The following is a 57,671-nucleotide window of genomic DNA, read 5'->3' on the forward strand; positions in this document are numbered from 1 at the left end:
GTCGAGCATGCCGGTACCTACAAGGCTAGTCGTAGGGAGTCGGCGGCCGCTCGTGGGCCGACGCTGAACATTACCTGGTCCGTTTCGCGGTGTCAACCCGCTCGGCCCTGGCTCCTGGTCGGTGAGGCTTTCGGCCCCGCCGGCCCGGTGTTCCTGGCGACGAAGAGAAGATTACATGCCTTCCAACCACCCGAAAACAGGGGGGTCACTTAACGACATCGCCCCTGGTCAGAGCGTCGTCGGCGGGCTGATCCGACCGGTTCGAGGGCCGCGGACAGCGCTCGGAGGGGCTCTGGAAAGGCTCCGAGTGACCCAGGTCTCCCCCTCAGCCAAGCCGCTCGCTGCCGAAGGCCCAGGCCGCCAACCCAATTCGGCAGGTCAGCGCACTGTCCAGTCATCCAGGCGCAAGCCAGCTCGCCCGAACGCAAGCCGCCGGCCAGTGCGAGGCACTGACCGGCGGCCGCCACAAACCTTCACCCGCTCCGGGCAACCCCGGACGGTTTACCCAGGCAGCTTGGGCAGATACCGGGGCGGAACCCGGACCGGCGCGACCCGCATGTAGTCCGCGGCCAGCGCCAGCATCTTGCCGTCCGTCCACTGTCCGCCCATGAACGAAATCCCCACCGGAAGCGGTCCGACCGAACCGGCCGGGACGGTGACGTCCGGATAGCCCGCTACCGCGGCAGGCGTCGAGGACGGGATCACGTCGTTGTCGCCGACCTTGCAGTCCGTCTTCCAAGCAGGCGGGTTCGTCGGCGACGCGATGGCGTCCAGGTCGTACTTCGCGAGGGTCTCGTCCAGCGACCGGCGCGACAGGTCGGTCAGCTCCGCCCGGTTCTTCAGGTAGGTCGGATCCTGCGGGCCGGGCGCGGCGAGCGCCTGTTCGAACAGCTCCTGCCCAGCGAAGCAGGTGCGCTCCAGCGGGTCAGCGCGGTTGTACGCGATGAGGTCCGCCAGGTTCCGCGGGCCGGTGGGCCGCGTGGCGAGGTAGGCGTCGATGTCGCGGTGGAACTCGGTCAGCAGCGCCGGGAACTCCAGTTCGGAGAGCCGGTCCTGGTACGGCAGGTTGACCTCGACGACCCTCGCGCCCGCGCGTTCCAGCGAAGCCTTCGTCTTGCTGACCACGGCATCCGTGTCCGGGCCGAGCACCGGCAGCCGCCACAGTCCGATCCGGGCGCCGCGCAAGACGCCGGGGCGGAGGAGTTTCGCGTAGTCAGTCGGCTGGGTCGAGGGGTAGCGCAGGGTGGCCGGGTCGGACGGGTCGCGGCCCTGCAGCACCGAGAGCGTCAACGCGGTGTCGACGACGTTGCGCGCGATGGGTCCCGCCGTGTCCTGTTCCGCGGAGATCGGAACGACGCCGGTGCGGCTGACGAGCCCGAGGCTCGGTTTGTGGCCGACCGTCGCGGTCATCCCGGCCGGGCACACGATCGACCCGTCGGTCTCGCTGCCGATCGCGACCTGCGCGAGCGACGCGGCAACGCCTGCCGCGGATCCGGCGGACGACCCGCACGGGTTGTGGTCCAGGACGTACGGGTTGTTGGTCTGCCCGCCGACGCCGGACCAGCCGGAAGTCGGCTTCGCGGCACGGAAGTTGGCCCATTCCGACAGGTTCGCCTTGCCGAGGATCACCGCGCCCGCGTCGCGCAGCCGGGTGATCAGCGTGGCGTCCTTGGCCGGACGGCTGCGCAGCGCGCGCGAACCGGCGGTGGTCTGCTGGTCGTGGGTGTCGACGTTGTCCTTGACCAGCACCGGGATCCCGTCGAGCGGACCGCGGGTGCGGCCGGTCCGGTGCCGGACGTCGCTGGCCGCGGCTTGCGCGAGCGCGGCCGGGTTGAGCGCGAGGACGGCGTTGACCTTCGGGTCCAGCACCCGGATCCGGGCGAGGTAAGCGCTGGTCAGACGGGTCGCGGTGAGCTGGCCGGTCGCCATCCGGTGCTGCAGCGACGGGATGTCGGCGCGGTCGAGGTCGAAATGCAGCTCAGCCGGGTCCGAGTGGTCACCCTGCATCGCGACCGCCGGGGGCGCGGTGGCCAAGCCCGCCGCCGCGACCAGTGCGGCGAGTACGGCGGGCAGTCTTTTTCCCATGTTCCGATGCCTCCCCAACGTCGGAGCACGGCCCGGGGCCCGGTTCAGAGCATCGGCAGCAGGGTCCGGAGCTCGTACGGGGTGACCGCGCTCCGGTAGTTGTCCCACTCGACCCGCTTGTTGCGCAAGAAGAAGTCATAAACGTGCTCGCCGAGGGCTTCCGGCAGCAGCTCGGACTTCTCCATCTCGGCGAGCGCCTCGCCGAGGTTCTGCGGCAACTGCGAGTAACCGGCGGCGCGGCGTTCGGAGTCCGACAGCTGCCAGATGTTGTCCTCGGCGGGCGGCGGCAGCTCGTAGCCCTTTTCGATGCCCTTCAGCCCCGCCGCCAGTATCACCGAGTAGGCCAGGTACGGGTTGCACGCCGAATCGAGCGTCCGGATCTCGACGCGCCGCGACGAGGCCTTGCCCGGCGAGTACATCGGCACGCGCACGAGCGCCGAGCGGTTCGCCCTCCCCCACGACACCGTCGTGGGCGCCTCGCTGCCGCTGATCAGCCGTTTGTAGGAGTTGACCCACTGATTGGTGACGGCGGAGATTTCTTTGGCGTAGTGCAGGACACCGGCGACGAACGCCTTGCCGGTCTCGGAAAGCTCGTGCGGGTCCTCCGCGTCGTAGAACGCGTTGCGGTCGCCTTCGAACAGGCTGACGTGGGTGTGCATGCCGGAGCCGGGCTGGTCGGTGAACGGCTTCGGCATGAAGGTCGCGCGCACGCCCTGGGTCAGCGCGACCTCCTTGACGACGTAACGGAACGTCATCACGTTGTCGGCCATGGTGAGGGCGTCGGCGTAGCGAAGGTCAATTTCCTGCTGGCCCGGCGCGCCCTCGTGATGGCTGAACTCGACCGAGATGCCCATCGCCTCGAGGGTCTCGATCGCGTGCCGGCGGAAGTGCGTCGCGGTGGCGTGGCTGGCCTGGTCGAAGTAGCCGCCGTTGTCGGCGGGCTCGGGCTCGCTGCCGTCGTCGGGCAGGTTGGCGAGCAGGAAGAACTCGATCTCCGGGTGCACGTAGCAGGTGAACCCGGCTTCGCTGGCCTTCGACAGCTGGCGGCGCAGCACATGCCGCGGGTCGGCCCAGGACGGCGAGCCGTCGGGCATCGCGATGTCGCAGAACATCCGCGCGGAGTACGGGCCGCCGTCGGGGGTCTCCCACGGCAGCACCTGGAACGTGGACGGGTCGGGCTTGGCGACCATGTCCGATTCGTAGACGCGCGCGAAGCCCTCGATGGCCGAGCCGTCGAACCCGATGCCCTCGCTGAACGCGCCCTCCAGTTCGGCGGGCGCGACCGCGACGGACTTCAGGAATCCCAGCACGTCGGTGAACCACAGGCGGACGAAACGGATGTCGCGCTCTTCCAAAGTGCGGAGCACGAATTCCTGCTGGCGATCCATGGCCGAACCCTAACCAGCACGTGTTAACGCCATGTTTCACGGGTCACCCACATCGGCGGCGGATTCACGCCACCTGCGCGAGCTGGGCTTTCTGAGATTTTCTTGATCGGCTGATCGACAGCGACGCGACCGAGGCGATGACCGCGAGCCCGGCGGCGACGTACCAGGCGATCGCGTAATCGCCGAACTGGTCGCGGACCGCGCCGGCGGCGGAGGCGGCGAACGCCGCGCCCAGCTGGTGGCAGGCGAAGACCCAGCCGAACACGATCGGACCGGCCTCGCCGAAGGAGCGGCTGCAGAGCGCGACCGTCGGCGGGACGGTCGCGACCCAGTCGAGGCCGTAGAAGAGGATGAACGCCCACATGCTCGGCTGGACCGAATTCGTGAACAGCTGCGGCAACAGGGCAAGCGAAACTCCCCGCAACGCGTAGTAGACGCCGAGCAGGATTCGCGGGTCGACACGGTCGGTGAGCCATCCCGACGCGATCGTTCCCACCACGTCGAAGACGCCGACCAGCGCGAGCAGGCTCGCCGCGGTCGTCTGCGGCATCCCGTGGTCGTGCGCGGCGGGGACGAAGTGCGTGCTGACCAACCCGTTCGTGGTCGCCCCGCAGATGGCGAACCCGACAGCGAGCAGCCAGAACGTCCGGGTGCGCGCGGCCTGGAACAGCACGGACAGCCCGCGGCGGACCGTGCCGACCTTCGGCGCCGGACGCGCCACTTCGGCGTCTTCAGGCGCTCCGTACGCGACAGTGCCGATGTCGGCGGGGTGGTCGCGTACGGCCAGCAGCACGACCGGGACCACCGCGAGAGCCGCGATGGCGATGACCATGGACGCTGTCCGCCAGCCGTCGTCCGCCGCGAGCGACGCGATCAAGGGCAGGAAGATCAGCTGTCCGGTCGCCCCGGCGGCGGTGAGCACGCCGGTCACGACGCCGCGGTGGCGGATAAACCAGCGCGTCGCGACCATCGCGGCGAAGCTCATCGCCATCGAGCCAGTGCCGAGGCCGACGAGCACGCCCCAGCAGAGGATCAACTGCCAGCTGGCGCTCATGAAGACGGTGCCGCCCGCGCCGAGAGCGACGACGCACAGCGCGGTGGCCGCGACGCGGCGGATGCCGAACCGCTCCATCAGCGCGGCGGCGAAGGGCGCGAAGAGGCCGTACAGGACGAGGTTGACCGAGACGGCGGACCCGATCGTGGCGCGGGACCAGCCGAACTCTTCGTGCAACGGATCGATCAGGACGCCCGGCGCGGCGCGGAAGCCAGCGGCGGCGAGGAGTGCGACGAACGCGGCCGCCGCGACGAACCAGGCGCGGTGCAGGCGGCGGGCAGGACGAGTCTCAACGGTCACGAGCAGTGAGTCTGGTGCGCCGGAGGCCTCGTCGACAGTGGCCGGAAGGACACTATCCGAAAGGATCGGGCCAGCCGAGTAGGCTCTCGGCCATGCTCAGCCGACGTGTCCTGCCGGCCCTGTTGCTCCTCGGGCTGGTCGGCGGTTGCACCGCGGCACCCCCCTTGCCCGCGGCGGACGGGTTGCTCGCCGCCGCCAAGACGAACTTCGCCAAGGTCGCCAGCCTGCACTTCTCGGTCGGCGTCAACGGAGTGCTGCCCGGTCTGCCGATGACCAAGCTCGTCGGCAACGCGACCCTCCAACGCGGCGGGCAGGCGAGCGGCAGCGCGGAATTCACCGATCGGTCGTTCTCGTTCACCGTCGCCGGGCACACCGCGACCACGAAGGACACGAAGGGTCGCGGAACGGACGGCCCCACACCCTTCACCGTCGACCGGTTCCTCGGCCCGCACGGCGGTCTGATCCGTCTTCTCGACTCGCTCCAGCAGCCGAAAACCGAGATCCGCGAGACGATCCAGCACGTCGACGGCTATCGCGTCGGCGGAACCGTGCCCCAGGCGGTCGCGGCGAAGCTGGTACCGCAGATCCACGCCGACGTGAACGTGAAGATCTGGGTGACGGTCGCGGAACCGCACCGCTTCGCGCGGATGTGGCTGCAGGTGCCACCGGCGACGGAGCGTGACAGTCCGGTGATGTACGAGGTGCTGTTGACCGACCAGCAGCCTTGACGAGCTGGTTGGTGGCCCGCCGAAGCGAGCCACCAACCTCAGCTGGCCTTGCAGCGAGTCCCGTCCGGCGGCGTCGTGCCGTCGATCAGGTAGGCGGTGCCCGCCTTGTCGACGCACGCGTTGCCTTGCAGGAACACCGTGTGCTGCGTCCCCTCGAAGGTGAGCAGCGACCCCTTCAGCGCCTTCGCGAGGTTCACGCCCGCCTGGTACGGCGTCGCCGGGTCGTTCGTCGTCGAGATCGTCAGCGTCTTCGGCAGGCCTTCGACGTTCGGCTCGTGCGGCTTCGACGTGTTCGGCACCGGCCAGAACGCGCACGCGTCACGGGCGGAGCTGGCCTGGCGGCCGTCGTCGAGGAAAGGCGCGGCCTTTACGTATTTCTCCTGGCCTTCGAGGATCTGCTTCGGGTCAGTGACTCGCGGGTCGTCGACACAGCGGATCGCGATGAAGGCGTCCTGTGTGGTGCCGTAGCTGCCGTCCGGATTGCGCTCGTTGTAGATGTCAGCCAGCTTCTCCAGCGTGGTGCCGCGCTGGAGCTTCAGCTCGTTCAGCCCGGTATTCAGGTACTCCCAGAGATTCTGCTGGTAGAGGGCCTGTATGGCACCGGTGGTGGCGTCGTCGTACGACAGCTTGCGACCGTCGCCGACCGGAACCGGGAAGTCGATTAGCCGGCGCGTGAGGTCTTGAAACTGCTTCGTCGCGTCAGCCGGGTTGTTGCCGAGCGCGCAGTCCTGACGCGCCGCACACCACTTCGCGAACTCGTTGAACGCACCGCCGAAGCCCTGGCCCTGCGCGACGAGCGAGTCCTCCGGGCTCTGCGTCGGGTCGACAGCGCCGTCGAGGACGAGCGCGCGCACGTTCTTCGGGAAGGTCTCCGCGTACGTGGACCCGATGCGCGTGCCGTACGAGTAGCCGAGGTACGTGAGCTTCTCGTCGCCGAGGACGCTTCGCAGCACATCCATGTCTTTGACGACGTCGCGAGTACCGACGTGCGCGAGCATGTCGTCGCCGTACTTCGTCCGCTGTGTGCACTTCGCGGCGAAGTCCTTCTGCTCCGCTTCCTGCTTCGTGACGCCCGCGGGAGAACCGTCGGTCTCGCTGTCGTCGGCGCGGTCGGCATCGCGCTCGGGTCCGGTCAGACATTTGATCTGCGGTTCGCTCGCACCGATGCCTCGCGGGTCGAAGCCGACGAGATCGAACCGGTCGCCGAGATCGGACTTCGACACCTGGTCCATCAGGCCCGCCGCGGCGACCATGCCCGAAGCGCCCGGTCCGCCCGGGTTCACCACGAGCGAACCGATTTTCTGGCCGGGATCGCTCGCGCGGTGCCGCAGCACGCCGATGGTGATCGTCTGCCCGTCTGGTTTGTCATAGTTCAACGGAACGGTGAGGCGGCCGCACTCGATTCCCTGCGCCTTGAACGCCGACCGGGCGTCGGCCGAGGTCGCGTAGGGTGCACACGCGGACCAGGACACGCTCTGCCCGTAGAACCGCTCCAGTCCGGCGGGCACCGGGCCCACCGGCGCGTGCGATTCGACCGTCGGCGCGAGTGCGGATTGGCCGGGCTTCGACGAGCACGCCACGAGCGTGGTCGCGAGCAGGCCGGCAGCCGCTAACGCGACGAACGGATGGACTTTCGGGCTGGCGCTGGGATGACGTGGCACGGTTTGATCGTGCCATCCGGGCGCGGAACTCGAACGCACCGTCGGTGCGTTGGGCAGTGCGGGTGCGACCGGAGACACATCGACACGAGGAGACCAGGGGTGGCACTGATCAGCCGAGTGGGCAAGCGGCTCCGCCGGATCATCCAGCGGCCGGGCAGCGTCGAGCTGACCCGCTACGAAGCGCTGCTGCCCGCCGTCGAGAAGCTCGAGCCGGAGCTGGAAAAACTCGAGAACGCCGAGCTCACCGAGCGCGCGGGCAAGCTGCGGGACGCCATCGGCGGGGCCGCCTCGTTCACCGACAGCCAGCTGATCGAGATCTGCGCGCTCGGCCGCGAGGCCGCCCGGCGCGAACTCGGCGAGCGGGCCTTCGACATGCAGTTGCTCGGCACCATGGGCCTGCTCACCGGCCACGTCGTGCAGATGGAGACCGGTGAGGGCAAGACGCTCGCCGGTGCGCTGGCCGCCGCCGGGTACGCGCTGCGCGGCCGCCGCGTGCACGTGGTCACGGTCAACGACTACCTCGCCCGCCGCGACGCGGAGTGGATGGGCCCGGTGTACGACCTGCTCGGCGTCACCGTCGGCTGGGTCGAACCGGCGCACTCGAAGGAGGAGCGCAAGGAGGCCTACGGCAAGGAGGTCACCTACGGCGCGGTCGCCGAAATCGGCTTCGACGTGCTGCGCGACCGCCTGGTCACCCACCCCGACGACCTGGTGCAGAAGGCCCCCGAGGTGGCGATCGTCGACGAGGCCGACTCGGTGCTGGTCGACGAGGCGCGCGTGCCGCTGGTCATGGCCGGTTCGATCGACCACAACGACGCCGACGAGGAGGTCGCCAAGATCGTCCGGCGGCTGCGGCTCGGCCTGCACTACGAAACCGACTCCGAGGGCCGCAACGCGTGGCTGACCAGCGCGGGCGCGTCGGTCGTGGAGAAGTCGCTCGGCGGCGTCGACCTGTACGACGAGTCCGGTTCGGACCGGCTCGCCGCGGTGAACGTCGCTCTGCACGCGCACGCCCTGCTCACCAGGGACGTCGACTACCTGGTCCGCGACGGCAAGGTGCAGCTGATCAACGCCGCCCGCGGCCGCGTCGCTGAACTGCAGCGCTGGCCGGACGGCCTCCAGGCCGCGGTCGAGGCGAAGGAGCAGGTCACCGCCACCGACCGGGGCGAAATCCTCGACTCGATCACCGTGCAGGCGCTGCTCGCGCGCTACCCGGAGGTCGCGGGCATGACCGGTACCGCGGTGGCGGTCGCCGAGCAGCTGCGCGAGTTCTACAAGCTCGAGGTCGCGGTCATCCCGCCGAACACCCCGAACGTCCGCGAGGACCAGCCGGACCGCGTCTTCGCCTCGCCGTCGCAGAAACTGCGCGCGATCGAGGAGGAAATCCGGACGGTGCACGAGACCGGGCGGCCGATTCTCGTCGGCACCCAGGACGTCGCCGAGTCCGAGGAGCTGGCGGAAAAGCTGGCGAAGGTCGACCTGCCGTGCGTCGTGCTGAACGCGCGCAACGACGCGGAAGAGGCCGCGATCATCGCCGAGGCGGGCAAGAAGGGCGCGGTCACCGTGTCCACGCAGATGGCGGGCCGCGGTACCGACATCCGGCTCGGCGGCAGCGACGGCGCGTCCCGCGAAGAGGTCGCCGAACTGGGCGGCCTGCACGTGATCGGCACCGCGCGGTATCCGTCGAGCCGGCTCGACGGGCAGCTGCGCGGCCGGTCCGGACGGCAGGGCGACCCGGGCAGCGCGATCTTCTTCGCGAGCCTCAACGACGACCTGGTGCTGTCGAACGCGCCAGACCTGCCGGACGGCATCGACGCGGACACCGAGACCGGCGAGATCACCGACCCGGCCGCGCACCGGCAGCTCAACCACGCCCAGCGCGTCGCCGAGGGCGTCGACCTGGAAATCCACCGCAACACCTGGCGCTACACCCGGCTGATCGAGCGGCAGCGCGCCGAACTGCTGGAGCACCGGGACAAGGTGCTGCACACCGGGCTCGCCGCGGAGGAACTGGAGCAGGCGCAGCCGGAGAAGTTCGCCGAGCTGAAGGAAAAGCTGGACGACTCCGACCGGCTCGAGCAGGTGTGCCGCGAGGTCCGGCTGTTCCACCTCGACCAGCTGTGGTCGGACCACCTGGCGTACCTCACCGACGTGCGCGAGAGCATCCACCTGCGCGCGCTGGCCCGCGAGACGCCGCTGGACGAGTTCCACCGCGCGGCGATCCCGGAGTTCCACAAGATCATCGCCGAATCCGCCTCGCGCGCGGCGAAGACGCTCGAGGAAGCCGAGATCACCGACAACGGCCTCGACCTCGCCGAGGTCGGCGTGCGGCGCGCGAACACGACGTGGACGTACCTGGTGCACGACAACCCGTTCGACTCGGACTTCGAGCAGACGGTCAAGAAGGTGCGCAGCATGATGCGGATGAAGAAGTCCTGATTCCTTCTTTCGGAGGGCCCCTCGCCCTTTCGGAGGGCCCCTCGCCGCGGGTGAGGGGCCCTTCGCCGTTCTCTGGCTCACCTCTGCGTAGTTTCTGTCGGCGCGGTGGGACAGAATGGCGGCATGCCGCAACTGCGCATCGCACTGGCCCAGGTCAACACCACCGTCGGCGACATCGACGGGAACACCGCGCTCACCGTCGAGTGGACCCGCAAGGCCGCCGAGGCGGGCGCGCACGTCGTCGTGTTCCCGGAGATGTCCCAGACCGGTTACCCGGTCGAGGACCTCACCCTCCGGCGCACGTTCGCCGACGCGTCCCGGCGCTCGGTGACCGAACTGGCACGCCGGCTCGACGAGGCGGGCTGCGGCGAAGTGCTCGCGTACGTGGGCTACCTCGACCACGACGAGATCGGCCCGCGCGACGCCGCGGCGGCGCTCTACCGCGGCGAGGTCGTGGCTCGGCAGTTCAAGCACCACCTGCCGAACTACGGCGTGTTCGACGAGCACCGGTATTTCAAACCGGGCACCGAACTCGAAGTGCTGCGCTTGCACGGCGTCGACATCGGCATGGTGATCTGCGAGGACATCTGGCAGGACGGCGGTCCGATCTCCGCACTGGGCAAGGCCGGGGTCGACCTGGTGGTCGCGCCGAACGCGTCGCCGTACGAACGGTCGAAGGACGAACAGCGGCTGCCGCTGATCGCCCGCCGCGCGGCTGAAGCGGGCGCGCCGCTGGTGTACACGAACCAGGTCGGCGGCCAGGACGACCTGGTTTTCGACGGCGACTCGCTGGTGGTCGGCGCGGACGGGACGCTGCTCGCGCGGGCACCGCAGTTCGTGGAGCACCTGCTGGTGCTGGACTTGGACCTGCCCGCTGCGAACGCGGCCGCCACGGGCTCCTTCGACGGGCTGGAAGTGCACCGGCGGGTTTTGAACGACTCGCCGCTGGTCGAATACTCGCCGCTGGTCGCTCCGACGATCAGCGAACCGCTGTCGGACGAGGCCGAGGTCTGGTCGGCGCTGGTCGTCGGCTTGCGCGACTACGTGCACAAGAACGGCTTCTCGACGGTCACGTTCGGCTTCTCCGGCGGAATCGACTCCGCGGTCTGCGCGGCGCTGGCGGCGGACGCACTCGGCGGCGACAACGTGTACGGCGTTTCGATGCCGTCGAAGTACTCGTCCTCGCACTCGCGGGATGACGCTTCGGACCTGGCGGAACGGATCGGCGCACACTACCGGGTCGAGCCGATCGGCGAGATGGTCGACGTTTATGTCAACCAGCTGCAGCTGACCGGGCTCGCGGAGGAGAACATCCAGGCGCGGGTGCGCGGGATGCTGCTGATGGCTCTGTCCAATCTGGACGGACACCTGGTGCTGGCGACCGGCAACAAGACCGAACTGGCCGTCGGCTACTCGACCATCTACGGCGACGCGGTCGGAGCGTTCGCGCCGATCAAGGACCTGTTCAAGACGCACGTGTGGCAGCTGGCGCGGTGGCGGAACGAGGAGGCGGCCAAGCGCGGGGAAACGCCGCCGATCCCGGAAAACTCGATCACGAAGCCGCCTTCGGCTGAGCTGCGGCCGGACCAGAAGGACTCGGATTCGCTGCCGGATTACGAACTTCTGGACGATGTCCTGGACGATTACGTCGAGAACGACCGCGGGTACGCGGATCTGATCGAGGCGGGGTTCGATCCGGAGACGATCGACCGGGTCGTGCGGATGGTCGACCGGGCCGAGTACAAGCGGCGGCAGTATCCGCCGGGCACGAAGATCACCTTCAAGGCGTTCGGGCGGGACCGGCGGCTTCCGATGACCAATGGCTGGCGGGAACGGAAGTCCTGATCGGGGGTTCCGGCTCGATTGTGCTTGGCCGCGGTTGGCGGGGTTGCCTGCCACGGTTGGGCTGCTGAGTTCCGGCGCGGTTTGCCGGGCTCTTGTCAGGCTGTAGATGGCTGGATTTCGGCACGCTGGCGGAGGTCTCAGGTGCCGACCAGCGTCTCGAGCACGCTTTGCCGAGTTTCCGGCCTCTGCCTGACCGGGTTGGCGGGGAGCCGGACGCGGCTGGCTGGGCGAACCAGGCTGATCGGGATTTCCGGCTCGGCCGACCAGTTTCAGCTCGGCTGGCTGAGACCTCAGGCGCTGGCAGCTCCCGCCGGACACCATCGGTCGCGTTGCTGAATGCAGGGGCGGTGCCGCGGGCTGGCTTTCTGGTGCCGCGGGCAAGTCTTCGTCTTCGGCCGCGAAGATGATCAGCTGCCGCGGGTCGGCCGGGGGCTCCAGGGTCGTGTCGTTTTCTCGCCAGTTTCTGTCGGTGCCGGGTCGTACGCTGGGCAGATGACGGTTGGGTACACGGTGTTCGACACCCCGATCGGGGCGTGCGGCCTCGCCTGGCGGGACGGTGCGGTGATCGGAACCGCGCTGCCGGGGAGTACGGCGGAGCGGACGCGCACACACCTCGCGAAGCGCTTCCCGGACGCGGTGGAATCACCGGTGCCGGACGAACTGCGTGCGGTGGTGGAGGATGTCGTCGCGCTGCTGTCGGGAGAGGCTCGCGATCTGCGCGCGGCTCCGTTGGATTACCGGGATGTGCCGGACTTCAACCGGCGCGCGTACGACGTCGCGCGTGCTATTCCGCCCGGGAAGGTGCTGACGTACGGGGACATCGCGCATCAGCTGGGTGCACCGGGCTCCGCGCAGGCTGTCGGGCAGGCGATGGGGAGCAATCCGTTTCCGATCATCGTGCCGTGCCACCGGGTTTTGGGCGCGGGCAAGAATCCTGGCGGCTTTTCGGCACCGGGCGGGGTCGAGACCAAACGGCGGATGCTGGTGATCGAAGGGGCGTTTCCGGAGGAGCCGATGTTGTTCTGACGCGTCGGCTACGGAAACCCCGGCGGAATGCCTTGGCCTGCCTGGAGCTTGGGCGCACTCGGCCGGATTCCAGCCGCACCCCCAGTGCCGCTGGACGCCAACCGAGCGCACCACCCCCAACCGGCTATCTCGCGCAGCCGAACGACCAGGCCACCCAGCTCCGACCGTCAGCCTCCCGAGGGCAGCCGCGCCAGACCGCCGCCGAGGGCCACGCCAACTCCCGGATCAACCGGGTGGCCGCTGCAGACCGCCGACCGACGGAGCCGTGCTCGGCAGCCGCGCCCGATTCCTCGACTCCCAACAGCCGTGCGAGAAACCCGGTCCGGACGACTCCGGCGCAGCTGCCCGCGTGACCAGCCCGTCGACCGAGCCGACCCGAACCAGGCCGGACCCGCCGGAATCCGGCTCGGGCGACTCCGGCATGGCTCGAGCGATCGCCTCGCCAACCGACGAAGTGGCGCCGGTCCAGCGTGCTCGCCAGCCAGACCGCCAACAGCCGTCCGAGAAACCCGGCCCGGACGGCTCGGGCCTCAGTTGCCCGAGCGGTCAGTCCGCCCACCCGCCCGAGCAGTTCCCAGTAACCCGCCCAGGCAGCCAAACCAGCCCAACCGCAATCGAAAGCCGAGAAACCCCGCCTGGATGACTCCGGTGCCAACGAGCGACTGACCCCGCCGCGCTATTCAGCTCATTCGGCCGGTTTCCAGGGCTTCAGCCAGTCCGTCTCCGGCCAGCCTTCTGCCGCCGCTTGCAGGGGCATGGCGGTGGCTCCGTCCAGGGACTCGCGGACGATGTCGGCATGGCCGGCGTGTCGGGCGGTTTCCTCGATCAGGTGCAGCAGCACCCAGCGCACGGACCAGGCGGACGCGTCGTCCGGGTACCAAGGCACGCCCTTCGGGATGGGGACTTCCTGGTTGAGGTCCGCGATCCCGGCGATGACCTCTTCGGTGCGGACGGCGACCCGGTCGTAGGCGGCGATCGCCGATTCCAGCGTCTCGTCCGGGCCGAGGCGGTAGTTTTCCTGGTAGGTCGCCACGCTTTCGGCGAAGGGCTTCGGCTCGATTTTCAGCACCAGGTCTATCCAGCCGCTTTCGGTGGACGACACGTGTTTCAGCAGGCCGCCGACGCTCAGGGCGCTCGCGCTGGGCACGGCGCGCGCCTGGTCGTCGGTCAAGCCGTACGTGGCGATCTTCATCGCCTGACGCTGTTGTGCCAGGAAACCGAGCAAACCGCCGCGTTCGTCGGGGGTCGGGGAGACTTTGCCAGCCATGGTGGCCTCACTTCCGGTGTCTGTTGCTCCGCAGCATCGCACCCGCCACCGACAATTTTCGGCCGCGGACCGGAACCGGGGTCTGCACGACGTACGCGCCGCCGATCACGACCTGCGCCGCGTGTACCAGGAGCTGCACCCGGGTGAAGACGCCTTCCAGGTGCCCGGCCAGCGTCGACGCCACCACCAGTGCCCACGCGACCAGCACGAGCACCAGGCAAGCCACCGCGCAGGCGCGCCAGCCGGACGGCCACCAGAAGACGAGGCTCAACGCCCCGACGGCGACGGCCGCGCTCAGCAGATAGGGAGTCACCACGGTCTCCGGGACCCCGGCGTACACCATCAGCATGATCCCGAACGCTGACACCGAAACCGAGGTCAGCCGCCCGCTCCAAGTTGCTGGCGCGAGCCGCATGAGGGCGGGTCCGGTGAAGAAGAAGGCCAGACCGCCGATTCCCGTCGCGACCGAGAAGACCGGTTGCGCGTAGAACAGATCCCAGACCGGCTGTTCGGTCAGCGAGACCCCGGTCTGCATGAAGAACTCCAGCAGCCACGCGGAATACCCCGCCAAACCGAGTCCGAGCAGGACTATCAAAGCCACCCGCGCAGCACGCACTTGCCCACCCTAAGCGAATCTCTGCGACGAAGTGCCGGATGGTGTCACACCCGTGACTTCCCAGAGGTTCCGGACACCATCCGCTACCACGAACTCACGCACCGAATCCCTGGTGGAGGTTACCGGATCGTGGTTGGCGGACGGCCAATACCCGCCTCGGCACCGGGGATCAGGTTCGGCCGAGCTTGGCGAGGGCGGGGAGTGGCGGCCGGGCTTGGCCACCGACGACGGCTGGTCGCGGGAACGGCCGGGGCGGCTGCCGCGGGAGACGCCTGGATCCGCTCGGGACAAGAGACGGCCGGGGCAGCCGACGACCGGCTGCGGCTGCTTGCCCGCGATTGCCGGGATCCGCGGGCTGGCGGGAGGAACGGATTCCGGCGGCCGAGGATTCGCGAGCAGCTGGCGATGCGGCCGCAGACGCCGGGAGCAAATCAGCGCCCCCAGCCCCAATGCCAGGGCTTGAAGGCGCCACGCCGGGAAGCGGTCAAGGCCCGTCTGCCCAGGCCGAAAGGCTGGCAAACCCAGGCTGGCTCGTCACTGGCCAGCCGATGGCAAGAGCCGCATTGTCGTCTGCGAGGGGAACCCTGAAGGAATCTGATTCCCTCAGGACTCCCCGCAAGACCCGGTCAAGGAGCGCGGAACCAGCCCTCACCCCTGCGGGCGGACGAACGGAAAGAGCACCGTCTGCCGGATGGACGTTCCGCTCAGCATCATCAGCAGGCGGTCCACTCCGAGGCCCAGTCCGCCGGTCGGGGGCATGCCGTGTTCCAACGCCAGCAGGAAGTCCTCGTCCAGCTCCATCGCCTCGACGTCACCGCTCGCGGCGCGCAGCGACTGTGCCTCCAACCGGCGGCGCTGTTCCAGCGGGTCGGTCAGCTCCGTGTACGCGGTTCCGACTTCCGAGCCGAACGCGATGAGGTCCCAGCGTTCGGCCAGGAGCGGGTCGATCCGGTGCTGGCGAGTCAGCGGGGAGACCTCGGTCGGGTAGTCCGTGTAAAACGTCGGCAGGACCGTCGAGCCTTCGACCAGGTGCTCGTGTGCCTTCAGGACCAGGTCGCCCGCGCTGGCTTCCTCCGGAACCGGGACCCCGGCGGCGGCGCACAGTTTTCGCAAGGTCGCGACGGGCGTGTGTGAGTCGACTTCCTCGCCCAAGGCGTCCGAGACGGCTTTGTGCACCGGGATCACGGGCCAGTCGCCGGAGATGTCATGTTCGACGATGCGGCCGTCGGCGTCTGGGCGTCGCACGATCTGTGCGCCGTACGCGGCTTCGGCGGCGTACTGGATCAGGTCGCGCATCAGGTGGCGCATCGCGTTGTAGTCCGCGTACGCCTGGTACGCCTCCAGCATCGTGAATTCCGGGTTGTGGGTCGCGTCGACGCCCTCGTTGCGGAAGTTCCGGTTCAGCTCGAAAACCCGCTCGACGCCGGCCACGCACAGGCGCTTCAGGTACAGCTCCGGAGCGATCCGCAGGTACATCCGCATGTCGTACGCGTTGATGTGCGTGACGAACGGCCGTGCGTTGGCGCCACCGTGGATGGTTTGCAGCATGGGGGTTTCGACTTCGAGGAAGTCGCCCTGGTGCAGGCGTTCGCGGACGGCGCGGACGACCGTCGAGCGCAGGCGGAGCATATTCGCGGAGTCGGGGTTGACCGCCAGGTCCAGGTAGCGCTGACGGACGCGCGTCTCCGGGTCGGTGAGGCCCTTTCGCTTGTCCGGCAACGGGTGCAGGCACTTCGCGGTGATTGTCCATTCGTCCACGAGCACCGACAGCTCGCCGCGGCGGGAGGTGATGACCTCGCCGCTCACGCCGACGTGGTCGCCGAGGTCGACGCCGGTGCGCCAGCCGGTCAGGTCGAGGACCTTCGCGTCGAGCATCAGCTGCAGTTCGCCGGAGAAGTCCTTGATCCGCGCGAAACACAGCCCGCCGAGGGTGCGCAGGGCAAGCACCCGTCCGGCCACCCGGACGCGTTTTCCGGTGTGAGAGTCCGGTTCCAGTCCGGAAAACGAGTGCACGATGTCGCCGAGGTGGTCTTCGCGGGAGAAGCCGACCGGGTACGGGTCCACCCCGAGTTCCCGCAGTTTGTCCACTTTGGCCACTCGCACGCGGACCTGTTCCGGACGGCGCTTGGCGCGCGGCACGACCTGTGCCGCTTCCTCGTCGATCCGCCGGACCTGTGCGACGAAGTCCTCCCCCACGTTCTCCAGGCGCAGCGACCGCGCGCGTCCGGTGGGCACGAAGCCCTCCAGCGCGCCCGCGACGATGCCGACTCGCGGGAGCCGCCGTGCCGAGGAGTAGCAGAGGAACCGCGGTTCCCACTCCGGGCCGTACTTGGCGTTCGACCGGTACAGCGACTCCAGTTGGAAGAACCGCGACGCGACGCCGAGCACCGCCCGCCACGCGCGCAGTACCGGACCAGCGCCGATCCGCTCGCCTTCGGAGAACACCGCGCGGAACATCGCGAAGTTCAGCGAGATCCGCTGTGCGCCGATGTGCTGGGCGGCCGAGACGACTTCGGCGACCATGAACTCGTTGAGCCCGTTTTCGGCGTCCCGGTCGCGGCGCATCAGGTCGAGGGAAAGGCCTCGGCGGCCCCACGGAACGAACGACAGCAGGCCGCGCAGTTCGCCGCGCGCGTCGTACGCCTCGACCATCACGCTGCGGCCGTCGCTCGGGTCGCCGAGCCGACCGAGCGCCATCGAAAAGCCTCGTTCGGTCTCGTCGACGCGCCATTGCTGCGCGCGGGCGAGCAACTGCACCATCTCGTCTTCGGGGATTTCGCTGTGCCGCCGGACCTGCGCGGTGTACCCGGCGCGCTGGATCCGTTTCACTGCCTGCCGCACGGACTTCCGCTCGGGGCCGGTAAGCGAGAACTCGCGGACGTCGAGGACTGCTTCGTCGCCGATCTGCAGCGCGCGCAGCCCCGCGGCGGCGTACACCTTCGCGCCCTTCTCGCTCGCGCCGAGCACACCTGGCGTCCAGCCGTACGTACGCGCTTCGTGGAGCCACGCCTGCACTGCATCCGGCCATGCGTCCGGATCGCCGATCGGGTCCGCGCTCGCCACGGTGGTCCCGGCGAGCACACGGTACGTCACCGCGGCGCGGCCGTTGGGCGCGAACATGACGCTCTTGTCGCGACGCGTAGCGAAGTAGCCGAGAGAGTCGTCTTCGCCGAACTCCCCCAGCAGACGACGCAACTGCAGCTCTTCGTCGTCTGTCCGAATGCGACGGCTGCGTACGCCGCGAAAGAGCGTGTACAGGGCAGCGGTGGACACGAAGGTCGCGCCAAGGTCGAGAACCACGTCGATCCACGCCGGGCCCTCGCCGACGCCGATCCGGCGCAACTGCAGGTTTTCGCCGGTGGCGTGGTTGACCACCCAAGCGAAGCGCTCCCACGCGTCGCCAAGACTGCCCGGGAACACCTCGGTGAGTGCCCAGCCGAGCACGATCACCCCGAGGAACCCGACGAACAGCACGGTGAGCCCGTTCCACCAGGCGCCAGGGGCGAGCCGCGCGGGGAACGCGGGCCGCAGCGACAGCAGGAAGACGATCAGCAGGATCGAGATCGCGTCGGCGATGGCGAGCGCGCCGACCTGGGTCGGGATGTGGCGCATCTGCCGGGCAGTGAGGGTCAGCAGGTCGGGAGCCCACAGCAGCAGCGCCTGAAGGACCAGCGTGGTCACCAGGCCGGCGACCTGGAACAGCACGAGCACGTACAGCGCGGCCTTCTTGCGCCTGCGCAGCGCCGCCCCGAGCACGACGAGCAGCAGCACGATCACCAGGCTCGAACTGGTCGGCACGCTCACCACGCCGAATGCCATGTCGATGCCGTTCAGCAAGTGCCCGTGCCGTCCGCCTGCCAGCAGCAGCACGACCGAGAAAAGCGCTGCGAGCTGCACGACAGTGGCCACGAGACCGCCGGCGCGGGCCTTCCAGCCGAGGCTGCGCGGGCGGGAGCTCACTGGGGTTCCCATTGGATCCTTCCTGGGCGGCGCAGCCGCTCCGTTGAGGGAGGCGGTGGGGCGGCAGCCGGGCTTTCTTGCGGCGCGACCGTTAGGGGACGCGCCGGACCTTCTCACCACCGAGCGCATATCGGCCCGATGCCTATCAAGACGTCACAGGAGGCAAAACGGTTGTCGCTACCCGGCCGTGTGAAGCTGGTCGCACGACCTTGGGGCCCTCCGGCGCGCGTGTCACGCTGTGTCCGGTACTGACTCCACGACCCGGGGACCTCAGCGAGGCCTCGAGGGAAGGACGGTCGACGACGATGTCTGCCCAGTCTGCCCACCCCGACGGCGCCGCCGGCGAGGTGGCCGCCCCTTACGGAACCGGCCCCGCGACGGGAGCCGGGCCGGCCAAGCCGCGAAAAGTCCGGATTCACCATCTGCGCGAGCTGAAGGACCGCGGCGAACCGTGGCCGATGCTCACCGCTTACGACATGTATACCGCCGAGCTTTTCGACGAAGCAGGCATCCCCGTGCTGCTGGTCGGCGACTCCGCGGCGAACAACGTGTTCGGTTACGACACGTCGCTGCCGGTCACCGTCGACGAGCTGCTCCCGCTGGTCCGCTCGGTCACCCGGGCGGCGAAACGGGCGCTCGTGGTGGCCGACCTGCCGTTCGGCTCCTACCAGCTTTCCCCGGAGCAGGCGCTGGCCACGTCCGTCCGGTTCATGAAGGAGGGCCGCGCGCACGCGGTCAAGCTCGAAGGCGGGCACCGGTTCGCGGCGCACGTCGAAGCGCTCACCTCGGCCGGGATCCCGGTCATGGGCCACATCGGGTTCACCCCGCAGAGCGAGCACAATCTCGGCGGCTACCGGGTGCAGGGGCGCGGCGAAGCGGCGGAGAAGCTGCTCGCCGACGCGCTGGCGCTGCAGGAAGCCGGCGCGTTCGCGGTCGTGATGGAGATGGTCCCCGCCGAAGCGGCGAAGCGTGTCACGCACGAGCTGAAGATCCCGACGGTCGGCATCGGAGCCGGTCCGGACTGCGACGCCCAGGTGCTGGTCTGGCAGGACATGGCCGGGCTGCGCCGCGGCAAGGCGCCGCGGTTCGTGAAGCGGTACGCCGACGTCGCCGGGGTGCTGCAGAGTGCCGCGACGGCGTTCGCCGAGGACGTCCGGCGCGGCGAATTCCCGGCGCCTGAGCACGCGTTCCACTGAGCTGCCTCGTGAGTGCCGGTGCGAGCCGGCACTCACGAGCGGCGGAACCGTTCGGCGAGTTCCGGATCGTTCTCCCACCACAATCCCTTCGCCGGCGCCTCGCCTGCCGCTGCCTCCTCGTCCAATTTCCGGTCGAGCCGTTTCGCCCGTTTTTCGTCGTCGCGCGCCCACCTGATGAAGAGCGCGCCGACGAACGGCAGCCCGGCGACGTCTCCGCCGATCCACAGCACGCCCGCGCCGATGATCTGGTCCGTGCGCCGGTCCGGGCCCCAGTCGCGGTGCACGGCGTCGTAGTGCGCGGGCGCGAGCAGCGGGCCGAGCCACAGCACGAGGCCGAGCGCGCCGTCGAACACCACTTCGGTGAACGAGATCCACACTGACACCAGGTGCGAGCCGTTGCGCGGCGTCGGGTCGAGCTGTACGCGGCTGTAGAAGTACAGGAAACCGGCCAGTACGAGCGCTACGCGTACGAGGCCGCCGACGACCGCCGAGTCGAGCGAAAGCTCGTACAGCGGTGTCAGGTAGATGAGCAGGAACGGCGCGATCAGCACCACGGTGACGCACAGCGGGAACGTGATGAACTGCGCGAAGCGGCCACGGCCGTGCGTACGCAGCCAGGTGGCGAGTTTGGGCGGCGCGGTGCGCATCAGCAGCGTCACGGGCGCGCCTAGCGCCAGAAGCAGCGGCGTGACCATTAGCAGGACTGTGTTCTGCGTGGCGCGGACCCAGAACAGCGTCGTGTCGTACACGCCGAGGAACGAGCACGTGACGAGGACGAGCGTGGCCAGCCCGGAGAGGAACGCTGTGGTCCGCCCCGCTGACCACTCCTGACGGCGGGCCGCGGCGACGTACCCGACGCCTAGCGCGAGCGCGACGACCACGGCCGGGACGTCGAAGGTCCAGGCCGTGAACAACGTCGATCCGCTCAGCGGCGGCAGGTCAGGCACGATTTCGATGCGTTCAGTGTGCACCCGGCGAAATTGCGCCTTACGCCGCCCCTGACACCGCGAAGAAGATCAGGCTGCCGATTCCGGCGACGGCGCAGTAGATGGCGAAGGGGGTCAAGGTGCGCGTTTCAAAGTATTTCGTCAGAAAACGGACAGAAATGTAGGACGCGATGAACGCCACCACGCTGCCGACCAGTGCCGGACCGAGCGACGGCTTGTTCTCCGGCGTGAAGAGCGTCGGCATCTTCAGCGCGCCCGCGGCGAGGATCACCGGCGTGGCCAGCAACCAGGCGAACCGGGCGGCGTCCTCGTGGTCGAGCCCGCGCCGCAGACCGGCCACCATGGTGATGCCGGAGCGGCTGATTCCGGGCAGCAGAGCCAAAATCTGCGCCGAACCGATGAGCACGGCCTCTTTCACGCTCAGCTTCGACAGCCGGAGGTCGGTGGCCTCGTCGACGGTCACCGCGCGCATCACCATAGTGTCCTCGGCGCTGAAGTCGATCGTCTCCTCCTCGCGCGCGACCGCCGTCTTGGGCTTCCGGGAGAACTTCTCCGCGGCGTAGAGCACACCGCCGTTGAGGGCGAGGAAGATCGCCGACGGCACCGGTTTGCCGAGGACGTCGCGCAGCAGGCTTTCCAGCAGCAGCCCGGCGATCCCGACCGGGATCGTGGCGAGGATGAGCAGCCACGCGAGCCGCTGGTCGGCCGTGCGGACCTCACGACGGCGGATCGACGTCCACAGGCCGGTGACGATGCGCACCCAGTCGCGCCGGAAGAAGAGGATCAGCGCGATCGCGGTGGCGACGTGCATCGCCACGAGCACGGCGAGGTACGGCGAATCCTTCCCGATGCTCAGGTCGCGTCCCCAGCTTCCGCCGACGAGCGCGGGCAACAGGACGCTGTGCCCGAGACTGGACACCGGAAACAATTCCGACACGCCTTGCAAAGCGCCGACGACAATGGACTCGAGGTAGCTGACCGCGGACATTCACGAAGCCTTTCTCGCCGCAGTTCGGGCATTCCGTGGAAAAGCTACCGAGGACCGGGTTAACTCCGAGCAAGCCGGGCGGGAACAGAAGCAGGCGACACTTTCCGGCCACGCTTTGTTCACTCTGTTCACATCCATGAACATCAATCATGTACTTGACCAGTGTTCTCTCGATGTCTTAGCGTGAGCGCACGCCGCATCCGAAGTCATCGAGCCTCGACGAGGAGGGTTGGAATGCGCGTCCGCGATCGAGTTCTGGCAGCAACCGCCGGAGCCGCAGCACTGCTCGCACTCGCCACACCCGCGGCGTCCGCCGGGACCGTCCCGGTGAAGAATTCCGCCGAGCTGAAGACGGCGCTGGCCTCGGCCAAGCCGGGCACCACGATCCAGCTGGCCGCGAACACCACCTACACCGGCAACTTCAAGGCCGCCGCCAGCGGCACCGCGAACGGGCGGATCACGCTCACCGGCCCGCGCAGCGCGGTCGTGCAGGCGTCCGGCGGCCGTACCATCGAACTGACCGGCAGCTACTGGACGCTGTCCGGCTTCACCGTCACCGGTGGCCAGAAAGGCGTGATGGCGCTCGGCGTCAACCACACGCTGGTCGACGGGCTCAAGGTGACCGGCATCGGCAACGAGGGCATCCACTTCCAGCACGGCAGCAGCGACAACGTCGTGCAGAACTCCGAAATCTCCGACACCGGCAAGGAAAACGGCGGTTTCGGCGAGGGCATCTACTTCGGTTCGGCCAAGAGCAACTGGCCGGACGGACAGCCCGATCACAGCGACCGCAACAAGGCGATCGGCAACAAGATCGGGCCTGACGTGCGCGCGGAGTCGATCGACGTCAAGGAAGGCACCACCGGCGGCGAACTGCGCGGCAACACCTTCGACGGCACCGGCCAGAGCGGCGAGAACTACGCCGACAGCTGGGTCGACGTGAAGGGCAACGGGTACCTGGTCACCGGCAACAAGGGCAGCAAGGTCTTCGTGCACGACGCCACCTACGGGTCGTTCGAGGTCCACGTGCAGCTCGACGGCTGGGGCAAGGACAACACCTTCTCGGACAACACCGCGGACGTGCAGGCGCCCTCGGCCTACGGTTTCTACGTGGTCAAAGCGGCCACCGGGAACAAGGTCTGCGCCAGCAACAAGGTGACGAACGCCGGGAAGGGCTTCGCGAACGTGGCCACGACACCAGGCTGCTGACCGCGATCACAGACGGGGGCCCGCTCAGCCCGGCGGCGGGGGCGGGCCCCCACCCACCTCCTCGTGAGTGTTCCTGCCGGTTCTCGCCGGCAGGAACACTCACGACCCCAGGTGTGGTGCGGCTGCCGGGGTTCGGGAAGAGTGTCCGGTATGGACGAGCTTTACCCGCCGATCCCGGTGCGCGCCGACGGAATGCTGGACGTCGGCGACGGGCACCGGATCTACTGCCAGGAAGCCGGCAACCCGCGGGGGAAGCCGGTGGTGGTGCTGCACGGCGGGCCGGGAAGCGGCACCGCCCCGATGACCCGGCGGCATTTCGACCCCGAGGCGTACCGGATCATCCTGTTCGACCAGCGCGGCGCCGGTCGCAGCACACCCAACGCGGGCGAAAGCTTGTCGGCGAATACGTTGTGGCACTTGGTATCCGACATGGAGCTGCTGCGCGAACGGCTGAACATCGAGCGGTGGCTGCTGTTCGGCGGGTCGTGGGGTTCGACGCTTGCGCTGGCGTATGCGGAAACCCATCCTTCGCGGGTGTCCGAAATGGTGCTGCGCGGGATCTTCACCGTGCGGCAACGGGAACTGGACTGGCTCTATCGTGGCGGGGCGGCGAATCTCTTCCCCGCGGAGTGGGACGCTTTCCTCGAGCCGCTGGACGAGCGGCAGCAGGAAGATCCGCTCGCCGGGTACGCGGAACTGCTGCACTCCCCCGACCGTGCGGTGCGCGAGCGGGCCGCGATCGCTTGGAGCGTCTGGGAAGGCGCGACGGTGGCCTTGCTGCCGCAACAGTCCTTTGTGAACCAATACGCGAATCCGCAGTTCGCGCTGACATTCGCTCGCCTTGCCGTGCACTACTTCCAGCAAGGCGCTTGGCTGGAAGAAGGCCAGCTGATCCGGGACGCCGGACGGCTCGCCGGGATTCCCGGAGTGTTGGTGCAGGGGCGTTACGACGCGGTGTGCCCGCCGATTACGGCATATCAGTTGCACCGCGCTTGGCCTGGTTCGACGTTGAAACTCACCGAATCCGCGGGGCACGCGGTCACTGATCCCGGCATTCTCGCCGCTCTCCGCGAGGCTACGGACGGCTTCCGCTGAAAGCCGTGAAGAGTTCCTTGAAGGAATCTGGTTCCCTCAAGGAGCCCTTCACGGACCTTCGGAGCTAGATCCGGCCGCCGCTGGAGCTGTCGCCGCCGGAAAGCCGCTGTGCCAGGTAAACCGGCACCGTCGAGACGATGATCAGCACCGCCGCGACCACGTTGACCACCGGGGCCTGGTTCGGGCGGAACAGGTTGTTGTAGATCCAGATCGGCAGCGTTTCCATGCCGGTGCCAAGGGTGAAGGTCGTCACGATGATCTCGTCGAACGACAACGCGAACGCCAGCAAACCGCCTGCCAGCAAAGCGGATCGCAGCATCGGGAACGTCACCAGGCGGAACGTCGTCATGCCGTCCGCGCCGAGGTCCATGGACGCTTCTTCGAGATTCCCGCCCATCCGGCGCAACCGGGCGACCACGTTGTTGAACACCACCACGATGCAGAACGTGGCGTGCGCGATGATCGCCGTCATCAGGCCGAGATCGAGGCCGAAGATCGTGCGGAACGCGTTGTTCAGCGCGATGCCGGTGACGATGCCGGGAAGCGCGATCGGCAGGATCACCAGCAGCGACAACGAGTTGCGCCCGAAGAACCGGTACTTCTGCAATGCGAACGCGGCCATCGTGCCGAGCACCAAAGCGATCGCGGTCGCCGAGAGCCCGGCGATGACGCTGGTCCACAAGGCGTGCAGGGCGCCCTCGTTGGTGATCGCCCGGCCCCACCATTCCAGGGTGAAGCTCTTGGGCGGCCAGCCGAACGTGGTGTCGGCGTTGACCGAGTTCAGCAGGACCACCAGCAGCGGGAAATAGATCACCGCGAATCCGATGCCGAGCGCGGTCCACAACAGCACCCGGGCGGGTTTCGACATCCGCACGGTGGTCTCCTAGAGGTTGTCCAGCGCACCGGTGCGACGCACCGCGGCCAGGTAGACGAGCATGATCACGACCGGAACCGTCGCGACGGTCGCGGCGAACGGCAGGTTGTTGGCCGCGCCGATGTTGTCGTACACGACGTTGCCGAGCATCTGCGAAGTACCGCCGACGATCTTCACCGCGATGTAGTCGCCGAGCGACAGCGAGAAGGTGAAGATCGAACCCGCGACGATCGCCGGGAACGTCAGCGGCAGGATCACCGAACGGAACGTGCGGAACGATTTCGCGCCGAGGTCGCCGGAAGCGTCCACCAAGGACGTCGGAAGCTTTTCGAGGCCCGCGTAGATCGGCAGGATCATGTACGGGAGCCAGAGGTAGGACAGCGTGATCACGGTCGCGGTGACACCGTATCCCGGGCCGGAGATGCCGAGCGGGTTCAGCAGCCAGTTGAGGACTCCGTTGCCGGACAACAGGGTCCGCCACGCGTACGCCTTCACCAGGTAGCTCGCCCACAGCGGCGTCATCACCATGATCACCAGCAGCCGCTGCGCCCGCGGCGAGGCGAGTTTGGCCATGGCGAACGCCATCGGGAACGCGATCACCGCGTCGATCACGGTCACCAGCAGCGCGATGCCGACGGTGCGGAACGTGATCGTGCGATAAACGGAATCACTGAAAAGAGTGACAAAGTTGTCGAAGGACCAGTCGGTGACCACCTTGCCGGTGAAGACGTCGGTGGACCAGAAGGCCGTGATGAAGAGGGCGGCGAGCGCGCCGAGGTAGGCCAGGCCGAGCCAGAGCATCGGCGCGGTGAGGAGAAGTCCGAGGCGCAGCTTGGGTTTGCGGTGGAAGAAAGCCGAGATGCGGTGACTCGGCGGGCTCACGGCGGTCATGTCTTAGCGCTTTCGGGTGTGGAAGGGAGAAAAGCCGAGGGCTGCGGGAACATTGGGGAGGGCCCGCAGCCCCCGGCGGGCTCGCGGATGCCGGCGCGGTGGGTACCGGCATCCGCGAGAGTCACATCAACCCTTGATCTCGGTCCAGGCCCGGGTCCAGTCGCCGTAGTCCTTGCACTTGACGTCCGTGCGGCCGTCGAGGCACTGCGGGATCGGCGTGGTCCAGTACTGGATCTTGGCGGCGTACGCGGCGTCGTTGGCGTGGTAGGTGTCGCACAGCGACTTGTCCTTGAACTCAGCACAGGCCTTGGAGTTCGCCGGGGCCTCCCCGAAGTACTCGGCGACCTGGGCGTTCACCTTCGGGCTCGTGATGTAGTCCATCCACTTGTACGCACACGTCTTGTGCTGCGACTTCGCGGAGACCATCCAGGTGTCCGACCAGCCGGTCGCACCCTCGCTCGGCACCGTGGCCGCGACCGGCGCGCCCTCGCTCTTCGCGAGGTTCACCGTCACCTGCCAGGCCGTGCCGATCACGCCGTCGCCGCTCTTGAGCGACTGCGTTTCCTTGAGGTAGTCCGACCAGTACTCCTCGACCAGCGGGCGCTGCTTCTTGAGCAGGTCCGTGGCGGCCTTGAACTGCTTGTCGTCCAAGGCGTACGGGTTCTTGATGCCGAGGTCGGGCTGGTGCGCCATCAGGTACAGCGCGGCGTCGGCGATGTAGATCGGCGAGTCGTAGGCGATGACCTTGCCCTTGAACTGCGACTTCTCGTCGAACATCGGCGACCACGACTTCGGCTCCGGCTGCACCTTGTCGGTGCGGTAGGCCAGGACGTTCGCGCCCCAGCCGTGCGGGATGCCGTAGGCGACGTTGTTGACGCTGTTCCACGACTTGTTCTTGAGGAACGGGTAAATGTCGTTGTAGTTCGGGACGAGCGCGGTGTTGACCGGCTCGACGTCACCCGAGGCGACCAGCCGCAGCGAGGCGTCGCCGGACGCGGACACCACGTCGTACTGCCCGGTCTTCATCAGCGTCACGGCCTCGTCCGAGGTGCCGAACGGCTTGACGTTGACCTTGCATCCGGTCTGCTGCTCGAACGGCGTGACCCAGTTGACCTTCGGGTCGTTCGAGCCGTTTTCCGCGTAACCGGGCCACGCGAGCACGTTCAGCTGGCCTTCCGGCTGTCCGAGCTGCGTCAGCGCGTTCAGCTTCGGCGGCGTGAAGCCCTGTGCGCCCGGCGCCGACCCCGCTTTGGAGTCGGAGCCCGAGGTGCCGCAGGCAGCGAGCAGGAGGCTTACGCCGCACAGTCCTGCGAGCAGCGTCTTCCTGTTCTTCATAGCGAGAGAAACCTTCCCGTGAGGAACTAGCCGGCTTCGGGGACCCGGAAACTGTGTTCGCGGCGCCAGCGCAGGCGGACGCGACCGTCGGCGAACTCGGTCGGCTCGCTGGTGTTCTGGCGGACAACGGACAATTGGCCCCCGGCATCGAGCGCGACAGCGTAGCGCACCGTCGAACCGGCATAAACGACATCCGTAACCGAACCGGTCGCAGAAGTCTCTCCGGGACCGGCCGGAGACGCAAGGTCTCCGTCGATGCGGATCTTCTCCGGCCGGATGCTGTAGACGCCCGGCCTGCCGATCACCGCCTCGGCGCTGCGCCCGCTGAGCAGGTTCGATGTGCCGACAAACCCTGCTACGAAAGCACTTGCCGGGCGCTCGTAAACTTCGACCGGAGTACCGACCTGTTCGATCCGGCCCGCGTTGAACACGGCGATCCGGTCGCTCATGGTGAGCGCCTCGTCCTGATCGTGGGTGACGAAGACGAAGGTGATGCCGACCTCGCGCTGGATCTGCTTGAGCTCGACCTGCATGGTCTGGCGCAGCTTCAGGTCAAGTGCGCCAAGGGGTTCATCCAAAAGCAACACTTTCGGGTGATTTACGAGAGCGCGGGCGAGCGCGACCCGCTGGCGCTGCCCACCGGACATCTGCGACGGCTTGCGGTCGCCGAAGTCCTCCAGCCGCACCGTGCGCAGCGCTTCCTTCGCACGGTCGCGGCGCTGCGCTTTCGCGACCCGCTTGACTTTCAGGCCGTACTCCACGTTCTGCTGCACCGTCATGTGCGGGAAGAGCGCGTAGTCCTGGAAAACCGTGTTGACGTCGCGGTCGAACGGAGCCAGTTGGCTGACGTCCTTGCCTTCGAGTTCGATCGTGCCCGCGGTGGGCAGTTCGAACCCGGCGATCATCCGCAGCACGGTGGTCTTTCCGGAACCGGACGGGCCGAGCATCGAGAAGAACTCGCCGGGCGGGATGTCGAGGTCGACCCCGTCCACGGCGCGCACCTTGTCGAAGTGCTTTTCCAGTCCGGTGAGCCGGATCGCCGGCTGTCCGGTCTGCGGACGCCTTCCCGGCGGCCGGGTCTCGGCGGGGGCTTGATGGGGCATGACAGGCCTTCCGATGGATCTGGTCACGACGGCTACAGCGCACTCATCACGTGCTTGACGCGGGTGTAGTCCTCCAGGCCGTACAGCGAGAGGTCCTTGCCGTAGCCGGACCGCTTGAACCCGCCGTGCGGCATCTCGGCCACGAGCGGAATGTGCGTGTTGATCCACACGCATCCGAAGTCGAGCTTCGCCGAGAACTTCATGGCGCGCTGGTGGTCCTTGGTCCACACCGAGGAGGCGAGACCGTAGGGAACCCCGTTGGCGTGCTTGAGCGCTTCGTCGTCCTCGGTGAACCGCTGGACCGTGATGACCGGGCCGAAGACCTCGTTCTGGATGATCTCGTCGTCCTGGCGGAGACCGGAAACCACGGTGGCCTCGTAGAAATAGCCCTCGTCGCCGGATCGCCGTCCTCCACAGTGGACGGTCGCGTGCTCCGGCAGCCGGTCGATGAACCCGGAGACCTTTTCCAGCTGTGCGGCGTTGTTGAGCGGACCGAAGGCGACGTCCTCGCCCGTGCCGGTCTTGTTCGCCTCGGCCTGGCGGGTGAGCGCGTTGACGAAAGTGTCGTGCACGTCGTCATGGACCAGCACGCGAGTGGCGGCCGTGCAATCCTGGCCCGCGTTGAAATACCCGGCCGCGGCAATGGCTTCGGCGGCCGCTTCGAGATCGGCGTCCGGGAACACGATCACCGGTGCCTTGCCGCCGAGTTCGAGGTGCACGCGCTTGACGTCGTGCGCCGCCGAGCCGGCGACCTCGATGCCCGCTCGCACCGAACCGGTGATCGACACCATCGCCGGAATGTCGTGCTCCACCAACGCCCGTCCGGTGTCCCGGTCGCCGCAGATCACGTTGAACACGCCCGCGGGCAGGTGCTCGCCGCAGATCTCGGCGAGCAGCAGCGTGGAGGCGGGCGTGGTGTCGGACGGCTTGAGCACGATGGTGTTGCCCGCGGCGAGCGCGGGCGCGATCTTCCAGATCGCCATCATCAGCGGGTAGTTCCATGGCGTCACCTGCGCGCAGACGCCGACCGGTTCGCGGCGGATGAACGACGTGTGGCCTTCCATGTACTCGCCTGCCGAGCGGCCTTCGAGCACGCGCGCGGCACCGGCGAAGAAGCGCACCTGGTCGATGACCGCGGGCAGCTCCTCCTCCATGGTCAGCGCGAAGGGCTTGCCGGTGTCCTGCGCTTCGACGCGGATGATCTCCTCGCCGCGCGCCTCGAGCGCGTCAGCGATCTTCAGCAATGCGAGCTGCCGCTGCGCCGGGGTGGTCTCGCGCCAGCTTTCGAACGCTTCCGCGGCGACCTTCAGCGCGCGGTCCACGTCCTCGGCGCCGGCCACCGGCGCGGTGCAGTACGCACGGCCGGTAACCGGGTCGACGATTTCCGCGACCTTTCCGGACAGCGAGTCGACGTAGGTCCCGCCGACGTAGTGCTTCAACTCCTGCACGCGTGCGCCTCCTGACTCTCCGTGGCAGGATGAAACATATAACTCCATATTTCAAATGACAAGGCCCTGGGGCAGGATTGGCTCCAACGGATGCCGAGACGGGTGGACCAACGATGCGCAAGGAGATGTCGAACAGCGCACGACTGGCGATGTTCGCTCCGCTTGAACAGGTGGGGCGCGCGGAAGCGGTCGCGGCGCGGCTGTTCGACGCCATCACGCTCGGTCTCCTCGACGACGCCGAGCAGTTGCCGAGCGAGGCCGAACTCGCCGCGCAGTTCCGCGTCTCCACGGTCACCGTGCGCGAGGCGCTCGCGGTGCTGCGGCAGCAGGGTCTCGTCGAAACGCGGCGCGGACGCGGTGGCGGCAGCTTCGTGCGCACCCCGGACTGGCCCGCACAGAGCTCGTGGGCCGAACGCCTGCGATTGGTCTCAATGGCTGAACTTCGCGACTTCGGCGACCACTACCTCGCCGTCGCGGGCTCGGCCGCGAAGCTCGCCGCGGAACGCAGCACTCCCGAAGATCTCGAACGGCTGCGCCTCACCGCGGAAGACCTCCTCGGCGCGAGCGGCCCCGACGCGACCCGCGCGGAACGGCACTTCCACCTCGAAGTCGCGGCCGCCGCACAGTCCCCGCGGCTCACCAACCAGGAAGTTCAGCTGCAGAGCGAACACGGCGTACTGCTGTGGGCGCCCCTCGGCGACAAGGAAACCTGCCGCGGGTCCTACGCTGAGCACCTGGCGATCGTCTCCGCGATCGCCTCGGCCGACGGCGACCGGGCGCGCGCCTTGACCGAAGACCACCTCCTCGGAGCGCTCGACCGGCTCGCGGATCTGCACCTGACCCTCGAAACGCCGTAAGCTCCGATGACCCGCATCACGAGGTGAGCATCGTGACCGACACCCACACGCTGACCGGCGAAGAGGTAGTGACCCAGGTTTCCGCCCTCGTCGAGGAGATTTTCGCGCGCCTGAAGCCGGTTCTCGCCGCTGCCGAGACCCTGCTCGCCGAATCCGGCGACCTGTCCGCCGAAGCGCTGCACACGATCCGGCCGCAGGTCATCGAGGCGCTCGGCGGCCTGGTGGTCGGCGCGGGCTTCGTGAGCGCGCCGAATGTCCTTGCCGATCAAGAACTCGGCTTCGAATGGTGGACCTCGTGCCGCACCGACGACGGTTCGCCGGAACAGCTGTTCATCAGCCTCGATCCGGAGAGTCCCAATTTCCTTGACTACACGCGGCAATCCTGGTTCACCGTCCCGCGCGACAGCGGGCGGCGGCATGTCAATGGGCCATACGTGGACTATCTCTGCACCGACGAGTACACGCTGACCTTCACCGTTCCCGTTACGCGCGGTGAGGAATTCGCCGGAGTCGTTGGTGCGGACGTGTATGTGCGCGAGTTCGAGCGCACGGTGAGCCGGCGGCTGCGCGCACTCGGCCGGACGGCCGCGCTGCTGAACGCGCAGGGACGGGTGATCGTGTCGAACAGCGTGCGGAAGGCGACTGGGTCGCTGGTGCGCGAGATCGACGTGCCTGCCTGGTGGGCATCCGGCGCGGAACCGTATACGGCGCCGGGCGGGATGACGTTGCGGCGCTGCGGGGATTCGCCGATCACGCTGCTGGTCACGACCTGACCTGGAGCGCGAACCACAATTCCGCGCGGACGCCCGGCGCGTCGAGGTCCCGGCCCAGCAGGTCGGCGGCTTTGGTGACGCGGTTGCGCAAGGTGTGCCGGTGCACGCCGAGCTTCGTCGCGGCGAGGTCCCAATGGCCGTGGTGTTCGAGCCAGCAGCGCAGCGACAGTTCCAGGTCGCCGCGGCCGGTCCGGTCGAATTCCCTTACCGGCGCGAGCAGCTGATCGGAAAACGCTTGCGCGGCTTGATGATCGACCAGGCCGAGGAGCCCGGCCCCGGCATGATCGGCGTAGCGCAGCATCGGCACGCGCTGGGTCCGTGCCGCTTCCGCTGCTTCTTCCGCTTGCCTTAACGCGGTCGGGAACTCTCCGGCGGACAGTCCACTGTGGAACTCTCCGGTCTCCGCGACGATCGCGCTTACCTCGTCGTTCTCCGCCAGGACGATCAACTTGTCCCCGCGATGCGCGGCGAACACCTGCCCGGCAAGGGTTTCCAGCCGTTCGTACAGGGTGTTTCGGGCGGCCTTGCTCCCTTTTACGGCCAGCACCGTCCACGGTTCCGGCGGAAGGTCGGGTACCACCTCGCGGGCCAGTTCGTCTTGTCCGGCGGCGAGCAGTTCCAGCACGCCGCTATGCAACTGCGACAGCGAAAGCCGCTGTGCGCGATCCTGTTCCAGGGCAAGGGAAAGCAGCGATACCGCGGTGTTGACGATATGCCGTCCGGTGCTGTCCAACGGTTCCGCAGTACCGACCGCCAGCGCACCCCGGGTGTGCAGAGTCTGGATGACGACCTCGTCGTCGCCATGCGAAACCACGCGCGTGCCCGCGCGAAGGCCGGTGACGTCCAGTCCGACGCTGCGCGCTTTGGCCGACGACGCCTCACGCACGCGTCCGGCGGAGTCGTAAAGCACGACCCAGCCGTCGATGAGCCTCGCGAGCCGCCGCACCACTCCCCCGGCACCGCTGCGCCCGACCGCGGTACGGGTCAACTCCTGCTGGGCGCGACCGATCCGCACCGTCGCGGCGTACTCGTCGGCCGCGACCGACCGGGAGACCGCACGGGTGATCGCGATGAACGGCGTCTTCCTCGGCACCTCCAGTACCGGCAACCCGACCTCGTCAGCGACCGCCACCAACGCGTCCGGCACCTTCGCGTGGCTCAGCCCGACGCCGAAACCGAGCCCGGCGACATCCGCGTCGACGAGCCGCCGGACGTAAGGCGCGTACGTCGCGCTGTAGAGCGTCAAACCGGTCGTGAGCAGCAGTTCGCCGCCTTCGAGGAAGCTCTGCGGGTCAGTCAGCTCGGTGGGGTGCACCCAGCCGATCGGGCGGTCCAGCCCGGCCTCGCCCGCGACCACGCGCAGGCCCAGCGCGGGTTCGGCGGCGAGGGCGCGCAGGGTGAGTGCCATAACGGCCAATTATAACTGCCAAGTTGGACAGAACGGCAGGCTGACGGTGGGCAGTGCAGAGGCCATTCTGAGGGCGACCAGTTCACAGCTCGTGCGTGCCTATCGCGGTTCTAACCGGGATCAGCACTCACGACCCGCGACGCAGGAGCGGCATGACCACCAGCACCGCCGCCGAGCCGCAGGCTCCGGCACCCCGGCAGCGCAGGCTGCAGACCGAGATCCCCGGCCCCGTCTCCCGGGCGCTGCAAGAGCGCCGCGCGAACGCGGTCGCCGCCGGGGTCGCGTCCACGCTGCCCGCCTACATCACCTCCGCCAGCGGCGGCCTGCTCACCGATGCCGACGGCAACGTGCTGATCGACTTCGGTTCCGGGATCGCGGTGACGAGCGTCGGGCACTCCGCGCCCGAGGTGGTCGACCGGGTACGCGAACAGGCATCGCTGTTCACCCACACCTGTTTCATGGTGACGCCGTACGAGGGTTACGTGGAGGTCTGCGAGGCGCTGGCCGAGCTGACGCCGGGCGACCACGCGAAGAAGTCGGTGCTGTTCAACTCCGGCGCGGAAGCGGTCGAGAACGCGGTGAAGATCGCCCGCACCGCCACCGGTCGCCAGGCCGTCGTGGTGTTCGACCACGCCTACCACGGCCGCACCAACCTGACCATGGGCATGACCGCGAAATCCGTGCCCTACAAGCACGGTTTCGGCCCGTTCGCGCCCGAGGTCTACCGCGTGCCGGGCTCGTACCCGTACCGCGACGGGCTGGCCGGCCCGGAGGCCGCGCGGCAGGCGATCGACCGGATCGAGAAGCAGATCGGCGGCGACCAGGTCGCGGCCGTCGTGCTCGAACCGATCCAGGGCGAGGGCGGGTTCATCGAGCCCGCACCCGGCTTCCTGCCCGCGATTTCCTCGTGGTGCCAGGCGAACGGCGTCGTGTTCGTCGCCGACGAGGTGCAGACCGGCTTCTGCCGCACCGGAAACTGGTTCGCCTCGGAGCACGAGGACGTCGTCCCCGACCTGGTGTGCACGGCCAAGGGCATCGCGGGCGGGCTGCCGCTCGCCGCGGTGACCGGGCGCGCGGAACTGCTCGACGCGGTCGGCCCGGGCGGGCTCGGCGGCACCTACGGCGGCAACCCGATCGCGTGCGCCGCGGCGCTGGGCGCGATCGAGACCATGCGCGAGGACGGCCTCACCGGTTCCGCGAAGCGCATCGAGGAACTGGTGCTGCCGCGGCTTCGGGCGCTGGCCACGGAAACCGGCGTGATCGGCGATATCCGCGGACGCGGGGCGATGCTGGCGGCCGAATTCGTCAAGCCGGGCACGAACGAGCCGGACGCCGACCTCACCAAGCGCATCGCCGCCGCCTGCCACGCGCAGGGTGTCGTGGTGCTGACCTGCGGCACGTACGGCAACGTCGTCCGCCTGCTTCCCCCGCTGTCCCTGTCCAACGAGTTGCTCGACGAAGGCCTCGCCGTTCTCGAGTACGCGATCGCCACGGAGGCCCGCAAGTGACTTTCCCGTTCTGGGTGGCCGGAAAGCCGGTAACCAGCAGCGAAACGACCGTCGTCCGGCATTCGTTCGACGGTTCCGAAGCCGGTTCGCACTACGTGCCCGGACCGTCCGAAGTGGAGGCCGCGGTCCAGGCCGCAGCCGACGTCGCCGACGAGTTCGCGACGCTGCCCGCACACGTCCGCGCGGGCGCGCTCGACCACATCTCGCGGCGGCTTTCCGAACGGACGGAGGAGATCGCGCAGCTGATCACCGCCGAATCGGGCAAGCCGCTGAAGTGGTCGCGCGGCGAGGTCGGCCGTGCGGTGTCGACGTTCCGCTGGGCGTCCGAGGAGGCTCGCCGGTTCTCCGGCGAACTGCAGCGCCTCGACACCGACCCGGGCGGCACCGGACGGCTCGCGCTCGTCCGGCGCGTGCCGCGCGGGCCGGTGCTGGGCATCACGCCGTTCAACTTCCCGTTGAACCTGGTGGCGCACAAGGTCGCCCCGGCCATCGCGGTCGGCGCGCCGATCGTGCTCAAGCCCGCCCCGGCGACGCCGCTGAGCGCGCTGCTGCTCGGCGAGATCCTCGCCGAGACCGATCTTCCGGCGGGCAGCTGGTCGATCCTGCCGCTGGGCAACGAGGAAACCGCCGATCTGGTCAAGGACCCGCGGCTGCCGGTCGTGTCGTTCACCGGCTCGGTGCCGGTCGGCTGGGCGATCCGCGACACCGTGCCGCGCAAGCACGTCGCGCTGGAACTCGGCGGCAACGGTGCGGTGCTGGTCTGTCCGGATTGGACCGATCTGGACTTCGCCGCGCAGCGGATCGCGACGTTCGCCATGTACCAGGCCGGACAGTCGTGCATTTCGGTACAGCGCGTGTACGCGCACACCGACGTCTACGACGAGCTGCAGAAGAAGGTCCTCGAGCAGGTTGCCGCGCTGCGCACCGGAAACCCGCGCGAGGACGGCGTCGACGTGGGCCCGCTGGTCAACGAGGCGGCTGCTTCGCGGGTCGAAACCTGGGTCACCGACGCGGTTGTCGCCGGCGCCAAGCTGCTGGCCGGCGGCGGCCGTTCGGGTGCGACGGTGGAGCCGACCGTGCTCTCCGAGGTTCCCGAGGACGTTTCAGTGATGGCGGACGAGGTGTTCGGCCCGGTGGTTTCGCTGGTCCGGGTGTCCTCTGTGGACGACGGCGTGGAGCGGATCAACGCGTCCCGCTTCGGTTTGCAGACCGGCGTGTTCACCCGCGACCTGCCGACCGCGTTCGACGTGTCGGCACGCCTCAAGGTCGGCGGTGTGCTGGTCGGCGACGTGCCGAGCTTCCGCGCCGACCAGATGCCCTACGGCGGCGTGAAGGACTCCGGCGTCGGACGGGAAGGCCCGGCCGCGGCGATGGCCGACTTCACCGAAGAGCGCGTCACTGTCCTTACTGGATTGACTCTCTGAGCGCCGCGTAGGCGTCCACGAGAGACGGTCCGTACCACGTGAGGTAGCGCCCGGAGATCAGCACCGGGCGCATCTCCGGGAAGAAGCCGGGGCCGTCGTCCTGGGTGAATTCGTACGGCTCGTCGGGCAGTACGACCAGGTCGGCCCCGGTCTTCTGGAGTTCTTCCAGCGAGGGCCGGGGATAACGCTCGGAGTGTCCTGAGTAGACGTTATCGATCCCGACCCGGCGCAGCACGTCACCAGCGAAGGTGTCGCGCCCCAACACGATCCACGGCTTGCGCCACACCGGAATCACCGCGCGATACCGCACCGGCGCTACTTCGCGCCACAGCTCGTCCGCGGTGTCGAGCCATTCCGGTTCGTCAATTCCGTACACCTGGGCGAAAATCCGCCGTAACGATCCCAGCGCGGCAGGCACCGACTCCGCAGCGGCCATGACGAACACCGGGATCCCGTTGGCACGAAGGGTTTCCACGTCCTCCGGCCGGTTCTCCTCGGAGTTCGCCAGCACGAGATCCGGTTCGAGCGCCAGCACCCGGTCGAGTTTCGGATACTTCGACCCGCCGACCCGTGCCACGTCCAGACCCGCCGGATGCGTGCAATAGTCCGTCGCCCCGACCAGCCGCCCCGGCGCGCTCGCCTCGACCGCCTCGGTCAGCGACGGCACCAGCGACACCACGCGCCGCGGCGGGCCCTCGATCGGCACCGGCTCGCCGAGATCATCGACCAGTTCCGCGTTCCTCATACCCGTTCGAACGACACCTTCCGCTGCTCGACGTCCACTTCGGTCAGCCGCACCGCGATCCGCTCGCCCTCCGGGAACTTCTCGCCGGAGCACTTCGCCATCACCGGCGGGTTCTCGACCAGGATCTCCGCCCGCGTCTCGTCCGCGCGCAGCACCACCGCGGTGAACTCATGACCGACATGCTCTGCGAGTACCCACGCTTCGACCTGATCTATGCACGCACGCTCGACCCGCGCGGCCAGACTGTCCGAAGCGGACATATGCGCCGGCACCTCGGACAACGCCTCGCGCACCCACTCCGGCACCTCGCGGCCTGCCGTCACCGCCAAGCACACCTCGGTGCCGAACCGGTCGACCAGCCGCCGAATCGGCGCCGTGACGTGCGCGTACGCCCCGCCGATCCCGGCGTGCGTAGTGACCGCGGGCAATTCCCCGGCGAAGGCCGTGTAACCCGCGCCCCGCAACAACCGCGTGGTGTCCGCGTACAACGCCATCGACGCGGGCTGTCCCGGGTCCAAAGTAGACAGGAACTCGGACACCGTCAGCTCGACCGGCCAAGCCAGCCCGACCGCCGTCGCCGAGCGGCGCAGCCATTCCACCGCGTCCGGCTCCGGGGACGGGAGTGTCCGCAGCACCCCGATCCCGGCGTCGATCATGATCCGCGCGGCCGCCATCCCGGTGAGCAAAGAGATTTCGGCGTTCCACGCGTCGACGACCGTCCGCGGGCGGCGCGCGAGAATCCAGCCGCCGTCGATGTCGCCGCTGATTTCCTGCTCCGGCAGCTGCAATTCGACCGCGCCGCGCCGCACCGCGAGACTCCGCCGCAACCGGCCGAGCTCCGGCAACGCCGCCACCGAGGGATGCGGCCGTCCCGCGTCGAGCGACGACTGGACGCCTTCGTAGTCGAACTGCTCGGTCGAGCGCACCAGCGCCCGCCGAACCCGGGTGGCGGCGATTTCCCCGGCCTCGTCGACGTCGATCGTCCACAGCACCGCCGGCCGGATCTCGCCCGGCAGCAGACTGGCCGCGCCCTCGGACAGCACCGGCGGATGCAGCGGGACGTTGCCGTCCGGGAGATACAGCGTCTGCCCGCGCCGCCGCGCCTCGTGGTCGAGCGCCCCGCCCGGCGGGACGAACGCCGCCAGGTCCGCGATCGCGTACTGCACCCGGAACCCGCTGCCGTTGCGCTCGATCACCATCGCCTGGTCGAGGTCCTTGGACCCGGGCGGATCGATCGTGACGAACGGCAGGTCGGTGGCGTCTTCACGGCCGCCCGCCGACGCGAGCGGATCGAGCACCGCCGTTTCGGCCTCCGCGAGTACCGCGGGCCCGAACGACTCCGGCAGCGCGAACTCCGCCCGGAGACGACCGAAGTCCCCTCCCGACGCTGGTGTCCTCAGCACGAGTGGCGGCACGGTCCAACACTATCCCGCCGAACCGCCGGTGATCGCCCGTTCGGGCGCGGGCCGGTCGGGTGTAGCCTGCCTGGCATTGATAATCGTCTTCATTTTCAGAAGGGGCCGGATCGGTGAAGATCGCGTTCGTCGGCAAGGGCGGCAGCGGGAAAACCACGCTCTCGTCGCTGTTCGTCTCTTATGTGGCCGCTGCGGGCAAACCGGTGCTGGCGATCGACGCCGACATCAACCAGCATCTGGCGGTGGCCCTCGGCGCGACCGAGGAACAGGCGCTGGCGTGGCCGACCCTCGGCGACAACATGCCGCTGATCAAGGAGTACCTGCGCGGGGACAACCCGCGGATCCCCTCGGCCGACGCGATGATCAAAACGACCCCGCCCGGCCGCGGCTCCCGGCTCGTGCGGCCGTTCGAGGACAACCCGATCTTCGACGCCTGCTTCCGCCCGCTCGGCGCCGTCCGGCTGGGCGTCACCGGCCAGTTCGACGAGGACGACCTCGGCGTGGCCTGCTACCACTCGAAGGTCGGCGCGGCCGAACTGCTGCTGAACCACCTGGTGGACGGCACGGACGAGTACGTCGTGATGGACATGACCGCCGGAGCCGACGCGTTCGCCTCGGGCCTGTTCACCCGCTTCGACGTGACGTTCCTGGTGTGCGAACCGACCCTGCGCAGCGTCGGTGTTTACCGTCAGTACGCGGATCACGCCCGGGACTTCGGGGTGCACCTGGTAGCGGTCGGCAACAAGGTCACCGACGGCGACGACGTCGACTTCCTGACCGAGCAACTGGGTTCGGCTCTGCTGGGCTGGATGACGACGTCGAGCCACGTCCGAGCCGCCGAACGCGGAACGACCCGGCCGATCGGCGAACTGGAACCGCGCAACCTGGCGACGCTGGCCGCGATGCAGGACCTGGTGGACACCACGCCGCGCGACTGGAACCGGTACCAGCGGCAGGGCGTGGAATTCCACCTGCGGAACGCGCGGGCCTGGGGCAACGGGCGCGCGGGGACGGATCTGGCGGAGCAGGTGGACCCGGACTTCGTACTGGACCCGGCGCTGGTAGCCGGATAACCGAAGGGTTCTCGCCGCCGACCGGACGCCCAGTCCGGTCGGCGGTTTCCTGCTGCCCGGCTTCCCAGCCTCGCCAGAACTGGTTTTCCCGCTAGTCAGTCGCCGTCCCAGGAGCGGTCGGCGGCGTCGGCTTGCCGGGTGCGTTCGCGGGCGATGTCGAGCGCCCGGCGGGCCGTGGCCTCGTCCGGGTAAGGGCCGAGGAGGTCGACTCCGCGGCTGCGCTCCAGGTGCTCGACTTCGTGGGTGCGGGTGTTGTAGTACCAGCCCTGGTCCGGGTTCGGGTCGTCAGACATGGGTTCAGCCTGACACCTGCCCGCTCACTTGCGCCAGCGGAACGGAACCTCCGTGGGCTGCCCGGTGGGCCCGAAGTCGGCCGGGCCGTCGTCCCTGTGGTCGGGGTGCTCGTCGAACCAGTCGCGGGCGTCCCCGACCGGAATGCCGCGCGGCGGGGTCGCCGCGTCATCCGCCGGGGAGGAAGCGCCGTAATCCGGCACCGGCGGCACCGCTGATTCCTTGCCCGGGAAGACCGGCAGCTCCTCCCGATACGTCCGCGACGGCGGCGGCCCGGCCGGACCAGTCTCCTGCCCCGGGAAGACTGGCAACGGCCGCCCGTCCGGCCCAGTCTCAGCCGACCGGCGGCGGCCGCTGGGCTGCGGCAACTGGAACGGTGCGCCCGCCGCGGGAGGTGGCTGCGCTGGAGGATTCGCGGAGGATTGCGGTACGGCGGGGGCGGGCGGGGTCGCCGACTCCGCACTGGGCGCGGGAGGTGCCGTCGGCTGCACCGGAGGATTCGGAGGCGGGGGCTGCTGCGAAACAGCAGGGCCAGGCGGGTTCACCGACTCCGCGCCGGGCGCGGGAGGTGCCGTCGGCTGCTGCGCCGGAGCGGGCGGGGGCGGCTGCGGCGCGGCAGGAGGGGGCGGATTTGCCGACTCCACGTTAGGAGCGGCAGGAGCCGTCTGCTGCACCGGAGGACTCGCGGCCGGGGTCACCGACTCCGCGTCAGGACCGGCTGGCGGTGACTGGTGCTGCGCAGGAGGGAGCGGTTGTGATGCGGCAGGCGCAGGCGGATTCGCCGACTCCACGTTGAGTGCGGCGGGAGCCGTCGGCTGCACCGGACGATTCGTGGGCGGAACCGGTTGCGGCACACCAGGTGCAGGCGGGTTCATCGGCTCCGCGCCAGTCGCCGACGGAACCTGCGGTACCGGAGGTGCGGGCGGAACCGGTTGCGCCGCACCGGACGCGGGCGGAGGTGCGGGTTCCGCGGTGGGCACCGGCGGAGTGACCGGTTGTTGCACGGGCGGGGTTTGAGCCGCAGGCGCCGGCGGTGTCGCCGGTGCGGGCTGAGCAGGGGGCGAACCCGCGCCGTACTGCTGCGCCCCGGGCTGCGGAGCCTGACTCTGCTGGACCGCCGGGTTCTGCCCATGCCAACCGGACGGCGGGGCCGCCTCATGCCGACCGTGCGGCGGAACAGCCGGATTCCCCTGCTGCGGCAACGGTTCCGCCGGACGTGCGGGCTGACGCGGCTCATGCACGTACGGCTTCGGCTGCCATGCCTGCCTCGCCTGCAACTGCGGATCGACCGGCGTTGGGGCAGCAGGGGGCATCGAGGGCTGCGCGGCGGAGTCGGCCGGTATTGCCGCAGGCGGAGCGGCAGTTTCGGCCGGAGCTTCGACAACCGGACTGGGCTGAGGTGTCTCCTCGGCAGGAACCGAGGCTGTCTCCGGACCAGCGGCTTCCGAGGCCTGCTCAGCTGGCGAAACCGGCGCTTCCGGCGGCGAAGGAGCCTGGGCCGGGCCATTGACTTCCGAAGTACCCGGAGCCGCCGCGGCCTGGACAGGCTTCGGCTGCTTCCCCACCGCCCCCTCAGGAGCCGAAGACCGCCAAACCGGCGCGGGCCCGATATTCATCGGCACCGCCGCGGCCAGCGGCCCCACCGGCGGCGCCTCCCCCGAAGGCACCGGACCAGCCGCAGCCGGACGCGGGATCGGGTCGAGGCAGGACACCAGCACAGTCGTCCGGTCCGGGTCCTGGACCTTCCGGCCGCTCCGTTCCCGGTAGACCATCTCCCCTTCGGCGTCCATCTCCACCAGGTAGCCCGCCTCGGCCAACTGCTCCTCGTCCAGATCCACCAGGCGCTCGTAGCGGGACGGGACCACCCGGTACACCGGCCACGACAACCGGGCGTGCTCGGCATGGAACTGGGCCAGCAAAGCCGCCATCTGCTGTTGCCATGGAAGCGACATGCCCTCGGCCAGGGAACGCGGCAGGACGACGTACCCGCCGTCGACGCCGGGCATTCCCTGGTTCAGCAGGTCCGCCAACGGGGTGCTGGACGCGGGGTGCGCGGACTGGCGCGGCGGCTGCGGTGCGCCGAACAGCGCCGCCGGGTCCTGGGGCTCGCTCTGGCCGGTCTTGCCTCGCTTGCCGAATTTCCGTGCCACGTGTGCCATCCTCTGCCAGCGCGCGGCCACGTGCTCGTGGACAGGCCGCGACTTCGGGGTGAATCCGGACCCGCGGTACTGGGCACCCGCGGGTCAAGAGCCGGTGCCTCCCGCACCCATGCTAGACGCCGGGGCGCACCGCCTGCGGCACGACTTCGTGCTCGTCGAACGAGAACGGGCGCACGTGCACCGGCACGCCGGTCTGCTGGGCCTCGACGATCTTGCCGTCTCCCAGGTACATCGCGACGTGGTGGATGGTCGTCGGGTCGGCCGGGTCGGTGGCGAGGAAAATCAGGTCGCCGGGCTGTGCTTCGCGCACCGGCAGCATCGCGCCTGCCTTGTACTGGTCCTTCGACACCCGCGGCAGGATCACGCCCGCCGACTCGTAGGCGCGCAGCATCAGGCCGGAACAGTCATAGGAATCCGGGCCGGTCGCGCCCCAGATGTAGGGCTTGCCCTGCTCGCCGAGCGCGAACTTGATCGCCTGCGCCGCGGCCTGGCTCGGCGGCAGCGCGGCTCCCATGCCCTGCCCGCAGCCGACCACGTCGGCGATCTGGCCCAGGTTCTGCACCAGCGAGGCCGCCATGGCCTCCCACCGGTGGTAACGGTCCGGGAACCCGGACCGTTCGACCCGCTGCGCGGCGTCGCCGGGGCGCAGGTTCTCCCAGTCCGGGACGCCGAGCAGGACGTCGAAGAATTTGTTGATCGCGTAGTTCGGGTCGGTGACCTGGGCCGCGCTGCCCCAGTTCATCGACGGGCGCATCTGGAAGATGCCGAGCGAATCGCGGTCGCCGTAGTTCACGTTGTGCAGCCGAGATTCGGTCATCCCGGCCTGGATCGCGACCTGCCAGGCGCGCGGCGCGAGGCTGCGCTGCTTGCCGATCGAGATGATCAGCGCGACCGTGTTGCGCGACTCCTGGTCGAGTTCCGCGGCGTCCGCCCCGCCCTGTTCCGGCTGGCCGGGCTGGGTGGGGCCGATCGCGGCGTCGCACGAGGTCAGCGCGATCCCGCCGGCCGCCGCCTGCTGCTGGTCGGTCACCGCTTTCTGCACGACGTTGGTGGTGAGCACCGTGGCGAAAACGGCGGCGATCACCACCGAGACGAGAATGGCCAGCTTCACGGTCAGCTCGCCTGGTCATAGTCCGACACCCGCCATCCCGCGGCGGTTTTGACCACGGTGATGCTGAGTTTCGGACCGTCGGTGGGGACCACGACCTTGACCGAACTGGAGTAGGACTGCGCGACCGTCGGATCTCCGGTGACCTTGGTCGCCGGGATGTTCGCCGGGTCCACAGTGGACATGACGGGGAGGTACTCGTCAGTGGTGAACGCGCGCAACCCGTTGAGCCAGTCGGCGTTCGAGATGCCCGCCGGATGGCGCACCCACGCGGTCGCCCACTGTTTCGCGATGTTCAGCGCGTCCGTGCTCGGGGGCGCCGAGGTCGGGGTGACCAGCGGCTGCGACAGCCGGGTCGGCAGGGTTTCCGTGCTCGGCACCGGGGCCGCGACGCCGGTGTGCGGCCCGGCCGAGGAGTTCGGCGGAGCCGCTCCCGGATGCGCGGACGCCGGTTTGCCCAGGATCTTGGGCAGGCCGACCCCCAGCGCGGTGATCACCACGGCGAGGAACACCAGCGTGCCCACGAGGTGCCGGGGCGAACGGAGCGGGAAGCCCCACAGGCGGCGGTAGACCGCGGTCCGGCCGCGGTTGGTGCGGATCGGCATCGCCTCACCGCCCCATGACCTGGTCGGTGTCGCGGACCTCGATGCCGCGCGACGGGCGGTACAGCACGAACACCGGTTTCCCGGCCACGACCTCGGGATCCACCCGCCGCGGCTGGGCCCGGATGCCCTGCGTCGGCACGGTGAACCCCGGCTGGTCCGGGGCCGGAGCCGAATACCCGCGGTCCGGCGCGCTCATCCGCGACGGGACGACCACCGGTTCCGGTTCGTCGCTCCACCGCCGGTCGGCGACCGGGGACGTGTCGACCTGACGGCTTTCCTTGACCGGCCACCGCGCGCCTGCCATCACGTAGTCGCCGGGCGCACCGGCGACCGGGTGGTACTGGCCGAACGCCGGCGCACCGCCCCCGCCGCCCGCGGGCAGCGCACCCGCGGCGGACTGCGCGGGACCGACCGCGCCCGGCCACGGAGCACCGGACCAGGCCGCGGCGGGCCGAGCCGCCCGGGAGCCGTTGTCGAGCCGCTGCGAGCTGGCGAAAACCGCCGCCTCGGGCCGGTACCGGCCGCCGCCGACGGTCGCGCCGATCGGGCCGCGCTGGTCGCCGTCCACGACGTCGTCGGTGTCGCGGACGTTCTGCCAGAACTGGTCCTGCGGCGTCGGCTCGTTCTTCCGGCGGAACCGGGAGAACAGCCCGCCGCCCGGCGACGGCACCGCGCCGCCGACCATGCTGACCGACATCTCGACCATCTGCCACAGCCGCCGCACCGGGCGTCCGACGAGGAACAGCAGCACGGTGATGAGCCCGGCGAGAACCATCTTGGTCAGCAGGTTGAGCCCGTCGCCCGCGGCGAAGATCGCCTGCAGCAGCAGCGCGTGCACGCCGGCCAGCACCGACAGCACGACCAGGTTGAACGCGATGCCGCCGGCGACCTTGAGCACGCGGCGCAGGATCTCCGGGTTCAGCAGCGCGACCAGGCCGATCAGCGGCGCGGTGAGCGCGAACAGGCGGATCAGCACCTGCGCGAGCAGCACGGACGCCTTGGCCAGCAACTGGAAAAGCGAGTAGACGAGGCTCTGGCCCAGTGCGAGGAACCCGGCGCCGGTGCGGCCGCCTGCCTCGCCGGTGAAGTAGCCGGTGGCGGGGCCGAGTTTCGTGGAGATGTCCTTGAAGGCGGCCTTCTTGGCGTCGACGACGTTTTGCTTGCCGTCGTCGCCGTTCACCAGCTGATCACGGGTGAACGCCTGCGCGTCCAAAAGCGGCCTGCCGTATTGCTGGGCCTGTGGAGCGGTCGGCGAGCCGAACTCGCCGCGCAGCCAGTTGTCGTAGACGACCTGGTTGTGCAGGTCCGTGGGCAGGATGTCGCGCACGATCCGGTCCTGCGACGAATCGACGAATCCGGCCTGGATGTTCGTGGTGGTCTGGACGATCGCTTTGTCGATCGGATCGAAATATCTCAGCATCGCCAGCGAGGACGCCGCCAGCCAGACCCCGGCCATCGCGTAGAGCGCCCGCTTGCTGACCCCGGCGAGATCGCCGCGCCAGATATTGCGGAACAACATGATCGACAAGATCAGCGCGACCAGGCCGAACAGCTGCGCGTAGATGTTGTTGTAGACCTTTTCCGCACCCGACTTGACCGCGTTGTAAATCGGGTTCAGCAATCCGCCCTCGAGGACGGTGTAGTGCAGCGAGTTCGTGGCGCCGACGATGTTCTTGCCGACGTTGAACAGCTGGTTCCCGGCCCAGGTGTCGATGGTCGAACTGGGGGACGCGATCGCGGAAAGCGCGGTGCAGTTGGTCTGGTAGGTGTTCCAGACCATGCCCGCGTAGCTGTAGTCGATGTAGGCGCTTTGCGGCTCGCCGTGTCCCTCCGGCGGGTCGAGCGCCCCGACCATGCCCGCCCCCGGCCGCTCCGGGTTCGGCGATTCACCACAAGCCGCCGCGTTCGCCGACGGGGCGAACAGCACCGTCTGCAGCCCGATCACCGCCACCACGGCCAGCAATGACGCCCGCCTGCTCGGACGGCGGCCGCCCTGCTTCGGGCCTTCCTTGACGCGTTTGCGCAGCGTGTGCCAGCCGGCGGCGAACGCGAGGACGGACGCCAGCGTGAAGACGGTGTTCACGCAGGCCTCCTCACGGCCGGCGCGGGCCGGCCCGGATCACCGGGGTTCATGCGGCATCCCTGCCGGTGCCGCCGCCCTTGCCGCCGGCGCGGGCGTGCCGGTCCTCCTGCCGTCCGTTGCGCACTGCACCCTCCACCTCGCCGGTCTCGGACGCGAGCGGGTCCGGCGAGCCCAGCAGCTGCTCGTCGGCGAGCCCGACCTCGAGTTCCGCTTGGAGTTCGAAGTCGTGTTCCAGCTCGTCGTCCTCCGGTGGGGCGGGGACGTGCGGCTTGGGCTCGTCCTCGTGGGGTACCACGAGTTCCTTGCCGGATTTGCCGCGCGCGTCGGGCGAGCCAGGGGTGGTGTCCATGGCCGCGCGCAACGAGTCGAGATGCGGGCCGGAGAAGTCGACGCGGATGCGTTCCACTCCGCCGGCTCCGTCGCCGAAGATGAACTGCCGGGGTTCCATGTCGCGTTCCAGCCCGCGCTGGGCGCCCGGGCGGCGGCCGAGCGCGGCGACGACCTGCTCGTAGCCCACGCCGACCGGCACCTTCAGCAGCCGCAGCGCGTCCGCCTGGGCGTCGTCGTCGTCGAGCCTGCCGACGAACACCGAGTCCAGCAGCGCCACGAAACCCTGGATCTTCAGGAAGTCCGCCGGGATCTGCGACGACAGCAGCACCCGGACGTTCCACTTCCGCGAGTCACGCGCGAACCGGTTCATCAGCACGCGCCCGGTCGGCACCTCGGACAGGAAGAACGCCTCGTCGATCCAGACGCCCTTGCGCAGTTCCTTCGGCTTCTCGTACACCGACCGCTGGGTCAGCCACGCCGCGAGGTTCAGCATTTCCACGCCGAGCGATTCGGCGTCGGTCCAGTACTCGCGCGGCACGCCGTCCTTCGGCAGGGTCAGCCCCGCCATGGTCAGCACGGTCATCCGGTCGTCGCGGGTCTCGGCGTACGGGTCCGCGTCGGTTTCCGGGATCAGCAGCGCCATCCGCTCGCGCATTTCGTCCAGGAAGTCCGCGACCACGACCGCGTGCTCGTGGTGCTCGCTCGAATCCCGCCGCAGCGCGTCGATGACCTGGCCGGGGTCGGCGTCGAACCGGCCGCCGACCGCGCGCACCGCGCGCAGCAGCACGATCCGGGTCTGCGCCATCCGCGACACCTCGTACGGCAGCACGCCGGTGAGCACGTCGAGCACGAGGCGGCGCCGGGTCGCCCCGGCCAGCGCCTTTTCGCGCCGCCACGAGCGTTCCGGGTCCTCCTCGTCCATGAAGTGCTCGATCAGCGGATCGGCGACCACGCGGTACGGGTTGAGGATGCCCGGCTGGGCGTTGAGCAGGTTGATCGGCCGCGCGTACGGCCGGATCTCCGGCAGTTCGCACAGCCGCGACAGCGGGCCGGACGGGTCGAGGATCGTCCAGTGCGCCCCGGCGCGCAGCGTCTTGTAGACGATGCCGCCGCCGAGGAACGACTTGCCGCCGCCGAGACCGGCGACCATCGCGGTGAGGCCCGATCCGTCGCGGATTTCCTGCGCCATCCACGGATCCCAGGCCACCGGCCGCCGCGTCGCGGTGACGGTTTCGCCGAGCAGGATGCCGCGCCGGTCGCCGACCTCCGCGGTCGCGGTGGGCACCGCCGAAGCCGTCCACACCACCGAACCGCGGCGCATGTACGCGCCGGAGGCCAGCGGCTCGCCCGGGATGAACTCCCTGGCCATCGCGTACTGCGCTTCCGGATGCTCGATGGCGATCTTCGGCTTGTACAGATCCAGCAGCTGCTGGGCCAGCCGCAGCGCGTCGCGCTCGGTCGGGCCGGACACCGCGAGGCGCCACCACGACCGCACGCGCGTGGCCAGCGCGGTGAAGCCCGACGTCATCTCGTCGTCGATCTCCAGCACCCGGCCCGCTTGCCGGGCCAGCGACTGAGGCGGCTCCAGCTCGTGCTCGTCGGTGTAGTGCTTGACCTGCGAGCGGACCTTGTTCATCTGCCGCTGCAGCTCGCCGGAGACCTCTTCCGGACGCCGCACGTAGATCCGCGCGGACACCTCGACCGCCGCGGGCAGCCGGTCCGCGTGCTGGATCCACGGGTCGTCGACCTCGGGGATTTGCAGCCCGTGCATCTGGCCGACGGTGAGCACCGCGAGATGCCGCGACACACCGGCGTTGGACCCGGTCCGGCCGCGCACGGTGACCGTGGGCGCGTACGGGTCGGCGTGGAAATCAGCCGCGTCGGTGAAGCTGGCGAGGTCCTCGGGCTCCCACGCCGCGCCCGGCACCGCGGGCATGTTCCGCGGCGCGGGCAGGCCGAGCGAGCACGAACGGTGCATCAGCCAGGACATCTCCTCGGCGTGCACCGGGCGACCTTCCAGCCCGGCGCTGCCGATGACCTGGTCGAGGTGCTCGATCTCGGAGTCGAGCGCGGCCAGTTCGGCGTCGACCGCCTCGGGCAGGATCCGGCGCAGCACCGGCGCGGCGCGTTCGACCGCGCGGTCCACCATGCGCCGGGTCTGCACCTGGACGCCGAGGTAGACCTCTTTTTCCGCCATCGAGCGGCCCATCAGCTGCTGCTGCTCGCCGATCAGGTAGTCGTCGAACGACAGCGCGCCCGGCACGTCGTTCGGCCTGCCGACCGCGTTGTGCACATGCGCCTCGGCCCACATCCGGATCGGGTACGGCCGGTTCGTGACGCGCAGGTGCAGCCAGCGGCCCTGCAGTTCGGCGTACTGGCCCGCGATGGCCGCGATCAGGTCGCGGCGCTGCGAATCGGAACGGAACGACCAGCGCTGCGGCGCGAGCCGGTACCAGGCGTACACCTCGTACCCGGTGCGCAGCAGATGCCCGTCGATGCTGCGCGCGGCGATCGACGGCGTGTACGCCGGTATCGCCTGCTCACCGGGCAGCCTGCGGCCCTTGCCGCCGGACTTGCTGCCGCCGGACGGCGGACGGCCCTGCGGGGGCGCGTTCCACGCACCGGCAGGGACGTCTTGCTCCCGCTTCCCTCGGCTTCCGCCGCGACCGAACAACGACTACCTCCCGGCCCGAGCCGCGGGGCGGCTCCGGCGCGCTCGTGGTGCTCCCTGTTTCCCGGCACTCGTGCCTGCGCCGCGACGCGGGTCGCGGTGCTGGTACTGCCGCCTTCTCTTGTGCTTCGGCAGCGGGCGCTCCGCCCGCACCCGGACCCGGCTGGCGCTCACCGCGCCGCCCGCGCCCGAGGTCCGCTCCCTCGGCGTGCGCAGTTCCTGGCCCGCCATCGCGATCACCGCGCCCAGCGGGCGCTCGTGGCTGATCTTGGCGGTGATCAGCCTGGTGATCACGATCGTGGCCACGAACGCCCACGCCGTGGAGAAAAACCCGAAACTCCAGCCGACCCACCGCTCCACGGTGAGCACGACCAGGAAGACCGGAATGCCGACGAGCCATGCCACATATCGGGCTCGCCAGGGAAAAGTCGCCTTCGGCGGGCCGAGCCACACGGCATCGACCCGGTACACCTCGTCATCGGTCCTGATCCGCACGCCTGCCCCGCCTCAGCCGGTGAACAGGCCGGCGATCCACTGGCCCACGTTCACGCCCGCGCCGCTGACCGCGAGCCCGATGATCGCGAGCGCGATGACCACGCCGGCGAGCCGCCGCATGACCCCCGCGTTGTCGCCCTTGCCGCCGCCGAGCCACAGCAGCAGCAGGGCCACCGCGAGCAGCACGAGCGGGATGATGTTGTCGAGCAGCCAGGTCCGGACGTTGCCGGTGCTGAGCCCTTCGGCCACAAACGTCTCGAGGGCGGTCATGCTGGTCATCGCGATACTCCCGGTGCACGGCGGGCGCCGCGCTGTTCTGGCTTCGGCGAAGCTACGAACACCATCATGGCGTTACAAGGGGTAATGGTCAAAGCGCGCTGCGTAGATGTCGACTTGTGGTCAATGGGCGGGTACTGCGGTCCGATGGTCAGGATTCCTCGCCCTCCATCATCGTGGCAAGGGTGCTCCGGAATAACCCAAGCCACCCGGATTGCGCAGTCTTCCGGCGGTGCGGCTCCGCGAAACGTGCGGCGCTCACTCTCGGTGCGCCCCGGACCGGCGTGTCGGGCAGGCACCAGTGTGGCATGCCCCGATCGGCGTTCCGCCGCGAGTCCGGTGAGTGACAACCGGACTGGAAAACAATCTGGAATTGATCACTCTCTGATGCGATAACGGTCACCATCACGTCCGATGTGCGCATTTGTTCACTACAAAGCGTGATCCCGGGCAGTTCCGGACCGTCTCCCGGATCAGACCCGGAACGCCGCGCTCGGGATCGCACCCGCTTCGATCACCCGGCGGCTGAGCGGAGCGCACAGCTGCTCCAGCCGGGCCGCCTTCTCCTCGCCGAGGTGCTGCCACGGACCCTCCGCCGCCGCGTTCGTCGCCAGCTCGACGCGTTCGCGGAACGCCAGTCCGCGTTCGGTGAGCGCGCCGTCCGCGCCGAGGATTCCGTCGGCGGTCAGCCGGGCGGCGGCCGCGTCCCATTCCTCGTCGCTCCAGCCGCGGGTGCGCTTGGCGGTGTCCGGCGGGGTGCCGTTCGTGGTCGCGCTGTGCGTGACCAGCGCTTCGAGACCGGGCAGGCCATTCGCGGTCAGCGCCGCGACGTGCCCGTCTCCTCGGTGCTCGCGCAGCAGGGTGACCGCGTGCCAGAGCGCGAGGTGCGGTTGTTCAGGCCAATCCAGGTCCGCGTGCGCGGCGTAGAGCGGACGCCCTTCCGGACGGCAGCCCCCGGTGGCTTCCCTGGCGAGCTCGGCCGCTTCGGCGACCTCTGCGGACGCGAGCGTCTCCTCGCCGAACAGCCTGCGGTAGATCTCGTCGACGGCGGTGAGCCGGGCTTCCAGCACGGCTTCGGGGCTGGCGATCGTCCACACGCGCGGGACGAAGTGGGCGATCAGGCTGGGGCTGAAGCTGTAGAAGGTGGCGGTGACTGTGCCCGGCCCGACCGCGCCCATCGCCGCGGCGCGGCTGGCGAAGTAGGTCATCGACCCCGGTTTGAGCCCGGCGGCGGCGAGCCGCTGCTGCGTCTCCGGCGCGAAGTAGACGGGAGCGTGCAGAGCGTCGAAGGTGGTCCGGAAGGCGACAGCGGCGGCGACGGCTTGACCCATGCGCCCGATCGTAGCGATCGGGCGGACGAGCTGGCATGTAAGCCGGATCCTGTTCCCGGGCCGCCTCGCGGCGGACCGGGCGACGGTCATCCATCTCGGCCTGCCGTCGCCGGCAGGCTCCAGCGGCCTACCCGCAGGCATCGGGCGGGCCGCCCTCGATCGCCTGCGCAGGAGCGAACTCCCTCTTGGCCTTGCTCCGGGTGGGGTTTACCGAGCCATCCCGGTCACCCGGGATGCTGGTGGTCTCTTACACCACCGTTTCACCCTTACCCCCGCCGTGAGACGGGGGCGGTCTGTTTTCTGTGGCACTGTCCCGCGGGTCGCCCCGGGTTGCCGTTAGCAACCACCCTGCCCTGCGGAGTCCGGACTTTCCTCGGACCGGGAGAACCCGGGCCGCGACCGTCCTGCCAGCTCGTCCGCCGAAACAGCGTACCCGGGAGCACGCGCGGCCCCGGGCACCGGCTGGCACATTCCACCGCGTGGACGCGCGTTGACCCTCTTTCCGGCCGCTGTTTCACTCCCCGGCATGACCGCACCTGAACTCTCCGAACCCTTGAAATTCGCTTACTGGGTCCCGAATGTGAGCGGCGGCCTGGTCACCAGCGACATCGAACAGCGCACCGATTGGGGCTACGAGTACAACCGCGACCTGGCCGTGCTCGCCGAGAACAACGGCTTCGACTACGCGCTCACCCAGGTCCGCTACACCGCCAGCTACGGTGCCGCCTACCAGCACGAATCCACTGGTTTCAGCCTGGCGCTGCTGCTCGCGACGCAGCGGCTGAAGGTCATCGCGGCCGTCCACCCCGGACTGTGGCAGCCGGGTGTGCTGGCGAAATTCATCGCCAGCGCGGACGTCATCTCCGGCGGCCGGGCCGCGGTGAACGTGGTCAGCGGCTGGTTCAAAGACGAGTTCACCGGACTTGGCGAACCGTGGCTCGAACACGACGAGCGTTACCGCCGCTCGGAAGAATTCATCCGCGTGCTCAAGCAATTGTGGACCGACGACCACGCCGAGTTCGGCGGCGACTTCTACCGGATCCGCGATTTCGACATCAAACCTAAACCGGTCGCCGGTCCGGGACGGCCGCATCCGGAAGTCTTCCAGGGCGGCAACTCCACCGCGGCGCGCAAGCTGGCCGGTCGCGTTTCGGACTGGTATTTCAGCAACGGCAAGGATTTCGCCGGGTTCAGCGAACAGGTCGACGAGGTGCGCGGGTACGCCGCGGAGAACGACCACGCGGTGCGCTTCGGGCTCAACGGGTTCGTGATCGCCCGCGAGACCGAAGCCGAGGCGCGCGAGGTGTTGCGGGAGATCGTGGCGAAGGCGAACGTGCCCGCCGTCGAAGGATTCCGCTCGGCGGTCAAGCAGGCCGGGAAGTCCACTTCGGACGCCAAGGGCATGTGGGCGGATTCGGAGTTCGCGGACCTGGTGCAGTACAACGACGGGTTCCGGACCGGGCTGATCGGGACGCCGGAGCAGATCGCGGACCGGGCGATCGAGTACAAAAAGCGCGGCGCGAACCTGTTGCTGCTCGGGTTTCTGCACTATCTGGAGGACGTCGAGCACTTCGGCCGGGAGGTGCTGCCGGTGATCCGGGAGAAGGAGCGGGTGCTCGACCGCGGCGCGGGAGTCCCGGAACCGGCGGGGATCTGAGTTCTCGCGGCGGCTAGCGTTCGGGGGTGAACGGTGCCCTCTCCTTGCTGCTTCTGGCCGGAACGCTGTGGTTCGCCATGGCGCGTCCGCGCGGCCTGCCGGAAGCTGTCTTCGCGGTCCCCGCCGCCGGTGTCGCCCTCGCGCTCGGCCTGACTTCGCCGCACGAAGCGGGCGAGCGGGTCGTCCAGATGCTGCCGACGATGGGCTTTCTCGCAGCGATCCTGCTGGTCAGCCATCTCGCCGCGGCGGAAGGCGTCTTCACCTGGCTAGGCGCCGAACTAGCCGAGATCTGCCGCGGACGACAACCTCGGCTCCTGCTGCTCACCTTCGCCGCGGCAGCGATCGTCACCGCCGTTCTCAGCCTCGACGCCACTGTCGTCCTGCTGACCCCGGTTGTCCTCGCCACCGCCGCGGAGCTGAAACTCACCGCGCGACCGCACGTCTACGCGTGCGCGCACCTGGCCAACTCGGCTTCCACGCTGTTCCCGGTCTCGAACCTGACGAACCTGCTCGCGTTCACCGCTTCCGGCCTCACCTTCGCCGGTTTTACCGCGTTGATGGCGCTGCCCTGGCTGGTCACGCTCGCCGTCGAACTCGCCGCGTTCGCCTGGTTCTTCCGCAAGGACCTCCGCGAACCGCCTAGCACTCGTCAGCCCGAACACCGTCGCGCACCGGTTTTCACCCTCATCGTGCTGGCGGTCATGTTGGTCGGCTTCGCGACGGGACAGCTGGTGCACGTCGAGCCGGTTTGGATCGCCGCGCTGACCGCGCTCGTCCTCGCCGCGAAAGCCTTGGCGGAGCGGAAGATCCGGCCCTGGCAGGTGGTCACCGAGGCGTCCCCGATGCTGGTGCTCTTCGTGCTCGCCCTCGCCGTGGTGGTCGAAGCAGTCGACGAGCATGTCCTTGGCGGCCTGCTGCGCAGTCTCCTGCCGACGACCGCCGGGCTGCCCGAACTGCTCCTCGCCGCGGCCATCGCGGCCGTGCTGGCGAACGTCGTCAACAACCTGCCCGCGACGCTGATCCTGCTGTCGGTCCTCGGCCCGCACCCGAATCAGGGCGTGCTGCTCGCCGTGCTGCTGGGCGTGAACATCGGTCCGAACGCGACTTATCTCGGTTCGCTGGCGACGCTGTTGTGGCGACGGGTTGTCGTCCGGCATGGACAGCATCCGCCGGTGAGCGAATTCCTGAAGCTCGGGGCGCTCACGACACCGCTGTCGTTGGCAGCGGCGACGTGTGCACTGTGGCTAGCCCGCTAACCCCGAGGCGCGATCGTGCTCCCCCGGGACAACGTCGGCCCACAGTCGTCCAGCCCGTCCCCGAACCGCTGCGCCTCGACGTTCATCATCGTCACCTGCGCGTAGTGCTGAACCGCCGCGAGCTTCGCCGGATCGGTCACCGCGTCCTTGCGGACGAAGTCGCCGTTGCGCTTCCCCGGACCGGGGTAGACGAGGATCGGCAGGTAGTCCCGGTCGATGCGCGGGTCGACGGTGATGCCGTTGCCGTCCGCCCACGGGCCCCACGAGTGGATGAACGTCGGCTTGACCGTGTCGAACACGTAGTCGCGCAGGCCGGCGATGTCTTCCTTGTGCGTGAGGTCCGCGATCGGCGCGTTGACCAGGCCGGCCATGTCGACCAGGTCGAGCCTGCTGGTCATCGACGAGCCGCCGAGGTCCGGCAGGAGCAGCGACGCCTGCTGGAGGCCGAGCATGTCCGCGTAGGTGTTGAAGCCGCGGCCGAAGCGGTCGGCGATCAGGCAGGCCGGCACGGTCGGGCTCTTGACGAATTCCTCGTCGTGGCCCGCGAAGCCGATCGCCGACGGGACCGCCGCGGCCACCAGCACGAGCGCCGCGACCGCACGCCACTGCACCTTCGGCAGCGAACGCACGAACTCGGCGAAGGCCATGACGCCGCACAGCGTGCCGAGCACCCACACGGGCGTCGCGAAGCGGTACTGGGCCATCCAGTCCGGAACCATCACGCCGTACGCGATCACGCCGAGCGCGAGCGGCGTGACCAGTCCGATCAGCGGACGCCGCCACGGCGCCTTGACCAGCGCCCACACCACCACGGCGAGCAGCACGAGCGTCAGCGCGATGCCGAGGTACTCCACCAGCTGGTGCGGCCGGATGATCGAGCCGAACGTCGGCAGGCCCTGCTTCTTGGCGACCGACGGGTTGGCCAGCAGCCGGTGGAATTCCGTGTAGCGCCAGACGACGTAGCCGCCGAACAGCACGGCGAACGCCGCGATGGACACCAGCGCGGACCGGAAGCTGGGCCAGAATCCCTCGCGTTTCACGCCGAAGAGCAGGACGATCGGGTACGCGCTGGCGTAGATCAGGCCTTCCGGCCGGGTCAGCGCGGCCGCGGCGACGAGCACGCCCGCGACGGTCGCGACCTTGAACGACAGCGAGTTTTCCTTGCGCAGCGCGGTGAACAGCAGCGCGGCCAGCGCGGTGGTGAGGAACGCGAACAGCGAGTTCTCGAGACCGGAGACCACCCAGATCACGAACGACGGGATCGCCGCCAGCCCGAGGCCGGTCGCCAGCGTGATCGCCCACGCGTGCCTGCGGAACACCTGCCGCGCCACCAGGTGGCACAGCACCAGGATGCCCGCGGTGAAGAACAGGCCGAGCAGCTTCGGGAACAGCACGTAGTCCGGGATGCCGAACAGCAGGCCCTTGTCGAACAGTCCGACGACCTTGCCCAGCGCGAGCAGGATCATCCAGGTCGGATCCGAGAAGCCTTCCACCGGCGGCTGGCCGGGGGCCAGCACCGGGCCGAGTCCTTCGGCGACGCTGCGCGAGTAGGAGAACGTGATGGCCGCGTCGTCGACGATCCAGTGCCCGTAGCGGGTGGCGTGCCAGGCGACCGCGGCCACGCCGGCCAGCACCGCCAGCGTCGACGCCAGCCAGCTGAGCTTGAACCGCGCCGGCGGATCGGTCGTCTTCTCCCCCGGCAGGTCGGGCTCGGATACTGCGGTGAGTGCGCTAGCCGTCATGTCCTCGTCACTGTTTCCACTTGCGGATGCTGCCGAAGAAACGCACGAGCCTGCGCCCCCCTTGAAGTCCCGGCCGGGACCTGCGCCGCGGCGCCGCGGTCGACACCGCACTCTAGCCAATACCTCATTCGGGCCGTTTCACACGTCATCCCCGACCGTGATCCACGTCACATTTGTCTGGTTCAGGACAGATGCGAGATGTCGTTGACCAACCGGACCGAGGCGTTGCCGTCGGGATAGAACTCGACGATCGACAGCGACGCCAGGTCGAGGTGCAGCCGGAACAGCAGCGACGGCCCCGCGTCGAGCCCCATCCGCAGCAGGGTCTTGATCGGCGTCACGTGGCTGACCACGAGCACGGTGCGCCCGTCGTACTGCTCCACCAGATCGCGCCGGGCCTTGCCGACGCGTTCGTGGACCGCGTCGAAGCTCTCGCCGCCGGGCGGCGGGCACGACGAATCGCTCAGCCAGCAGCGGTGCAGTTCCGGGTCCCGCTGGGCGGCCTCGCCGAAGGTGAGCCCCTCCCATTCGCCGAAGTCGGTCTCGATGAGCCCGGGATGCGTCTCGACCCGGCCGCCGAGCGCGTCGGCGACGGCCTGCGCGGTCTGCTTGGTGCGGATCAGCGGCGACGAGACGATCGGAGCCGGTTCGCCGTCCTCGCCGATCAGCCCGGGCATCGCGGCCAGCCGTTTGGCGGCCGCGGCGGCCTGGCCGCGGCCGTGCTCGGTGAGCGGGACGTCGCCGCGCCCGGAGTAGCGGCGGTCGACCGACATCTCGGTCTGGCCGTGGCGCAGCAGGAGCAGTTTGGTGGGCGTGCCGCGGGCCCCGGTCCAGCCCGCCGGGGACACCCGGTCCGGCTCGGCGGCCTTGGCCTTCGGCCGCGTCTCGGCGACCGGGGCGGGCGAGGTCGCGCCGGATCCGGCGCTGTCCATGGCGAGGTTCGCGAGCCGGTCCGCGTGCGAGTTCTCCGCGCGCGGGATCCAGGTGTAGCCGACCCGCTCGAAGCCCGCCGCGATCTCGCGCGCCTGCGCGGCGAGCGGCTGCAGCGCGGCGTGCTTGATCTTCCAGCGGCCGGACATCTGCTCGACCACGAGCTTCGAATCCATCCGGACGTCCACAATGGACACTCCGAGTTCGGCGGCCGCGGCGAGCCCGGCGACGAGCCCGGAGTACTCCGCGACGTTGTTCGTGGCGATGCCGAGGTATTCATGGCGTTCGGCGAGCACCTCGCCGGTCGCCGCGTCCTTCACGACCGCGCCGTAGCCCGCCGGGCCGGGGTTGCCCCGCGAGCCGCCGTCGGCCTCGACGATCGCCCGTTCGGTCACAGGCCCGACTCCAGTGTGCGGACCAGGATCGCGCCGCAGTTGTCGCACTGCACGACGCTGTCCTCGGCCGCGGCCTTGATCTCGGAGATGGTGTTGCGGTCGAGTTCGAGCTGGCAGGCGCCGCACCGGCGGGCCCGCAGCAGCGCCGCGCCGATGCCCTTGTGGTCGTAGACGCGGGTGTACAGCTTGAGCAGCGGCTCCGGGAAGCGCGGCAGCAGCTTCGCGCGGTCCTCCTTGCGCCGGGCCTCGGTGGTGTCGAGGTCCTTGAACGCCTCGTCGCGGCGGGCCGCGGCGGCCTCGACCGCCTGCACCGCCTTGTCGACCTCGGCGCTCGTGCGCTGCGCGTCCAGGCCCAGCGCCTCGCGCTGCTCCATCAGCTCCAGCAGGTCGTCCTCGAGCGCGCCCTTGCGGCGGCCGAGCGTCTGCAGCTCGTGCTCGATGTCGGTCATCTGCTTGGCCCCGACCGAACCGGACTCCATCAGCTTGCGGTCGCGGTCCTCGCGCGCCCGCACCGATTCGACCTCTTTCTCCTGCCGGGCGATCTCCCGGTCGAGGTCGGACGTCGCGGTCTCGACGGACACCAGCGCGTCGCGTTTCTCCCGGACGGTCTTCTCCCCGGCCTCGATCTCGGCGAGCTCGGGCAGAGTGCGGCGGCGATGCGCGACGCGCGAAAGCTCGGCGTCCACCTTCGCGAGTTCGAGCAGCTGACGCTGGACGGCGGGGTCGGCCTTCACTGTGCTCCCTGATTTAGTTACTGGGCGGTAGCGCGGATGGTCCACGGGTCGGTGCACCGCGTGGAGACGTGAGCTTCGACGGTACCCGCAAAGGCCGCGCCGACAAGGGCCGAGGCCTGTCCGCACCACGGCCACTCGCTGGCCCAGTGCGTCAAGCCGACCAGCGCGGGCACGGTTCCGCCGGACGCGAGGTGTTCGCCAGCCGGATGGTGGCGCAGATCCGCTGTCACGTACGCGTCGACACCCTCGGCCGTCGCCGTCGCGAGATACGAGTCGCCTGCGCCGCCGGACACCGCGACGGTGCGGATCAGCCGGTCCGCGTCGCCCGCGCCGAGCACGCCGGGCACGGTGGCCGGCAACGCGTCGGCGACCCGCTGGACGAACTGCGCGAACGGCTCCGCGGCAGGCAGGTGCCCGATGCGGCCGATCCCGGTGGCTCCGCCGGGTTCGTGCGGGTCGAGCGGCCGGTCGACCTCGAGGCCGATGGCTTGCGCGAGCGCGTCGGACACGCCGGGGTCGGCCGAGTCGGCATTGGTGTGCGCGCAGTAGAGCGCGATGCCGCCGCGGATCATGCGGTGCACGAGCGAGCCCTTGGCAGTGTCCGCGGGGACGCCGTGCACGCCGCGCAGCAGCAGCGGATGGTGCGCGACGATCAGCTGCGCGCCGAATTCCTCGGCCTCGGCAAGGGTCTGCTCGACCGGGTCGACGCAGAACAGCACCCGGGTGACGTCCTCGGCCGGGTCTCCGCAGACGAGCCCGACCGCGTCCCAGCTTTCCGCCAGCCGGGGCGGGTAACTGCGTTCGAGGACGGCGATGATCTCGGCTAATGCAGGCACCTGGGGATCCTCGCACGGTCGCTCTGAGAGACTGCGGACCATGCCCAAGCTGGTGTTTGTCTGCTCCGGAAACATCTGCCGCTCCCCCATGGCGGAACTCGTCTTCCGCAAGAA

The 57,671-nt window shown here is 69.2% G+C and carries 45 protein-coding genes and 1 other RNA gene (1 of these 46 running past the window's edge); 15 read left to right on the plus strand and 31 right to left on the minus strand.

Annotated elements, in window-relative coordinates:
- Positions 1–501: 501 nt before the first annotated feature.
- The 3 genes from H4281_RS41325 to H4281_RS41335 form a co-directional block, all read right to left on the minus strand.
- Entirely contained in the window at positions 502–2,085 is a 1,584-nt protein-coding gene (locus H4281_RS41325) for an amidase (protein ID WP_182896302.1), read from the minus strand.
- 44 nt (positions 2,086–2,129) lie between these two features.
- Positions 2,130–3,473 (minus strand): type I glutamate--ammonia ligase, encoded by a 1,344-nt coding sequence (gene glnA, locus H4281_RS41330; protein WP_037368721.1) that lies wholly within the window; start codon positions 3,471–3,473, stop codon positions 2,130–2,132.
- 64 nt (positions 3,474–3,537) lie between these two features.
- Entirely contained in the window at positions 3,538–4,827 is a 1,290-nt protein-coding gene (locus tag H4281_RS41335) for an MFS transporter (RefSeq protein WP_182896303.1), read from the minus strand.
- Between the two features lie 92 nt (positions 4,828–4,919).
- Between H4281_RS41335 and H4281_RS41340 the strand changes: the two genes are divergently transcribed.
- The gene (locus H4281_RS41340; protein WP_182896304.1) at positions 4,920–5,555 is read left to right on the plus strand and encodes an LppX_LprAFG lipoprotein; all 636 of its coding nucleotides are present in this window, start codon (positions 4,920–4,922) and stop codon (positions 5,553–5,555) included.
- A gap of 38 nt (positions 5,556–5,593) precedes the next feature.
- Here the strand turns inward: H4281_RS41340 and H4281_RS41345 are convergent, their stop codons facing one another.
- Entirely contained in the window at positions 5,594–7,216 is a 1,623-nt protein-coding gene (locus tag H4281_RS41345) for an alpha/beta hydrolase (RefSeq protein ID WP_182896305.1), read from the minus strand.
- A gap of 99 nt (positions 7,217–7,315) precedes the next feature.
- Here H4281_RS41345 and secA2 point away from each other — a divergent pair, with 99 nt between their 5' ends.
- From secA2 to H4281_RS41360, 3 genes are all read left to right on the plus strand, one after another.
- Entirely contained in the window at positions 7,316–9,655 is a 2,340-nt protein-coding gene (gene secA2 / locus H4281_RS41350) for an accessory Sec system translocase SecA2 (protein ID WP_182896306.1), read from the plus strand.
- A gap of 123 nt (positions 9,656–9,778) precedes the next feature.
- On the plus strand, positions 9,779–11,500 hold the full coding sequence (locus H4281_RS41355; protein WP_182896307.1) for an NAD+ synthase: 1,722 nt from the start codon (positions 9,779–9,781) through the stop codon (positions 11,498–11,500).
- A gap of 492 nt (positions 11,501–11,992) precedes the next feature.
- Complete coding sequence (locus H4281_RS41360) at positions 11,993–12,526, plus strand: methylated-DNA--[protein]-cysteine S-methyltransferase (protein WP_182896308.1); 534 nt, start codon at positions 11,993–11,995, stop codon at positions 12,524–12,526.
- 685 nt (positions 12,527–13,211) lie between these two features.
- On the opposite strand, the gene H4281_RS41365 is transcribed toward H4281_RS41360, so the two are convergent.
- The 3 genes from H4281_RS41365 to lysX form a co-directional block, all read right to left on the minus strand.
- Positions 13,212–13,793 (minus strand): DinB family protein, encoded by a 582-nt coding sequence (locus tag H4281_RS41365; RefSeq protein WP_182896309.1) that lies wholly within the window; start codon positions 13,791–13,793, stop codon positions 13,212–13,214.
- A 7-nt stretch (positions 13,794–13,800) separates the two neighbouring features.
- Positions 13,801–14,409 (minus strand): hypothetical protein, encoded by a 609-nt coding sequence (locus tag H4281_RS41370; RefSeq protein ID WP_182896310.1) that lies wholly within the window; start codon positions 14,407–14,409, stop codon positions 13,801–13,803.
- Positions 14,410–15,057: 648 nt separating this feature from the next.
- Positions 15,058–18,381 (minus strand): bifunctional lysylphosphatidylglycerol synthetase/lysine--tRNA ligase LysX, encoded by a 3,324-nt coding sequence (lysX, locus tag H4281_RS41375; RefSeq protein WP_182896311.1) that lies wholly within the window; start codon positions 18,379–18,381, stop codon positions 15,058–15,060.
- Between the two features lie 293 nt (positions 18,382–18,674).
- Here lysX and panB point away from each other — a divergent pair, with 293 nt between their 5' ends.
- Positions 18,675–19,565: a 3-methyl-2-oxobutanoate hydroxymethyltransferase gene (gene panB, locus H4281_RS41380; protein ID WP_182896312.1), complete on the plus strand. Its 891-nt coding sequence runs from the start codon at positions 18,675–18,677 to the stop codon at positions 19,563–19,565.
- Positions 19,566–19,597: 32 nt separating this feature from the next.
- On the opposite strand, the gene H4281_RS41385 is transcribed toward panB, so the two are convergent.
- Together H4281_RS41385 and H4281_RS41390 are read right to left on the minus strand one after the other, a co-directional pair.
- On the minus strand, positions 19,598–20,536 hold the full coding sequence (locus H4281_RS41385; protein ID WP_182896313.1) for a cytochrome c oxidase assembly protein: 939 nt from the start codon (positions 20,534–20,536) through the stop codon (positions 19,598–19,600).
- A gap of 16 nt (positions 20,537–20,552) precedes the next feature.
- Entirely contained in the window at positions 20,553–21,500 is a 948-nt protein-coding gene (locus H4281_RS41390; protein WP_182896314.1) for an undecaprenyl-diphosphate phosphatase, read from the minus strand.
- A 234-nt stretch (positions 21,501–21,734) separates the two neighbouring features.
- Between H4281_RS41390 and H4281_RS41395 the strand changes: the two genes are divergently transcribed.
- On the plus strand, positions 21,735–22,709 hold the full coding sequence (locus tag H4281_RS41395; protein ID WP_182896315.1) for a right-handed parallel beta-helix repeat-containing protein: 975 nt from the start codon (positions 21,735–21,737) through the stop codon (positions 22,707–22,709).
- A gap of 150 nt (positions 22,710–22,859) precedes the next feature.
- Positions 22,860–23,804, plus strand: coding sequence for a prolyl aminopeptidase (pip, locus tag H4281_RS41400; RefSeq protein WP_182896316.1), 945 nt, complete (start codon positions 22,860–22,862; stop codon positions 23,802–23,804).
- 64 nt (positions 23,805–23,868) lie between these two features.
- Here pip and H4281_RS41405 read toward each other — a convergent pair whose 3' ends face one another.
- The 5 genes from H4281_RS41405 to H4281_RS41425 all read right to left on the minus strand — a co-directional run bounded on the left by H4281_RS41405 (position 23,869) and on the right by H4281_RS41425 (position 29,455).
- Positions 23,869–24,672 (minus strand): ABC transporter permease, encoded by an 804-nt coding sequence (locus H4281_RS41405; protein ID WP_220508625.1) that lies wholly within the window; start codon positions 24,670–24,672, stop codon positions 23,869–23,871.
- A 15-nt stretch (positions 24,673–24,687) separates the two neighbouring features.
- Positions 24,688–25,569 carry an ABC transporter permease gene (locus H4281_RS41410; RefSeq protein WP_182896318.1) on the minus strand — a complete coding sequence of 294 codons (882 nt, stop codon included), beginning with the start codon at positions 25,567–25,569 and terminating at the stop codon, positions 24,688–24,690.
- Between the two features lie 126 nt (positions 25,570–25,695).
- Entirely contained in the window at positions 25,696–26,904 is a 1,209-nt protein-coding gene (locus H4281_RS41415; RefSeq protein WP_043834899.1) for an ABC transporter substrate-binding protein, read from the minus strand.
- 26 nt (positions 26,905–26,930) lie between these two features.
- Positions 26,931–28,007 carry an ABC transporter ATP-binding protein gene (locus tag H4281_RS41420; protein WP_182896319.1) on the minus strand — a complete coding sequence of 359 codons (1,077 nt, stop codon included), beginning with the start codon at positions 28,005–28,007 and terminating at the stop codon, positions 26,931–26,933.
- 32 nt (positions 28,008–28,039) lie between these two features.
- Complete coding sequence (locus H4281_RS41425) at positions 28,040–29,455, minus strand: gamma-aminobutyraldehyde dehydrogenase (protein ID WP_182896320.1); 1,416 nt, start codon at positions 29,453–29,455, stop codon at positions 28,040–28,042.
- A gap of 113 nt (positions 29,456–29,568) precedes the next feature.
- Here H4281_RS41425 and H4281_RS41430 point away from each other — a divergent pair, with 113 nt between their 5' ends.
- Entirely contained in the window at positions 29,569–30,312 is a 744-nt protein-coding gene (locus tag H4281_RS41430; RefSeq protein ID WP_182896321.1) for a FadR/GntR family transcriptional regulator, read from the plus strand.
- Positions 30,313–30,344: 32 nt separating this feature from the next.
- A complete protein-coding gene (locus H4281_RS41435) occupies positions 30,345–31,085 on the plus strand; it encodes a cache domain-containing protein (protein ID WP_182896322.1) in 741 nt (246 codons plus the stop codon).
- Here H4281_RS41435 and H4281_RS41440 read toward each other — a convergent pair.
- Positions 31,075–32,493, minus strand: a complete 1,419-nt coding sequence (locus H4281_RS41440; protein WP_182896323.1) for a PucR family transcriptional regulator — start codon at positions 32,491–32,493, stop codon at positions 31,075–31,077. The genes H4281_RS41435 and H4281_RS41440 overlap by 11 nt on opposite strands.
- A gap of 152 nt (positions 32,494–32,645) precedes the next feature.
- Here H4281_RS41440 and gabT point away from each other — a divergent pair, with 152 nt between their 5' ends.
- Both gabT and H4281_RS41450 read left to right on the plus strand, forming a co-directional pair.
- Positions 32,646–34,001, plus strand: coding sequence for a 4-aminobutyrate--2-oxoglutarate transaminase (gene gabT, locus H4281_RS41445; protein ID WP_182896324.1), 1,356 nt, complete (start codon positions 32,646–32,648; stop codon positions 33,999–34,001).
- Entirely contained in the window at positions 33,998–35,425 is a 1,428-nt protein-coding gene (locus H4281_RS41450; RefSeq protein ID WP_182896325.1) for an aldehyde dehydrogenase family protein, read from the plus strand. The genes gabT and H4281_RS41450 overlap by 4 nt, the downstream gene beginning before the upstream one ends.
- Here the strand turns inward: H4281_RS41450 and H4281_RS41455 are convergent.
- The gene (locus H4281_RS41455) at positions 35,406–36,170 is read right to left on the minus strand and encodes a helical backbone metal receptor (protein WP_182896326.1); all 765 of its coding nucleotides are present in this window, start codon (positions 36,168–36,170) and stop codon (positions 35,406–35,408) included. The genes H4281_RS41450 and H4281_RS41455 overlap by 20 nt on opposite strands.
- Entirely contained in the window at positions 36,167–37,585 is a 1,419-nt protein-coding gene (locus H4281_RS41460) for an RNB domain-containing ribonuclease (RefSeq protein ID WP_376772023.1), read from the minus strand. Before H4281_RS41460 ends, H4281_RS41455 begins: the two co-directional genes overlap by 4 nt.
- A gap of 113 nt (positions 37,586–37,698) precedes the next feature.
- On the opposite strand from H4281_RS41460, the gene H4281_RS41465 reads away from it, so the two are divergent.
- Complete coding sequence (locus tag H4281_RS41465) at positions 37,699–38,658, plus strand: ATP-binding protein (RefSeq protein WP_182896327.1); 960 nt, start codon at positions 37,699–37,701, stop codon at positions 38,656–38,658.
- Between the two features lie 95 nt (positions 38,659–38,753).
- Here H4281_RS41465 and H4281_RS41470 read toward each other — a convergent pair whose 3' ends face one another.
- The 10 genes from H4281_RS41470 to rnpB form a co-directional block, all read right to left on the minus strand.
- Positions 38,754–38,951, minus strand: coding sequence for a hypothetical protein (locus H4281_RS41470; protein WP_037815747.1), 198 nt, complete (start codon positions 38,949–38,951; stop codon positions 38,754–38,756).
- A 24-nt stretch (positions 38,952–38,975) separates the two neighbouring features.
- On the minus strand, positions 38,976–41,099 hold the full coding sequence (locus H4281_RS41475; RefSeq protein ID WP_182896328.1) for a hypothetical protein: 2,124 nt from the start codon (positions 41,097–41,099) through the stop codon (positions 38,976–38,978).
- A 121-nt stretch (positions 41,100–41,220) separates the two neighbouring features.
- The gene (locus H4281_RS41480; RefSeq protein ID WP_182896329.1) at positions 41,221–42,219 is read right to left on the minus strand and encodes a C40 family peptidase; all 999 of its coding nucleotides are present in this window, start codon (positions 42,217–42,219) and stop codon (positions 41,221–41,223) included.
- 2 nt (positions 42,220–42,221) lie between these two features.
- Entirely contained in the window at positions 42,222–42,821 is a 600-nt protein-coding gene (locus H4281_RS41485) for a hypothetical protein (protein ID WP_182896330.1), read from the minus strand.
- Positions 42,822–42,825: 4 nt separating this feature from the next.
- Complete coding sequence (locus tag H4281_RS41490) at positions 42,826–44,904, minus strand: magnesium transporter (protein WP_182896331.1); 2,079 nt, start codon at positions 44,902–44,904, stop codon at positions 42,826–42,828.
- A gap of 46 nt (positions 44,905–44,950) precedes the next feature.
- Positions 44,951–47,908, minus strand: a complete 2,958-nt coding sequence (locus H4281_RS41495) for an ATP-binding protein (protein ID WP_182896332.1) — start codon at positions 47,906–47,908, stop codon at positions 44,951–44,953.
- Positions 47,909–47,911: 3 nt separating this feature from the next.
- Entirely contained in the window at positions 47,912–48,400 is a 489-nt protein-coding gene (locus H4281_RS41500; RefSeq protein ID WP_182896333.1) for a hypothetical protein, read from the minus strand.
- Positions 48,401–48,412: 12 nt separating this feature from the next.
- Entirely contained in the window at positions 48,413–48,679 is a 267-nt protein-coding gene (locus H4281_RS41505; protein ID WP_037815757.1) for a hypothetical protein, read from the minus strand.
- A 470-nt stretch (positions 48,680–49,149) separates the two neighbouring features.
- Complete coding sequence (locus H4281_RS41510) at positions 49,150–50,007, minus strand: SCO6745 family protein (protein ID WP_182896334.1); 858 nt, start codon at positions 50,005–50,007, stop codon at positions 49,150–49,152.
- A 22-nt stretch (positions 50,008–50,029) separates the two neighbouring features.
- An RNA gene (gene rnpB / locus H4281_RS41515) (RNase P RNA component class A) lies at positions 50,030–50,422 on the minus strand.
- A gap of 111 nt (positions 50,423–50,533) precedes the next feature.
- On the opposite strand from rnpB, the gene sfnG reads away from it, so the two are divergent.
- Together sfnG and H4281_RS41525 are read left to right on the plus strand one after the other, a co-directional pair.
- The gene (gene sfnG / locus H4281_RS41520; protein ID WP_182896335.1) at positions 50,534–51,664 is read left to right on the plus strand and encodes a dimethylsulfone monooxygenase SfnG; all 1,131 of its coding nucleotides are present in this window, start codon (positions 50,534–50,536) and stop codon (positions 51,662–51,664) included.
- Positions 51,665–51,690: 26 nt separating this feature from the next.
- Positions 51,691–52,920, plus strand: a complete 1,230-nt coding sequence (locus tag H4281_RS41525) for an SLC13 family permease (RefSeq protein WP_182896336.1) — start codon at positions 51,691–51,693, stop codon at positions 52,918–52,920.
- Here the strand turns inward: H4281_RS41525 and H4281_RS41530 are convergent.
- The 4 genes from H4281_RS41530 to H4281_RS41545 all read right to left on the minus strand — a co-directional run bounded on the left by H4281_RS41530 (position 52,917) and on the right by H4281_RS41545 (position 57,557).
- Positions 52,917–54,662: a hypothetical protein gene (locus H4281_RS41530; protein ID WP_182896337.1), complete on the minus strand. Its 1,746-nt coding sequence runs from the start codon at positions 54,660–54,662 to the stop codon at positions 52,917–52,919. The two genes, H4281_RS41525 and H4281_RS41530, sit on opposite strands and share 4 nt — an antisense overlap.
- A 182-nt stretch (positions 54,663–54,844) precedes the next feature.
- Complete coding sequence (locus H4281_RS41535; protein WP_182896338.1) at positions 54,845–55,987, minus strand: bifunctional RNase H/acid phosphatase; 1,143 nt, start codon at positions 55,985–55,987, stop codon at positions 54,845–54,847.
- Positions 55,984–56,721 (minus strand): zinc ribbon domain-containing protein, encoded by a 738-nt coding sequence (locus tag H4281_RS41540; RefSeq protein ID WP_182896339.1) that lies wholly within the window; start codon positions 56,719–56,721, stop codon positions 55,984–55,986. The genes H4281_RS41535 and H4281_RS41540 overlap by 4 nt, the downstream gene beginning before the upstream one ends.
- 17 nt (positions 56,722–56,738) lie before the next feature.
- Positions 56,739–57,557 (minus strand): Nif3-like dinuclear metal center hexameric protein, encoded by an 819-nt coding sequence (locus H4281_RS41545; RefSeq protein WP_182896340.1) that lies wholly within the window; start codon positions 57,555–57,557, stop codon positions 56,739–56,741.
- A gap of 40 nt (positions 57,558–57,597) precedes the next feature.
- Between H4281_RS41545 and H4281_RS41550 the strand changes: the two genes are divergently transcribed.
- Positions 57,598–57,671, plus strand: the start of a protein-coding gene (locus H4281_RS41550; protein ID WP_182896341.1) for a low molecular weight protein-tyrosine-phosphatase. It continues 388 nt past the right edge of the window; 74 of the gene's 462 nt are visible here — the first part of the coding sequence; the start codon lies at positions 57,598–57,600; its stop codon lies beyond the right edge, outside the window.

Origin of the sequence: Amycolatopsis dendrobii (assembly GCF_014145675.1) — a bacterium.
GTDB lineage: Bacteria > Actinomycetota > Actinomycetes > Mycobacteriales > Pseudonocardiaceae > Amycolatopsis > Amycolatopsis dendrobii.

Coding starts and splice junctions, on each gene's coding strand:
- glnA (WP_037368721.1), bottom strand. CDS start 3,473: ATGGATCGCCAGCAGGAATTCGTGCTCCGCACTTTGGAAGAGCGCGAC.
- H4281_RS41485 (WP_182896330.1), bottom strand. CDS start 42,821: ATGCCGATCCGCACCAACCGCGGCCGGACCGCGGTCTACCGCCGCCTG.
- panB (WP_182896312.1), top strand. CDS start 18,675: ATGTCTGCCCAGTCTGCCCACCCCGACGGCGCCGCCGGCGAGGTGGCC.
- H4281_RS41410 (WP_182896318.1), bottom strand. CDS start 25,569: ATGACCGCCGTGAGCCCGCCGAGTCACCGCATCTCGGCTTTCTTCCAC.
- H4281_RS41420 (WP_182896319.1), bottom strand. CDS start 28,007: ATGCCCCATCAAGCCCCCGCCGAGACCCGGCCGCCGGGAAGGCGTCCG.
- H4281_RS41405 (WP_220508625.1), bottom strand. CDS start 24,672: ATGTCGAAACCCGCCCGGGTGCTGTTGTGGACCGCGCTCGGCATCGGA.
- H4281_RS41415 (WP_043834899.1), bottom strand. CDS start 26,904: ATGAAGAACAGGAAGACGCTGCTCGCAGGACTGTGCGGCGTAAGCCTC.
- sfnG (WP_182896335.1), top strand. CDS start 50,534: ATGACCGCACCTGAACTCTCCGAACCCTTGAAATTCGCTTACTGGGTC.
- H4281_RS41340 (WP_182896304.1), top strand. CDS start 4,920: ATGCTCAGCCGACGTGTCCTGCCGGCCCTGTTGCTCCTCGGGCTGGTC.
- H4281_RS41325 (WP_182896302.1), bottom strand. CDS start 2,085: ATGGGAAAAAGACTGCCCGCCGTACTCGCCGCACTGGTCGCGGCGGCG.
- H4281_RS41510 (WP_182896334.1), bottom strand. CDS start 50,007: ATGGGTCAAGCCGTCGCCGCCGCTGTCGCCTTCCGGACCACCTTCGAC.
- H4281_RS41470 (WP_037815747.1), bottom strand. CDS start 38,951: ATGTCTGACGACCCGAACCCGGACCAGGGCTGGTACTACAACACCCGC.
- H4281_RS41355 (WP_182896307.1), top strand. CDS start 9,779: ATGCCGCAACTGCGCATCGCACTGGCCCAGGTCAACACCACCGTCGGC.
- lysX (WP_182896311.1), bottom strand. CDS start 18,381: ATGGGAACCCCAGTGAGCTCCCGCCCGCGCAGCCTCGGCTGGAAGGCC.
- H4281_RS41365 (WP_182896309.1), bottom strand. CDS start 13,793: ATGGCTGGCAAAGTCTCCCCGACCCCCGACGAACGCGGCGGTTTGCTC.
- H4281_RS41530 (WP_182896337.1), bottom strand. CDS start 54,662: ATGACGGCTAGCGCACTCACCGCAGTATCCGAGCCCGACCTGCCGGGG.
- H4281_RS41455 (WP_182896326.1), bottom strand. CDS start 36,170: ATGAGGAACGCGGAACTGGTCGATGATCTCGGCGAGCCGGTGCCGATC.
- H4281_RS41430 (WP_182896321.1), top strand. CDS start 29,569: ATGCGCAAGGAGATGTCGAACAGCGCACGACTGGCGATGTTCGCTCCG.
- H4281_RS41440 (WP_182896323.1), bottom strand. CDS start 32,493: ATGGCACTCACCCTGCGCGCCCTCGCCGCCGAACCCGCGCTGGGCCTG.
- H4281_RS41505 (WP_037815757.1), bottom strand. CDS start 48,679: ATGACCAGCATGACCGCCCTCGAGACGTTTGTGGCCGAAGGGCTCAGC.
- H4281_RS41390 (WP_182896314.1), bottom strand. CDS start 21,500: ATGTCCGCGGTCAGCTACCTCGAGTCCATTGTCGTCGGCGCTTTGCAA.
- H4281_RS41360 (WP_182896308.1), top strand. CDS start 11,993: ATGACGGTTGGGTACACGGTGTTCGACACCCCGATCGGGGCGTGCGGC.
- gabT (WP_182896324.1), top strand. CDS start 32,646: ATGACCACCAGCACCGCCGCCGAGCCGCAGGCTCCGGCACCCCGGCAG.
- H4281_RS41395 (WP_182896315.1), top strand. CDS start 21,735: ATGCGCGTCCGCGATCGAGTTCTGGCAGCAACCGCCGGAGCCGCAGCA.
- pip (WP_182896316.1), top strand. CDS start 22,860: ATGGACGAGCTTTACCCGCCGATCCCGGTGCGCGCCGACGGAATGCTG.